The organism is Streptacidiphilus sp. EB103A (genome assembly GCF_041261405.1).
Taxonomy (GTDB): domain Bacteria; phylum Actinomycetota; class Actinomycetes; order Streptomycetales; family Streptomycetaceae; genus Streptacidiphilus.
Genome location: NZ_JBGCAQ010000001.1, coordinates 228,200 through 285,870, shown reverse-complemented (window position 1 = coordinate 285,870; position 57,671 = coordinate 228,200). Strand labels below are relative to the sequence as shown.

Annotated in this window: 50 protein-coding genes and 1 pseudogene (2 of these 51 running past the window's edge); 27 read left to right on the top strand and 24 right to left on the bottom strand. The window is 71.3% G+C overall.

Annotated elements, in window-relative coordinates; genetic code table 11:
* The 3 genes in view from ABH941_RS01285 to ABH941_RS01275 are tightly spaced (at most 12 nt apart) and all read left to right on the top strand, a layout consistent with a single transcriptional unit that may run on beyond the window.
* On the top strand, positions 1 to 508 hold the 3' portion of the coding sequence (locus tag ABH941_RS01285; RefSeq protein ID WP_370126627.1) for an ABC transporter substrate-binding protein. The gene continues 416 nt to the left of window position 1, outside the view; 508 of the gene's 924 nt are visible here — the last part of the coding sequence; the start codon falls outside the window, past its left edge; the stop codon is at positions 506 to 508.
* Between the two features lie 12 nt (positions 509 to 520).
* Positions 521 to 1,438 carry an amino acid ABC transporter permease gene (locus ABH941_RS01280; protein WP_370126626.1) on the top strand — a complete coding sequence of 306 codons (918 nt, stop codon included), beginning with the start codon at positions 521 to 523 and terminating at the stop codon, positions 1,436 to 1,438.
* Complete coding sequence (locus tag ABH941_RS01275) at positions 1,435 to 2,175, top strand: amino acid ABC transporter ATP-binding protein (protein ID WP_370126625.1); 741 nt, start codon at positions 1,435 to 1,437, stop codon at positions 2,173 to 2,175. Before ABH941_RS01280 ends, ABH941_RS01275 begins: the two co-directional genes overlap by 4 nt.
* Before the next feature lie 12 nt (positions 2,176 to 2,187).
* Here the strand turns inward: ABH941_RS01275 and ABH941_RS01270 are convergent, their stop codons facing one another.
* From ABH941_RS01270 to ABH941_RS01255, 4 genes are all read right to left on the bottom strand, one after another.
* Positions 2,188 to 3,843: an ABC-F family ATP-binding cassette domain-containing protein gene (locus ABH941_RS01270; protein WP_370126624.1), complete on the bottom strand. Its 1,656-nt coding sequence runs from the start codon at positions 3,841 to 3,843 to the stop codon at positions 2,188 to 2,190.
* 319 nt (positions 3,844 to 4,162) lie between these two features.
* Entirely contained in the window at positions 4,163 to 4,411 is a 249-nt protein-coding gene (locus ABH941_RS01265; protein WP_370126623.1) for a hypothetical protein, read from the bottom strand.
* The gene (locus tag ABH941_RS01260) at positions 4,408 to 6,150 is read right to left on the bottom strand and encodes an FAD-dependent oxidoreductase (RefSeq protein ID WP_370126622.1); all 1,743 of its coding nucleotides are present in this window, start codon (positions 6,148 to 6,150) and stop codon (positions 4,408 to 4,410) included. The genes ABH941_RS01265 and ABH941_RS01260 overlap by 4 nt, the downstream gene beginning before the upstream one ends.
* On the bottom strand, positions 6,147 to 6,893 hold the full coding sequence (locus ABH941_RS01255; RefSeq protein ID WP_370126621.1) for a ferric reductase-like transmembrane domain-containing protein: 747 nt from the start codon (positions 6,891 to 6,893) through the stop codon (positions 6,147 to 6,149). The genes ABH941_RS01260 and ABH941_RS01255 overlap by 4 nt, the downstream gene beginning before the upstream one ends.
* Positions 6,894 to 7,333: 440 nt before the next feature.
* On the opposite strand from ABH941_RS01255, the gene ABH941_RS01250 reads away from it, so the two are divergent.
* Positions 7,334 to 7,957: a TlpA family protein disulfide reductase gene (locus ABH941_RS01250; RefSeq protein ID WP_370126620.1), complete on the top strand. Its 624-nt coding sequence runs from the start codon at positions 7,334 to 7,336 to the stop codon at positions 7,955 to 7,957.
* A 103-nt stretch (positions 7,958 to 8,060) separates the two neighbouring features.
* A complete protein-coding gene (locus ABH941_RS01245) occupies positions 8,061 to 9,572 on the top strand; it encodes a M17 family metallopeptidase (RefSeq protein ID WP_370126619.1) in 1,512 nt (503 codons plus the stop codon).
* Here the strand turns inward: ABH941_RS01245 and ABH941_RS01240 are convergent.
* Complete coding sequence (locus ABH941_RS01240; RefSeq protein WP_370126618.1) at positions 9,569 to 10,258, bottom strand: lysostaphin resistance A-like protein; 690 nt, start codon at positions 10,256 to 10,258, stop codon at positions 9,569 to 9,571. The two genes, ABH941_RS01245 and ABH941_RS01240, sit on opposite strands and share 4 nt — an antisense overlap.
* A 118-nt stretch (positions 10,259 to 10,376) precedes the next feature.
* Here ABH941_RS01240 and ABH941_RS01235 point away from each other — a divergent pair, with 118 nt between their 5' ends.
* From ABH941_RS01235 to ABH941_RS01220, 4 genes are all read left to right on the top strand, one after another.
* Entirely contained in the window at positions 10,377 to 12,086 is a 1,710-nt protein-coding gene (locus tag ABH941_RS01235; RefSeq protein ID WP_370126617.1) for an alpha/beta hydrolase, read from the top strand.
* An 89-nt stretch (positions 12,087 to 12,175) separates the two neighbouring features.
* Complete coding sequence (locus tag ABH941_RS01230; RefSeq protein WP_370126616.1) at positions 12,176 to 12,613, top strand: nitroreductase family deazaflavin-dependent oxidoreductase; 438 nt, start codon at positions 12,176 to 12,178, stop codon at positions 12,611 to 12,613.
* 98 nt (positions 12,614 to 12,711) lie between these two features.
* Positions 12,712 to 14,451 (top strand): peptide-N4-asparagine amidase, encoded by a 1,740-nt coding sequence (locus ABH941_RS01225; RefSeq protein WP_370126615.1) that lies wholly within the window; start codon positions 12,712 to 12,714, stop codon positions 14,449 to 14,451.
* Between the two features lie 37 nt (positions 14,452 to 14,488).
* Positions 14,489 to 15,322, top strand: coding sequence for a MerR family transcriptional regulator (locus ABH941_RS01220; protein ID WP_370126614.1), 834 nt, complete (start codon positions 14,489 to 14,491; stop codon positions 15,320 to 15,322).
* Between the two features lie 21 nt (positions 15,323 to 15,343).
* On the opposite strand, the gene ABH941_RS01215 is transcribed toward ABH941_RS01220, so the two are convergent.
* From ABH941_RS01215 to tdh, 3 genes are read right to left on the bottom strand one after another with little or no spacing between them, the layout of a single operon-like run.
* Positions 15,344 to 16,261, bottom strand: a complete 918-nt coding sequence (locus tag ABH941_RS01215; protein WP_370126613.1) for a LysR family transcriptional regulator — start codon at positions 16,259 to 16,261, stop codon at positions 15,344 to 15,346.
* A 4-nt stretch (positions 16,262 to 16,265) separates the two neighbouring features.
* Positions 16,266 to 17,474 (bottom strand): glycine C-acetyltransferase, encoded by a 1,209-nt coding sequence (locus ABH941_RS01210; RefSeq protein ID WP_370126612.1) that lies wholly within the window; start codon positions 17,472 to 17,474, stop codon positions 16,266 to 16,268.
* A gap of 56 nt (positions 17,475 to 17,530) precedes the next feature.
* Positions 17,531 to 18,559 carry an L-threonine 3-dehydrogenase gene (gene tdh, locus ABH941_RS01205; RefSeq protein ID WP_370126611.1) on the bottom strand — a complete coding sequence of 343 codons (1,029 nt, stop codon included), beginning with the start codon at positions 18,557 to 18,559 and terminating at the stop codon, positions 17,531 to 17,533.
* A gap of 328 nt (positions 18,560 to 18,887) precedes the next feature.
* Between tdh and ABH941_RS01200 the strand changes: the two genes are divergently transcribed.
* Complete coding sequence (locus ABH941_RS01200) at positions 18,888 to 19,130, top strand: chaplin (protein WP_370127058.1); 243 nt, start codon at positions 18,888 to 18,890, stop codon at positions 19,128 to 19,130.
* 78 nt (positions 19,131 to 19,208) lie between these two features.
* On the opposite strand, the gene ABH941_RS01195 is transcribed toward ABH941_RS01200, so the two are convergent.
* Together ABH941_RS01195 and ABH941_RS01190 are read right to left on the bottom strand one after the other, a co-directional pair.
* Positions 19,209 to 21,785: a carbohydrate-binding module family 20 domain-containing protein gene (locus ABH941_RS01195; protein WP_370126610.1), complete on the bottom strand. Its 2,577-nt coding sequence runs from the start codon at positions 21,783 to 21,785 to the stop codon at positions 19,209 to 19,211.
* Between the two features lie 250 nt (positions 21,786 to 22,035).
* Positions 22,036 to 22,698 carry a phosphotransferase enzyme family protein gene (locus ABH941_RS01190; protein WP_370126609.1) on the bottom strand — a complete coding sequence of 221 codons (663 nt, stop codon included), beginning with the start codon at positions 22,696 to 22,698 and terminating at the stop codon, positions 22,036 to 22,038.
* Positions 22,699 to 23,419: 721 nt separating this feature from the next.
* On the opposite strand from ABH941_RS01190, the gene ABH941_RS01185 reads away from it, so the two are divergent.
* The 3 genes from ABH941_RS01185 to ABH941_RS01175 are packed head-to-tail and all read left to right on the top strand — an operon-like array spanning position 23,420 to position 26,818.
* The gene (locus ABH941_RS01185) at positions 23,420 to 25,141 is read left to right on the top strand and encodes a sensor histidine kinase (protein ID WP_370126608.1); all 1,722 of its coding nucleotides are present in this window, start codon (positions 23,420 to 23,422) and stop codon (positions 25,139 to 25,141) included.
* A 28-nt stretch (positions 25,142 to 25,169) separates the two neighbouring features.
* Positions 25,170 to 25,871: a response regulator gene (locus tag ABH941_RS01180; protein WP_370126607.1), complete on the top strand. Its 702-nt coding sequence runs from the start codon at positions 25,170 to 25,172 to the stop codon at positions 25,869 to 25,871.
* 47 nt (positions 25,872 to 25,918) lie between these two features.
* Positions 25,919 to 26,818 carry an NAD(P)-dependent oxidoreductase gene (locus ABH941_RS01175; protein ID WP_370126606.1) on the top strand — a complete coding sequence of 300 codons (900 nt, stop codon included), beginning with the start codon at positions 25,919 to 25,921 and terminating at the stop codon, positions 26,816 to 26,818.
* Positions 26,819 to 26,979: 161 nt separating this feature from the next.
* Here ABH941_RS01175 and ABH941_RS01170 read toward each other — a convergent pair whose 3' ends face one another.
* The 7 genes from ABH941_RS01170 to ABH941_RS01140 form a co-directional block, all read right to left on the bottom strand.
* On the bottom strand, positions 26,980 to 27,291 hold the full coding sequence (locus ABH941_RS01170; RefSeq protein WP_370126605.1) for an AzlD domain-containing protein: 312 nt from the start codon (positions 27,289 to 27,291) through the stop codon (positions 26,980 to 26,982).
* Entirely contained in the window at positions 27,288 to 28,043 is a 756-nt protein-coding gene (locus tag ABH941_RS01165) for an AzlC family ABC transporter permease (RefSeq protein WP_370126604.1), read from the bottom strand. Before ABH941_RS01165 ends, ABH941_RS01170 begins: the two co-directional genes overlap by 4 nt.
* Before the next feature lie 19 nt (positions 28,044 to 28,062).
* Positions 28,063 to 28,905 (bottom strand): AraC family transcriptional regulator, encoded by an 843-nt coding sequence (locus tag ABH941_RS01160; protein WP_370126603.1) that lies wholly within the window; start codon positions 28,903 to 28,905, stop codon positions 28,063 to 28,065.
* Between the two features lie 33 nt (positions 28,906 to 28,938).
* Positions 28,939 to 29,256, bottom strand: coding sequence for a hypothetical protein (locus ABH941_RS01155; protein ID WP_370126602.1), 318 nt, complete (start codon positions 29,254 to 29,256; stop codon positions 28,939 to 28,941).
* A gap of 222 nt (positions 29,257 to 29,478) precedes the next feature.
* On the bottom strand, positions 29,479 to 30,642 hold the full coding sequence (locus tag ABH941_RS01150) for a nitric oxide synthase oxygenase (RefSeq protein WP_370126601.1): 1,164 nt from the start codon (positions 30,640 to 30,642) through the stop codon (positions 29,479 to 29,481).
* 83 nt (positions 30,643 to 30,725) lie between these two features.
* Positions 30,726 to 31,874, bottom strand: a complete 1,149-nt coding sequence (locus ABH941_RS01145; protein WP_370126600.1) for a globin domain-containing protein — start codon at positions 31,872 to 31,874, stop codon at positions 30,726 to 30,728.
* 339 nt (positions 31,875 to 32,213) lie between these two features.
* Positions 32,214 to 33,233 (bottom strand): LacI family DNA-binding transcriptional regulator, encoded by a 1,020-nt coding sequence (locus ABH941_RS01140; RefSeq protein WP_243876042.1) that lies wholly within the window; start codon positions 33,231 to 33,233, stop codon positions 32,214 to 32,216.
* 258 nt (positions 33,234 to 33,491) lie between these two features.
* Between ABH941_RS01140 and ABH941_RS01135 the strand changes: the two genes are divergently transcribed.
* The 5 genes from ABH941_RS01135 to ABH941_RS01115 all read left to right on the top strand — a co-directional run bounded on the left by ABH941_RS01135 (position 33,492) and on the right by ABH941_RS01115 (position 40,469).
* Positions 33,492 to 34,418 carry a carbohydrate ABC transporter permease gene (locus ABH941_RS01135; RefSeq protein WP_133998612.1) on the top strand — a complete coding sequence of 309 codons (927 nt, stop codon included), beginning with the start codon at positions 33,492 to 33,494 and terminating at the stop codon, positions 34,416 to 34,418.
* Positions 34,415 to 35,365: a carbohydrate ABC transporter permease gene (locus tag ABH941_RS01130; protein WP_370126599.1), complete on the top strand. Its 951-nt coding sequence runs from the start codon at positions 34,415 to 34,417 to the stop codon at positions 35,363 to 35,365. The genes ABH941_RS01135 and ABH941_RS01130 overlap by 4 nt, the downstream gene beginning before the upstream one ends.
* 129 nt (positions 35,366 to 35,494) lie before the next feature.
* Positions 35,495 to 36,871 (top strand): ABC transporter substrate-binding protein, encoded by a 1,377-nt coding sequence (locus tag ABH941_RS01125; RefSeq protein WP_370126598.1) that lies wholly within the window; start codon positions 35,495 to 35,497, stop codon positions 36,869 to 36,871.
* Positions 36,872 to 36,950: 79 nt separating this feature from the next.
* The gene (locus tag ABH941_RS01120) at positions 36,951 to 38,699 is read left to right on the top strand and encodes a beta-galactosidase family protein (RefSeq protein ID WP_370126597.1); all 1,749 of its coding nucleotides are present in this window, start codon (positions 36,951 to 36,953) and stop codon (positions 38,697 to 38,699) included.
* A gap of 171 nt (positions 38,700 to 38,870) precedes the next feature.
* Positions 38,871 to 40,469 carry a purple acid phosphatase family protein gene (locus ABH941_RS01115; RefSeq protein ID WP_370126596.1) on the top strand — a complete coding sequence of 533 codons (1,599 nt, stop codon included), beginning with the start codon at positions 38,871 to 38,873 and terminating at the stop codon, positions 40,467 to 40,469.
* Positions 40,470 to 40,517: 48 nt separating this feature from the next.
* On the opposite strand, the gene ABH941_RS01110 is transcribed toward ABH941_RS01115, so the two are convergent.
* The 6 genes from ABH941_RS01110 to ABH941_RS01085 form a co-directional block, all read right to left on the bottom strand.
* Positions 40,518 to 41,738 carry a PLP-dependent aminotransferase family protein gene (locus ABH941_RS01110; RefSeq protein WP_370126595.1) on the bottom strand — a complete coding sequence of 407 codons (1,221 nt, stop codon included), beginning with the start codon at positions 41,736 to 41,738 and terminating at the stop codon, positions 40,518 to 40,520.
* 62 nt (positions 41,739 to 41,800) lie between these two features.
* Positions 41,801 to 42,616: an NAD(P)-dependent oxidoreductase gene (locus tag ABH941_RS01105; RefSeq protein WP_370126594.1), complete on the bottom strand. Its 816-nt coding sequence runs from the start codon at positions 42,614 to 42,616 to the stop codon at positions 41,801 to 41,803.
* Positions 42,613 to 43,413 carry an IclR family transcriptional regulator gene (locus tag ABH941_RS01100; protein ID WP_370126593.1) on the bottom strand — a complete coding sequence of 267 codons (801 nt, stop codon included), beginning with the start codon at positions 43,411 to 43,413 and terminating at the stop codon, positions 42,613 to 42,615. Before ABH941_RS01100 ends, ABH941_RS01105 begins: the two co-directional genes overlap by 4 nt.
* A gap of 5 nt (positions 43,414 to 43,418) precedes the next feature.
* Entirely contained in the window at positions 43,419 to 45,029 is a 1,611-nt protein-coding gene (locus ABH941_RS01095; RefSeq protein ID WP_370126592.1) for an FAD-dependent oxidoreductase, read from the bottom strand.
* Entirely contained in the window at positions 45,026 to 45,841 is an 816-nt protein-coding gene (locus tag ABH941_RS01090; protein ID WP_370126591.1) for a sugar phosphate isomerase/epimerase family protein, read from the bottom strand. Before ABH941_RS01090 ends, ABH941_RS01095 begins: the two co-directional genes overlap by 4 nt.
* Positions 45,832 to 47,259 (bottom strand): aldehyde dehydrogenase family protein, encoded by a 1,428-nt coding sequence (locus ABH941_RS01085; RefSeq protein WP_370126590.1) that lies wholly within the window; start codon positions 47,257 to 47,259, stop codon positions 45,832 to 45,834. Before ABH941_RS01085 ends, ABH941_RS01090 begins: the two co-directional genes overlap by 10 nt.
* Positions 47,260 to 47,418: 159 nt before the next feature.
* Here ABH941_RS01085 and ABH941_RS01080 point away from each other — a divergent pair, with 159 nt between their 5' ends.
* From ABH941_RS01080 to tcuB, 5 genes are all read left to right on the top strand, one after another.
* Positions 47,419 to 49,179, top strand: coding sequence for a thiamine pyrophosphate-binding protein (locus tag ABH941_RS01080; protein WP_370126589.1), 1,761 nt, complete (start codon positions 47,419 to 47,421; stop codon positions 49,177 to 49,179).
* 67 nt (positions 49,180 to 49,246) lie between these two features.
* Positions 49,247 to 49,495, top strand: a complete 249-nt coding sequence (locus ABH941_RS01075; RefSeq protein ID WP_370126588.1) for a DUF3311 domain-containing protein — start codon at positions 49,247 to 49,249, stop codon at positions 49,493 to 49,495.
* A gap of 1 nt (position 49,496) precedes the next feature.
* On the top strand, positions 49,497 to 51,104 hold the full coding sequence (mctP, locus tag ABH941_RS01070) for a monocarboxylate uptake permease MctP (RefSeq protein WP_370126587.1): 1,608 nt from the start codon (positions 49,497 to 49,499) through the stop codon (positions 51,102 to 51,104).
* Positions 51,101 to 52,513 carry an FAD-dependent tricarballylate dehydrogenase TcuA gene (tcuA, locus tag ABH941_RS01065; protein WP_370126586.1) on the top strand — a complete coding sequence of 471 codons (1,413 nt, stop codon included), beginning with the start codon at positions 51,101 to 51,103 and terminating at the stop codon, positions 52,511 to 52,513. The genes mctP and tcuA overlap by 4 nt, the downstream gene beginning before the upstream one ends.
* Before the next feature lie 9 nt (positions 52,514 to 52,522).
* On the top strand, positions 52,523 to 53,626 hold the full coding sequence (tcuB, locus tag ABH941_RS01060) for a tricarballylate utilization 4Fe-4S protein TcuB (RefSeq protein WP_370126585.1): 1,104 nt from the start codon (positions 52,523 to 52,525) through the stop codon (positions 53,624 to 53,626).
* A gap of 182 nt (positions 53,627 to 53,808) precedes the next feature.
* On the opposite strand, the gene ABH941_RS01055 is transcribed toward tcuB, so the two are convergent.
* Positions 53,809 to 54,969, bottom strand: coding sequence for an RNA-guided endonuclease InsQ/TnpB family protein (locus tag ABH941_RS01055; protein ID WP_370126584.1), 1,161 nt, complete (start codon positions 54,967 to 54,969; stop codon positions 53,809 to 53,811).
* 22 nt (positions 54,970 to 54,991) lie between these two features.
* Between ABH941_RS01055 and tnpA the strand changes: the two are divergent.
* From tnpA to ABH941_RS01035, 4 genes and pseudogenes are all read left to right on the top strand, one after another.
* Positions 54,992 to 55,256, top strand: a pseudogene (gene tnpA / locus ABH941_RS01050) (IS200/IS605 family transposase); the annotation flags it as partial.
* Entirely contained in the window at positions 55,251 to 56,147 is an 897-nt protein-coding gene (locus ABH941_RS01045) for an FtsX-like permease family protein (RefSeq protein WP_370127057.1), read from the top strand. The pseudogene tnpA and the gene ABH941_RS01045, both read left to right, overlap by 6 nt.
* A gap of 59 nt (positions 56,148 to 56,206) precedes the next feature.
* Positions 56,207 to 57,133 carry a LysR family transcriptional regulator gene (locus tag ABH941_RS01040; protein WP_370126583.1) on the top strand — a complete coding sequence of 309 codons (927 nt, stop codon included), beginning with the start codon at positions 56,207 to 56,209 and terminating at the stop codon, positions 57,131 to 57,133.
* Positions 57,134 to 57,180: 47 nt separating this feature from the next.
* Positions 57,181 to 57,671, top strand: the 5' portion of a protein-coding gene (locus ABH941_RS01035; protein WP_370126582.1) for a hypothetical protein. 103 nt of this gene lie beyond the right edge of the window; the window shows 491 of its 594 coding nt (coding positions 1-491); its start codon is at positions 57,181 to 57,183; its stop codon lies beyond the right edge, outside the window.

Sequence of the window (57,671 nt, the reverse complement as noted above, 5' to 3'; positions counted from 1 at the left end):
CTCCGCGACCGCGCAGCGGGCCAAGGCCGTGGACTTCTCCACCGGCTACTACACGGCCGACCAGGGCGTCCTGGTGCTGAACAAGTCGGGGTACGCCACGGCAACCTCGCTGAGCGCACTCAAGAACGCCAAGATCGGTGTCCAGGTGGCCACCACCAGCTACCAGGCGGTGGTGAACGAGATCAAGCCGACCAAGGCGCCCAGCGTCTACAACACCACCAACGACGAGGTCCACGCGCTGCAGAACGGCCAGATCGACGCCATCGTCACCGACATGCCGACCGTGTTCTACCTGGCCAGCGCGGAGCTGACCGGTGGGAAGATCCTCGGCCAGTTCAACTACTCCGGCGGCACGCCCGAGGAGTTCGCGCTGCTGCTGAAGAAGAACAGCGGGCTCACCGGCTGCGTGAACCAGGCCATCGCGGCGCTCAAGGCCGACGGCACCCTCACCAAGATCACCGACCAGTGGCTGTCGGCCTCGGCCAACGTCACCACGCTGAAGCAGTAGCGGGCCCGGGCCATGGACGTCAGCACCGAGGACAGCGGCGGCGGCACCGAGACCGGCGAAAGCGGCGACGCCGACGCTCACATGGAGTACCGGCCCAGCGCCGGCCAGCTGGAGCGGGAACGGTTCCGCCGTTCCCGCAAACGGCGCGACCAGTGGATCGCCACCCTGTGCACGGTGGCGTTCGTGGTGCTGGTGGTCGTCGGCATGGTGGCCTCCCCGGGCTGGGAGCGGGTGCACACCTACTTCCTGGACCACTCGGAGTTCACCAAGACGCTTCCGGCGATCCTCCGGGGCTTCTGGCTCAACGTCCAGATGTTCCTGATCGCCGAGGTGCTGATCCTGGTCTTCGGGCTGCTGATGGCGGTGGTCCGGGTCACCCGGGCCCCCGGTCTGCTGCCGCTGCGGCTGGCGGCGACCCTGTATGTGGACGTGTTCCGCGGGGTGCCGACGCTGCTGCTGGTGTTCCTGGTCGGCTTCGGCCTGCCGGCCCTGCAGCTCCAGGGCACACCCTCGCAGCCCTGGGTGCTCGGGGTGATCGCCCTGGTGCTGTCCTACACCGCCTATGTCGCCGAGGTCTTCCGGGCCGGCCTGAACTCGGTGCACCCGGCGCAGCGCAACGCGGCCAGGGCGCTCGGGCTGAACGAGACCCAGACGCTGCGGCATGTGATCCTGCCGCAGGCGGTGCGCACCGTCATCCCGCCGCTGCTCAACGACTTCATCTCGCTCCAGAAGGACACCGCGCTGGTCGCCGTGCTCGGCCCGCTGGAGGCCCTGCGGGTCGCCCAGATCAACGCGGACTACGACTTCAACTACACCCCCTACCTGGGCGCCGCACTCTTGTTCATCGCCATCACCATCCCCATGACCAGGTACGCCGACCGACTCCAGCGCAAGGTGGCGCAGCGCACCTGGGCGGAGGCGGGACGGTGAGCGAGCCCCTGCTGCGGATCCGCGGCCTGCGCAAGCAGTACGGCGAGCGCCTGGTGCTGCGCTCCATCGACCTGGACGTCGCCGAGCACCAGGTGGTCTGCCTGATCGGCGGTTCGGGCTCGGGCAAGTCGACGCTGCTGCGCTGCGTCGACCTGCTGGACACCGTCGACGACGGCACCATCCACCTGGGCGGCACCGAGCTGACCGATCCGCGCCTGGACGTCCACGCCGCCCGCCGCCGGATCGGCATCGTCTTCCAGGCCTACAACCTCTTCCCGCACCTGAACGTGCTGGACAACATCACCCTCGCCCCGCGCAAGGTGCACAAGGTGCCGCGCGGGCAGGCCGAGGAGCGCGCCCGGGAACTGCTGACCCGGCTCGGCCTCGCGGACAAGGCGCGGGACTATCCGGACCGGCTCTCCGGCGGCCAGCAGCAGCGCGCCGCGATCGCCCGCGCGCTGGCCACCGAACCGGAGGTGCTGCTCTTCGACGAGATCACCTCCGCGCTCGACCCGGAGCTGGTGGGCGAGGTGCTGGACGTGGTGGCCGACCTCAAGCAGCGCGGCCTGACCATCCTGATGGCCACGCACGAGATGGGCTTCGCCCGGCACGCCGCCGACCAGGTCTGCTTCCTGGAGGACGGCGTGATCCGCGAACAGGGCACCGCCGAACAGCTCCTCACCGACCCGCAGCACGAGTCGACCCGCCGCTTCCTGACCCGCGTACTGGACCGCTGACGGACAGCGCGCTCACTCCTGCGGCGGGTGCCAGCGGGTCAGTCCCGTGCCGCGGTCCAGCCGCAGCCAGCGGGTGATGCCGAGGCCGCGCAGGAACGGCAGGTCGTGGCTGGCCACGACCAGAGCCCCCGGGTAGGAGGCCAGCGCCGTGGAGAGCTGGCGGACGCTGGCCAGGTCCAGGTTGTTGGTGGGCTCGTCCAGCAACAGCAGTTGCGGGGCCGGCTCCGCCAGCATCAGCGCGGCCAGCGCCGCGCGGAAGCGCTCGCCGCCGGACAGGGTGGCCGCCTGCTGGTCCGCCCGGGCTCCGCGGAACAGGAAGCGGGCCAGCCTGGCCCTGATCTCGTTGTCCGTGGCCGAGGGGGCGAACCTGGCGACATTGCCCACCACCGACAGACTGTCGTCGAGCGTGTCCAGCCGCTGCGGCAGGTAGCGCAGCGGCACCGCCGGGTCGACCTCGCCGGCCAGCGGGGCGAGTTCGCCGACCAGGGTGCGCAGCAGCGTGGTCTTGCCCGCGCCGTTCGCGCCGACCAGGGCGATCCGCTCGGGGCCGCGCAGGTCCAGGTCCAGTGACATCCCGTCGTCGGCATACCGGGTTCGCAGCCCACGGAGCGTCAGCACCGTTCGTCCGGCCGGGACCTGACTGGCCGCCAGGTCCACCCTGATCTCCGCGTCGGCACGGACCGCCGACTCCGCGCCGGCCAGGCGCTCCCTGGCCTCGGCCACCTTCTCCTGCTGCTGGATCCGCAGCTTGCCCGAGGAGACCTGTGCCTGCTGCCTCCGCGCGTTCATCACGATCCTGGGCTCGCGCTTGCTGTCGTACTGCTTCTGCCCGAAGCGTTTCCGCCGCGCCAGCGTGATCTGAGTGTCCACCAGTTCCCGCTGCTGGCGGCGTACATCGGCCTCGGCGACCCGCACCATGCGTTCGGCCGCCTCCTGCTCGACGGCCACCGCCTGCTGGTAGGCGCTGAAGCCGCCGCCGTACCAGTGCACGGCGCCGTCGCGCAGATCGGCGATCCGGTCGACGTGCTCCAGCAGCTCCGGGTCGTGGCTGACCACGACCAGCGCGCCGCGCCAGGAGCCGACCACCTCGTGCAGCCGCTGCCGGGCGTCCAGGTCCAGGTTGTTGGTGGGCTCGTCCAGCAGCAGCACATCGGGCTGCCGCAGCAACTGCCCGGCCAGGCCCAGCAGTACGGCCTCACCGCCGGAGACCTCGCCGACGGTGCCGTCGAGGCGAACGGCCTGCAGCCCGAGCCGGTCCAGGGTCGCCCGGGCCCGCTCCTCGACGTCCCAGTCGTCACCGACGGCGGCGAAGTTCTCCTCGGTGGTCTCGCCGCGCTCAATGGCCAGCAGCGCGGACCGGACCTCGGCGATACCCAGCACCTCGGCCACCGGCAGGGTCGCGTCCAGGACCAGGTTCTGCGGGAGGTGTCCGAGTCTGCCGGTGACATTGACACTGCCGGCGTCCGGCAGCAACTCCCCGGTGAGCAGCCGCAGCAGGGTCGACTTGCCGGAGCCGTTCAGCCCGACCAAGCCGGTGCGGCCGGGGCCGACGGACAGGTCGAAGCCCTGGAACAGGGTGCGGCCGTCCGGCCAGGTGAAGCCGAGCCCGGAGCAGACCAGCGAGGCCGCGGGGGCGGTGGGGGTGTGGGCATGGGTCGGATGAGACATGGAGCAGCTCCCGTTGTCAGTGCGGATGCGGACCTCTCTCCTGGAGGTCCGGTGACAGCGCGGAGGGAGACACCGACAGCACCACCGCAGGGATCGACACTGCGGGAGCACCCGCGAAAAAGCCGCCCAGGAACAGGGCATGGCCGATCGCCGAGGTCGGACGGGGCACGCGAGCGCACAAGGATGACCAAGCGCTACGGTGTCTCCGAGCTCAGACGGACAACGGCCTTCTCCTGTCGGGCGGCATCAGGTACAGCGGGAGCTTAGGCGGGCCCCCGTCGCGACCACAACCGGTTTTCGTCGCGACGGGGGACGACCGTCAACCGACCCTGGAGGACGGCGTCGCGGAAGCGGGCACCGGGGATCCCGTCCTGACCGCCGGCGCCTTGCTGGGCGGCATCGGCGTGGCGGTCACCAGCACCCTGGCGTAGGCGCCCATGGCCGCCAGCAGCACGACCAGGATCACCAGCCAGCGCAGGTGCATCCGGGCCGGCAGGCTCAGCATCCAGGGCAGCACCCCGCCGGAAGGGGCCCGTCCGGTGCGGCGGTTGCGACTGCGACGGCTCATCGACGCCTCCTTCGGCTCGCGATACGCGCGTGCGGACGGGTACGGCCGATCTCGTCCCGGTAGGCCAGCAGTTCCAGCGGCATGTCGAAGGCGACCACCGCGACCGTCTGCGGGCCGTACTCGGTCGGGCGGGTGTAGCGGGCGAGGAAGCGCTCGGAACGCAGGGAGCCCTCCACCACCTCGACCTCCTTCCCGAGCGCGGGGCTGCCCACCGCCTGGATGCGGGTGCCGTGCTGCTCCGACCAGAAGCGCGGCACGGGGGTGAAGCGGGCCGCGCGGTCGGGGCCGCGCAGCAGCGAGTCGGCGGCGTGCTGCCCCATCTCGACGGCGTGAATCAGGTGTTCGACCCGCCGCGGCTGGGCGTCGAACCGCGCGTTGGGCCAGCGGGCCACGTCGCCGGCCGCGACGATATTGGGGTGGGACCGGCCCCACTGGTCGACGGCATGGCAGGTGGGGTCGCAGAGCACGCCGTCGGAGACGTCGAGGCCGCTGCCGCGCAGCCACTCGGTCCGCGGCTCGCTGCCCAGCCCGAGCACCACGAAGTCGCAGTCCAGGACCGCGCCGTCGTCCAGCCGCAGTCGCAGCACGTCGCCGTGGTCCAGCCAGTCGGTGATCTCGGTGCCGAGCCGGACGTCGACGCCGGCCCGCCGCTGGATGTCGCCGACCACGGTGCCGACCTGCTTGCCGAGCACCCGGCGCAACAGCGGGGCGCTGTGCACCACCAGGGTGACGTCCATCCCGTGTTCCCTTGCGGTGCAGGCCAGTTCGCAGCCGACGAAGCCGCCGCCGAGGATCACCACATGGTGGGCGCGGGCGGCGTGCATGGCCCGCCGGACCGCCTCGGCGTCCTCCAGGGTGCGGATGGTGCGTACCCGGTCGCTGAAGACCGGCGCCTCGGGCAGGCGCTTGGCGTCCACGCCGGTCGCCAGGACCAGTCCGTCGTAGGGCAGCCGCTCCCCGCCGCGCAGTTCCAGGGTCCGGCGCTCGACGTCCAGTCCGACCAGCCGGGTGTCCAGCAGCCAGTGCGCGTCCAGCGTCTCGTCGGCCCGGAAGGTGAGGTCCGCACCGCCCAGCGCACCGGCCAGGTACTGCTTGGACAGCGGCGGACGGCTGTAGGGGCGGCGGGCCTCCTCGCCCACCAGGACCAGCTCGCCGTCGAAACCCCGGTCCCTGAGCCTGGTCGCGGCGCTCAGGCCGGCCAGCCCGCCGCCGGCCACGACGATGCGTCGGCGGCTGGTCCGCGCGGCGGCGCCACTGCGCAGCGGCCGCACCGGGCTCCGGCCGTCGGCGGAACCGCCGCCCGGCGCGTCGCCGCCGCGGATGGCGATGGCCTGCATCGGGCAGCAGCGCACCGCCTGCCGGGCCTGGGCCGCGAACTCGGCGGGCACGCTCCGGGTGTAGTGCAGCGACCCGCCCTCGGAGATCCGGAAGACCTCCGGCGCCTCCTGCTGGCAGATGCCGTAGATGTGGCAGCGGTTGTTGTCGACGCTGACCCGGACCGGCTCGGCCTCCGCGACCAGCGCCGGGTGCACCGGCTCGAAGGAGTCGGCGGGGACCGGCGCGGGCCGGTGCTCGACCGGCACGGGCTGCCGGCTCTGCGGGACCAGGAGGCGCCCCGGCTGCTGGTACTGGTACGCCTGCTGGGGCTGCACCGGCACCGGGTACCAGTGGCCGGTCGGCGGATCCGGCAGCGGGCCGGTGAGTGGGTCGGTCAGGGGATCGATCAGCGGATCGGTCATCGGACGGCCCCCGGGCTACCGGGGAAGGCCCGCTGCCTCAGCCTGGAGCGTGAGGGGAAGGCCCGGATCAGGAACGCCAGCAGGCACGTCCCGGCTCCGGCGGCGATGCCGATCGCCACCAGGTTGTCGTGCCGCGGCTCGGGATGCACCAGGAAGATGTGCAGCCAGATCAGCCCGAAGGCCACATAGGCCAGTTGATGGAACCTCAGCCAGCGGTGGTAGCCGAGCCGGCGCTGCAGCCAGACCGAGCAGCCGACGGCGATGGCCAGTTCGGTGCCGAGGATGCCGAAGCCCACCGGGATCCGCTGCACCCCGCCGACGAACGGGACGGTCAGTTCGCGTGCGCCGATCTGCCAGATCGGCTGGTAGAGGAAGGTGAAGCCATGCAGGGCGCCGAAGATCAGCGCGGACAGCGCCAGCACCATGTGGGCGCCGTAGAAGGTCGACCGGTTGACGGCGCGTTGCATGAAACGGAGCCGCAGCACCACACCGAGCACAATGGTGGCGACCATCAGCACATACGCGATCAGGGCGAACACCCTGGCGATCAGATGGACACCCTGGTCGTAGCTGACGCCCTTGTCGTAGGCGTCCAGCGGCGAACCGGGTATCGGCGCGACCGCAACGGCGGCGGTCGGCGCGAACAGAGCGGGGACGACGAACCCCAGCAGCACGAGGACGAGTACGGCCGTGCCGGCCCGGGTCTTCCGTCGGCGGTTGCTCGGGGGTGCAACCGTGGTCATGTCCTGGACTCCTTGCGTCGGCGCGCCCCCGGAAGCCCGGCAGGTAAAGGCCCGGATTAACACCCAGCGGGGATCCGAATGCGTATTCACGCTTTCTGCACAATAACTTGACACGGATCCGGGCAAGGTATCTCCGACCCCTTTCCCCGGAAGGGCGCGCTACTTCGGGGGAGGCTACACCACAGGCTCACACCTGGTCGATCGGCAACGGACAGGCCCGATCCAAGCAGGAGAAATGGGATATAGGCAATTATTCGAGAGAAATCAACAAATGGCTCCGACGCCCCCACCAGGTACTTTTCAGAACAGGTTCGGCGCCTGCAGCGCAGACAAATAGTGATTCACCGCACACCTATTCCCAGCTCCCACTCCGGAATTTGTCAGGTACGCACGAGACCCCCGCCGGAGCACCCTCGCGGCCCCGTGCGAGACTCCCTCGCATGCGTCCACAACCTCCGCACAGCCGCGCCCACAGTCCCCGGGCAGCCGTTCTCGCCGCGGCCGTGGCTGGGGCCGTCGCCCTCGGCGCAGCCGGCTGCTCCGGCGGCACTACAGGTGGCGAGTCCGCGGAGAGCACGGGCTCCCATCTCCTGCCCGGCATCGGCCAGATCACCGCGATGAAGGACCGGGGCGCGCCACTGGACCTCGCCGGAACCACCCTGGACGGCAAGCAGATCGACCTCGCCGGCTACCGGGGCAAGGTCGTGGTGCTGAACATCTGGGGCTCCTGGTGCGACAGCTGCCGGGCCGAGGCGGACGGCCTGGCCGCGGCCGCCACCGCCGACGCCTCCCGAGGCGTTCAGTTCGTCGGCATCAACACCCGCGACCTGCAGACCGCCCAGCCGAAGGCCTTCGTCGCCGACCACCACATCGGCTACCCCAACTTCTACGACCCGTCAGGAAGCCTGCTGCTGCGGTTCCCCAGGGGCGCCCTCGATCCGCAGCTCATCCCGGACACCTTGGTGCTGGACCGTCAGGGCCGGATCGCCGCCCGCGCTCTCAAGGCCGTCAGCGCCGCCCAGCTCGCGCAGATGCTCGCCCCGGTCCTCGCCGAGAAGTCCTGACCCCGGCGCGCCCGCGATCCTGACGAACGGTCATATGGGATAAATGGGTGCAGCTGCGGGGTGTGTCGTGGCCCCCGCCCGGAACCGCGAGGAGTACGGACACATGGCGGATGTCGGCGACGTGATGAACCTGGTGCCGTCCTGGCAGCGGCAGGTCGGGGTGTCGGCGGCGGCGCTGCCCGCCGAACTGCTGGACGCCGTGGCGGTGGGCGAGGTGCTGGGGGTTCCGGTCCCGACACCGGTCGGCGACCAGCCCTGGCTGGGGCTGAGCGGCGCCGGGCTCCAGGCGGCGGGGATGGACGGCAGCGTCGGCCGGACCCTGGCCTGCCCGGTATCCGGCGGCGGCGTTGCTCTGCTGTACGGAGTCGGCGCCGCAGACACTGCTGACGCACGGTCACTTCGCGACGCCGGTGCGGCCCTTGCCGCAGCAGCTGCCGACTACGGCCGACTCGCCCTGGTCGTTCCCACTCCGACGGTTGAGTCGGCCGCGCAGGCGCTGGTCGAAGGCGTCCTGCTGGCCCGCTACCGGTATCCGGTGCTCAAGCAGCCCGCCGCCGAGCCCGCCCTGGAGTCGCTGGTGCTGCTGGCGGCCGGGGAACGGCTCGACGCGGTGGCCCGTGGCGCCGAGCGCGGCCGGGTGCTGGCCCGTACCCAGGGGCTGGCCCGGGACCTGGCCACCTGTCCGCCGAGCATCATGACCGCCGAGGTCTTCGCCCGGATCGCCCAGCGGCTGGCCGCGGACTGCGGCTTCACCGCCGAGGTCTTCGACCGCGCGGCGCTGCGACAGCTGAGCTGCGGCGGCCTGCTGGGAGTGAACGCCGGCAGCACCGACGAACCACGGATGGTCAAGGTCCGCTACACCCCCGCAGCCGCCCGCGCGGAGGCGGCGACGCTGGCGCTGGTGGGCAAGGGCATCATGTACGACTCCGGCGGCATCAGCCTCAAGCCCAGCGACGCCGTGCACGCCACCATGAAGAACGACATGTCCGGCGCCGGCGCCATCCTGGCGGCCATGACGGCGCTGGCCGCGCTGGACTGCCCCACCGCCGTGACCGGCTGGCTGATGTGCACCGACAATATGCCCTCCGGCAGCGCGACCAAGCTCGGCGATGTGCTGACCATCCGCGGCGGCGCCACCGTCGAGGTGCTCAACACCGACGCCGAGGGACGGCTGGTGATGGCCGACGCCCTGGTGCTGGCCACCGAGGAGCCCTGCGACGCAATCGTCGACATCGCCACCCTCACCGGCGCCAGCCTGCGCGCTCTGGGCGCGGAGATCGCCGGGCTCTTCGGCAACGACCAGCCCCTGGTGGACCAGGTGCTGGCGGCCGCACGGCGCACCGACGAGCCCTGCTGGCAGCTGCCGCTGGCCCGCCGCTACCGCGCGGAGCTGGACTCCGACGTCGCCGACATCAAGAACATGGGCGGCCCCAACGGCGGCGCGATCCACGCGGCGCTGTTCCTGGAGGAGTTCGTCGCCGGGCGCCCCTGGGCGCATCTCGACATCGCCGGACCCGCGCAGAACGACACCCCGAAGTCCTGGCGCCCCCGCGGCTGCACCGGCTTCGGCGCCCGGCTGCTGACCGAGCTGGCGCTCGGCTTCACCAAGCCCTAGGCGAGCACATAGGCGGCCAGGTAGCCGAGAGCATTGGTGGCCCAGTGCAGGCCCATCGGAGCGAGCAGGCTGGTGCTGCGGCGGCGCAGCTCGCAGAAGACCACCCCGGACGCCGCGGTGAACAGCACCGCGCCGGCGTCCGCCAGGACCGCTCCGACGACGGAATGGCCGAAGAGCGAGCCGAGGGCGGGCTTGTCGCTGGCCAGGTGGAGCGAGGGCAGGATGTGCCACAGACCGAAGAGCAGTGAGGACACCCCGGTCGCCCAGTAGACGCCGCGGATGCGCAGCAGCAGTCCGTAGAGCACCCCGCGGAAGGCGACCTCCTCCAGCAGAACCGTGCCCAGCGCCACCTTGACCAGTACCCGGAGGGCGACCTGAGCACCGGTCAGGGTGTCGGTGCGCTGGTCGGCGAAGAGCCCGCGGGTCGGCGGGAACAGCGCGCCGACCAGGTAGACCGCGGCCACGATCCCGACCAGCGCCAGCGCCCAGCGGGCACCGCGCGGCAGGCTGTCCCGGGTCAGCCCGGCCAGTTCGGCCCCGCCGCCGGCCGAGTGGGCGATGCCGAGCAGCGCGGCGACCACGACCACCGCGGTGAGCAGCCCCCAGGCGGGCAGCCAGCGGTTGTTGACCAGATTGGTCAGCACCAGCAGCACCACGGTGCCGCTGAGCGCGGCGACGTCGCGCACGGATGCCTCCCGATGGGTGGGTCGGAGGACACCGATGCTGCCCCGAACGGTCGGACCCGGCCGAACAACACGCGGAATATATCAGTCAAATATGGATGAAAGAGCCTAAAGTCGACACATGTCGCAGCAGGTGCCCGAAGCGCAGCCCCCTGCCGAGCCCCCCGCCGCACCCCCCGCCGGTGCGCACCCGGTCGCGCCGCACCCACGGTTCGTGCGACGGGGGCCGGACTGGGGCGGGCTGCTCGCCGCGACGGTCTTCTACTGGCTCTCCTTCACTCCCTCGCTGCTGCCCCGGCCCTGGTGGCTGCAGGTGCTCGCGGCGGCGGTCACCGCCACCATCGGCTATGCGCTCGGCGCGCTGATCGCCCGCGTGGTCCGGATCTGGTTCACCCCCTCCGAGCGGCTGCGGCAGCCGGCCTGGTGGGCCCTGGCCGTGGCGGCGCCGGTGGCCGTGATCGTCACCACCGCCTGGAGCGTCACCTGGCAGGGCGACTCGCGCCGCGCGGTCGGCATGGACCCCCGGGTCACCTGGTGGCTGTGGGCCCTGGTGCCCCCGATCGCGGTGCTGCTGTGCGCGCTGCTGGTGGTGATCGGCCGCTCGCTGCGGCTGGCCACCCACGCCGCGGCGCGCGGGCTCGGCCGGATCCTCCCGCCGATGCTGGCGGCGGCCTGCGCGGTGGTGCTGGTCACCGTGCTGGTGATCGGCCTGGGCCAGGGCTTCCTGCTGCGCGGAGCGCTCAGTGTCGCCGAGAGCAGCGCCAGGCTGGCCAATGACGCGACGTCACCCGGCATCGTCCAGCCCACCCTGCCCACCCTCTCCGGCAGCCCGTCCTCGCTGGAGTCCTGGGGCAGCCTGGGGGCCAAGGGCCGCGACTTCGTCGGCCAGGCCCGCACCCGGGCCCAGCTCACCGCCTTCAGCGGGAAGCCGGCCGAGGACCCGGTCCGGGTCTATGTGGGACTGCGGGCGGCTCCGACCCTGGCCGAGCGGGCCAGGCTGGCGGTCGCCGAACTGCAGCGGACCGGCGCGTTCAAGCGCAAGGTGCTGGTGGTGATCAGCACCACCGGAAGCGGCTGGGTGAACCAGAACCTCGCCAACCCGCTGGAGTACATGTACGACGGCGACAGCGCGCTGGTGGCCATCCAGTACTCCTACCTGCCCAGCTTTGTCTCGGTGCTGACCGAGGACGAGGCCGCGCACGCCGGCCGGGCCCTGTTCGACGCCGTCTACGCCCAGTGGTCCTCGCTCCCGGCCGCCACCCGCCCCAAGCTGCTGCTCGCCGGCGAGAGCCTGGGCTCCTACGCCACCGAGCGGGCCTTCGACGGCAGCCTGGACGAGATGACCGCCCGCGCGGGCGGCGCCCTGCTGCTCGGCCCGACCGCCGACAACCTGATCTGGCAGGCCGTCACCAACGGCCGCGACCAGGGAAGTCCGATGTGGCTGCCGATCTACCAGCAGGGCCGGAGGGTGCGCTGGGGCCAGGTCGCCGCCGACTTCGCCCGACCGGCGAGTCCGTGGCCCGGCCCCAGGGTGCTCTATCTGCAGAACGGCGGGGACCCGATCACCTGGTGGACCACCGACCTGATCGTGCACCGCCCCGGCTGGCTCAGGGGACCCCGTGCCCCCGACGTGTCCAGCGGCATGCAGTGGTACCCCTTCGTCACCTTCTGGCAGGTCACCTGCGACCTGCTGGGCGCGGACAGCGTCCCGGTCGGCCACGGCCACCGCTTCGGCACCCTGCCGGTCGCCGGCTGGGCCGCCGTCGCCCAGCCGCCCGACTGGAGCGAGCAGCAGAGCACCAGGCTGGCAGCCCTGCTGGGACAGCCCTGACCGTGCGTCAGGCGGGTCGGTTGCCGCACTCCGTCCACGGACGGTCCATGATGGAGGGACCGCGATTCGACGACGGAGTGGATGACGACATGCCTCTTGAGGGTGAGTACGAGCCGAGCCCGGCGAAGTGGGTACGCGATCAGGTGGAGCTCTACGAGAGCTCCGGCGGCACCGAGGGGACGACCCTGCGGGGCCTGCCGGTGATCGTGCTGACCACCAAGGGCGCGAAGAGCGGCAAGCTCCGCAAGACGGCGCTGATGCGGGTGGAGCACGACGGCAGCTACGCCGTGGTGGCCTCGCAGGGCGGCGCCCCGACCCACCCGGTCTGGTACTACAACGTCACCGCCAGCCCGCAGGTCGAGCTCCAGGACGGCCCGGTCCGCCAGGACATGACGGCCCATGAGGCCACCGGCGCGGAGCGCGAAGCGTGGTGGGCCCGCGCCGTCCAGGCCTACCCGGACTACGCCGACTACCAGAAGAAGACCGACCGGGTGATCCCGGTCTTCGTGCTGACCCCGTCCGCATAAGCACAACGGCGCTCAGCAGCAGTGCCCCCTTGTGCATGCACTGTCATTTGGTGCATGGTCCTCCGAAGAGCTGGTCATGATCGGCGGAGGGCTGTCGGATGCACGCGTGGGGCCTGCTGCACAGACTCGGAGTGCTGGGCGGCGCCGCCGTCCTGCTCGCGACGACCGCGCTGGGAGCGGGGGTCGGGGCGGGGACGGCGGCTGCCGACGGGCCGGTCGAGACCGGGTACCAGAACCCGGTCACCGCCCTGCCGCCGGTGAGCCGCCCGCCGACACCGCACTGCACCGTGACCGTGATGCAGAACGACTTCGGCAACACCATCAGCTCACCGCCCTGGACCGGGACCGCCACCCCGCCCGCCGACTGCCCGGGGCCGTGGAACAAGGTCGTGCTGGACTGGTCCGGAAGCGTGCAGGGCCGCCAGTACGACCGGCTGGCGGGGGTCTGGATCGGCGGCGCGGAGGTGCTGCGCACCAGCACGCCCGAGCCGACCGCCGCCGGGATCAGCTGGCACCTGGAGAAGGACGTCAGCAGCTTCATCCCGCTGCTGCGCACCACCCAGCCGCTCGCGGTCTCGCTCGCCAACGTGGTGAACTCCACCTACACCGGCGTCTACCACATGACGCTGACGCTGACCTACTACCAGGCCGACCACCGCTACCCGGCCGCGCACACCGCCGACCAGGTGCTCCCGCTGTCCGACGACCCGTCCGGGACCGCCGGCCGCACCGGCTGGTACTCGCTCAACCCCGGGCAGTCCGCGACCAGCACCGTCACCCTGCCCCGCAACCTCACCGGCGTCCAGCTGGAGGTCTACGCCCGGGGCGGCGGCTGCGACGAGCAGTGGTTCGACTCGGTCCCGGACGACCTCGCCGCGAAGTACCCGGACTACCTCTGCGGCGGCGGCTCCTACCGTGAGGTGCAGGTATCGGTGGACGGCCGGCCCGCCGGGATCGCCCAGCCCTACCCGGTCGTCTACTCCGGCGGCATCGTGCCGACGCTGTGGCGGCCGATCCCGGCGGTGGACCAGTTCGTCACCCAGGCCTACGACATCGACCTGACCCCCTTCGCCGGCACCCTGGTCGACGGCAAGCCGCACACCTTCACCATCACCCCCTACGGCGCCGCCGACACCTGGACCGTGGACGGAACCCTGTTCCTGGACACCGACCACGGCGCGGCCGTCACCCACGGCGCGCTCAGCACCGACACTCTCGGCCTGTCCCCCGCCGTCAGCACCACCGAGACCGCGGGCAGCGGCGACAGCACCGAGGTCAGCACCACCGCCCGGCGCGACTGGCAGACCTCCGGCTGGCTGCAGACCTCGCACGGACGGGTGGTCACCACCGTGACCCAGCACGCCGGCTACAGCAACAGCGACGCGGTCTCCTCGGGCGGGCAGAAGCAGCTGATGACCCAGCAGGAGTACGGCAGCACCACGGTCCGCACCAGCGGCCCGGGCCGCGAGGACGCCGCCGTGCGGCACGCCTGGTCGTACCCCGTCACGGTGGACTCCGACGTCCCGCTCTACACCGACGGCAACAACTACTCCCTCTCGGCCACCGTCGCCCAGGCCCGGATCCTGGTCGACAGCGTCCGCACCGGCGCGGGCTGGCGCCCCACCGCGGTCACCGACGACCGGGTCGACGCCAGCGGTGTCCTGGCCCGCACCGCCGGCGTCACCACAGCCGCCGACGGCACCGACTCCGAGCACTACCTCGGCACCACCGACACCGGCGCCTGCTACGACCGCACCGTCACCGCAGCTCACGGCTATGTGACCGCGGACCTGCAGTCTCCGTGCGGCTGGGGCAGACTGGAGGCGATCCGCCCTTGACCCTGACACCGTGTGAGGGCCGAACCTCGAAAGCGTCATGTTCACCATCGGAGACTTCGCCGGGCACGGACGGGTGTCGATCCGCATGCTCAGGCACTACGACGCCATCGGGCTGCTGCGGCCGGCCCGGGTGGACCGGTCCAGCGGCTACCGCTTCTACGAGGCGGCGCAGCTGTCCCGGCTCAACCGGATCGTCGCGCTGAAGGACCTCGGCTTCACCCTGCAGCAGGTGCAGACCATCCTCGACGAGGACGTCAGCGCCCAGGAGCTGCGCGGGATGCTGCGGTTGCGGCGGGCCGAGCTGGAAGCGGCCATCGCCGAGGCGGCGTCGAACCTGGTCCAGGTCGAGGCGAGGCTCCGGTCGATCGAGAGTGAGGGCGCCATGCCCCAGGAAGACGTCGTCATCAAGCGCCTGCCCGCGCTGCGTCTGGCCGAGCTGAGCGGAACGGCCGCCAGCTTCAGCCCGGACGCCATCGGGCCGCTGGTCAACCGGCTGTTCGACGAGCTGTGCGCACAGACCGAGGCGGCCGGGATCACCCCGGTCGGCCCGAGCACCGTGTACTACGAGACCCCTGATTCCTCCGAGGCCCTCGATGCCGGGGTCGTCGTGCACGCCGGCCTCCCGGTCGCCGAGGGGGTCACCGGCGGACCGGGCTTCCAGGTGGTCACCCTGCCCGCCGTCGAGCAGGCCGCGACGATCGTGCACCGCGGCTCGATGGACGGGGTGCTGGCCACCAGCCAGCTGCTGGCCCGCTGGGCCGACGCCAACGGCTACCGCTTCCAGCGGCATGCGCGGGAGATCACCCTGAACTACTCGGAGCAGCCGGAGGAGTGGGTGGCCGAACTGCAGGCCCCGGTCGTCATCGGCTGACCCCGGTCGGCGTCAGCGTGCTCACCCGCCCGGTCGGGCGCGTTCCGCGGCCGAGCGCAGGGCGTGCAGGACCGGGCGGATCAGCGGGTGCTGCTCCGCCCCGCGCCGGACCGCCGCGAACACCCGCCGGGTCGCCGGGTTGCCGGCCACCGGCAGGACCACCACCCCCGGCAGGTCCACCCCGCGCAGCGCCGAGCGCGGCACCAGGGCCACCCCGGCCCCCGCCCCGGCCAGCGCGGCTACGGCTCTGAAGTCGTCGGAGGAGTGCGTCACCCGGGGCTGGAAGCCGGCGAACTCGCAGGCCAGCATGACGACCTCATGGCAGGGGTTGCCCGGATAGGGGCCGATCCAGGGCTCGTCGGCGAGATCGGCGACACTCACCCGCTCACCGTCGGCCAGCCGGTGGCCCCGGGGCAGCACCGCGTCGAACGGTTCCGCGTAGAGCGGGACCCGGGACAGCCGCTGGTCGTCCTCGCGCGGTGCGCCCCGGTACTCGACGGCCACCGCCAGGTCCGCGTGCCCGTCCAGCACCATCATCAGGCTGGCGTCGCCCTCGGCGTCCCGCACCCGGATCCGAATGCCCGGGTCGGTCTCCCCGAGCGCCGTCATCGCCGGGGCCACCACGGCGGCGATGCCGGTGGCGAAGGAGGCCACGGTCACCTCGCCCGCATCGCCTGCGCTGTAGGCGGCCAGCTCGGCCTCGGCCCGCTCCAGCTGGGCCAGGACGGTGTTGCTGTGCGCCACCAGGATCTCCCCGGCCGCGGTCAGCCGTACCCCTCGGCCGTCGCGCACCAGCAGCTGATGGCCGACCTCGTGCTCCAGCGCGGCCAGCTGCTGGGACACCGCGGACGGGGTCAGATACAGCGCGGCGGCCGCGGCGGTCACCGTCCGGTGGTCCGCCACGGCCCGCAGAGTACGCAGCCGCCGGGTGTCGATCACCAGGTCAGTTTGCCAGGGATGCCCGAGCCATCACGAATGCCCCGACCGCGTGCTCGACGTCCTCGGTCGAGTGGGCCGCCGACAGCTGGACCCGGATCCGGGCCTTGCCGTGCGGCACCACCGGGTAGGAGAAGCCGACCGCGTAGACGCCGTGCTCCAGCAGCTGCTCGGCGATCCGTCCGGCCTGCTCGGCGTCGCCGACCATGACCGGGGCGATCGGGTGGTCGCCGGGCGCGATCTCGAAGCCCTCCTCGGTCATCCGCCGACGGAACAGCTCGGTATTGGCGTAGAGCCGGGTCCGCAGCTCGGCGCCCCGGCCGGTGGTGTCGTCCTCCAACAGGTCCAGCACGGTGATCGAGGCGGCCGCGATCACCGGGGCGAGCGAGTTGGAGAACAGGTACGGCCGCGAGCGCTGCCGCAGCAGGGCCACGATCTCGGCGCGGGCGGCCACATAGCCGCCGGAGGCGCCGCCGAGGGCCTTGCCGAGGGTGCCGGTGAGGATGTCCACCCGGTCCGTCACTCCGTGCAGCTCAGGGGTGCCGCGGCCGTTGGGCCCGACGAAGCCCACCGCGTGCGAGTCGTCGACCATGACCATCGCGCCGTAGCGCTCGGCCAGGTCGCAGATCTGCTCCAGCGGGGCCACATAGCCGTCCATGGAGAAGACGCCGTCGGTGACGACCAGCTTGCGCCGGGCGTCCCCGGCCTCCTTGAGCTGCTGCTCCAGGTCGGCCATGTCGCGGTTGGCGTAGCGGAAACGGCGGGCCTTGGAGAGCCGAATGCCGTCGATGATGCTGGCGTGGTTGAGCGCGTCGGAGATCACCGCGTCGCGCTCGTCCAGCAGGGTCTCGAAGACACCGCCGTTGGCGTCGAAGCAGGAGCTGTAGAGGATGGTGTCCTCCATGCCCAGGAAGCGCGACAGCCTGGCCTCCAGCTCCTTGTGCACCTCCTGGGTGCCGCAGATGAAGCGGACCGAGGCCATGCCGTAGCCCCAGCGGTCCAGCGCCTGCTTGGCGGCGGCCACCACCTGGGGGTTGTCGGCAAGGCCCAGGTAGTTGTTGGCGCAGAAGTTCAGCACCTCGCCGGGGCGGCCGCCCGCGGTGACGTCGACCGACGCGCTCTGCGGGGTGCCGATGACCCGCTCGGGCTTGTGCAGTCCGGCGGTGCGGATCTCGTCGAGGGTGGCGCGGAGGTCTGCGCGGACCGAGTCGAGCATTCTGGAGTCACTCCTTGGGTCTTGGTGCGGAGAGTTGGGGAGGTGGTCCGGTCCGGTCACACGGTCCAGTCGAGGATGACCTTGCCGCAGCGCCCACCGGCCGCTTCGTCGAACGCCGCGTCGAAGTCCTGGTAGCCGTAGCGGCCGGTGATCACCGGGCTGAGGTCCAGGCCGCCCTCCAGCAGCACGGACATGGCGTACCAGGTCTCGAACATCTCCCGGCCGTAGATGCCCTTGAGGGTGATCATCGAGGTGACGATCCGGGCGAAGTCGACCGCGAACTCCTCGGCCGGCAGGCCCAGCATCGCGATCCGCCCGCCGTGCGTCATATTGGCGATCATCTCGCGCAGCGCCTCGGGGCGGCCGGACATCTCCAGTCCGACGTCGAAGCCCTCGCGCAGCCCCAGCTGCCGCTGCCCCTCCTCGATCGTGGCGGTGCTCACGTCCAGGGCCAGGCTGACGCCGACCTTCTCGGCCAGCGCCAGCCGGTACGGGCTGACGTCGGTGATCATCACCTTCCGGGCCCCGGCGTGCCGGGCGACCGCCGCCGCCATGATGCCGATCGGGCCCGCCCCGGTGATCAACACGTCCTCGCCCACCAGCGGGAACGACAGCGCGGTGTGCACGGCGTTGCCGAACGGGTCGAAGATCGCCGCGACGTCCAGGTCCACCGGCACCCGGTGCACCCACACATTGGAGGCCGGCAGGGTCAGGTACTCGGCGAACGCCCCGTCCCGGCCGATGCCCAGGCCCACCGTGCTGCGGCACAGGTGGCGGCGGCCGGCCAGGCAGTTGCGGCACTTGCCGCAGACCAGGTGGCCCTCACCGCTGACCAGGTCGCCCGGCGCGATGTCGGCGACCCCGGTAGCCACCTCGACGACCTCGCCGACGAACTCGTGGCCCAGCACCAGCGGGGTGCGCACGGCCTGCTGCGCCCAGCCGTCAAAGGCACGGATGTGCAGGTCGGTCCCGCAGATGCCGGTGCGCAGCACCTTGATCAGCACCTCGCCGGAACCCACCTCGGGCTCCGGCACGTCCATCAGCCACAGTCCCGGTTCCGCCTTCGCCTTCACAAGTGCTTTCACGGCGGGAGCCTCCTGTAGTGCAGCGACTGGGGTGCAACGACGTACGCCGGCAGCAGGCGCGACCGACGCTGACAAACCCTGCCGCCCGCCCCGCCGCAGGTCCATCGAGGCTTTCTTAAGCACGCCTCCACCGGAGCTTCATGGTGCCCCGAACCGGCCGAGCCCGCGATCGGCGGCGTTCGGCGGTGTTCAGCGGCGTTCGGACGCGCCACGCGTTCGGGTGACACTCCGTGTCCCGGCGTTGCCCGCCGGACCGGCGGAGCGTTGGAGGTGCTGAGCCTCGTGTCCCGATCGGCTCGCACCACCTCATGTCGTTCGAAAGGGTCCCATTGTGAACCACCAGCGCAGCGCCTTCGTCGCCGCCGCCGCTCTCGGCCTGCTCGCCGCCGGCGCGGGTGTCGCCTCCGCCTCCAGCACGGCGGCGGGCGCGGCTGTCGGCTCCCCCGGTGTCGTCTCCGGCAACCTCGTCCAGGTCCCGGTGCACGTCCCGGTGAACGTCTGCGGTGACAGCGTCAACGTCATCGGCGTTCTGAACCCGGCCTTCGGCAACGAGTGCTCCAACTGGGGCTGATCGCTCCCGCTCCCGCGGGCAATGTGTGAACCCCCGGCACCCTTCCGGTGCCGGGGGTTCACACGTACAGGCGTGGTACTACTTCCAGGTGTCCGAGAGCGTGACAGTTCCCGAACTGCCGGTGGTGTAGCTGCGGTTCGCCCCGGATTCCCAGGTCACGTTCCCCGAGGCGTCCTTGACGATGTACTTGTACGTGAAGTACGTGTTCGGAGTGATGCTGATGGTCTTCGACCAGACCGGGTAGCTGCTGGAGGACAGCAGGATCGCACCGTTGGGGTCCCAGTAGCCGAGCCCGGCGATGCTGCCGACCACGTACACGTTCTGGCCGGTCACGGTGGACTTGGTCTCGTCGAAGACGACGCCGACGGAGCTGGTGGCGTTGGCCCCCCAGGTGTTGCTGAGCGTCGCCGCCGCTGTGGTGGTGGTCGCGGTGTGGTTGTCACCGGACTCCCAGGTGACGGTGCCGTCCGGGTCCTTCTTGATGAACTTGTACGAGAAGGCGGTGTTGGACGGCAGGCCCACCGTCGCCGACCAGGTCGGGTAGGAGGCGGAGGAGAGGGCCACCGCGTTGGCGGTGTTCCAGCTGCCGAGCGCGGGGATCGAGCCGACCAGGTAGACGTTCTGGCCGTACCAAGTGGTGGCGGTGTCGTTGAAGGTCTCCGCCACGGTGGTGCTGGAGCCGTTGAAGGTGTCGGTGAGGGTCGCGCTGGCGCCAGAACCGGTGGTGGCGCTGTGGTTGGAGCCCGGTTCCCAGGTGACATTGCCCGCGGAGTCCTTGGCGATGTACTTGTACTGGATCGCGGTGGACTTCGGCAGGGTGACCGTGACCGTCCAGGTCGATCCCGACTGGGTCATCGGCAGCGCACTGGCCGGGGCCCAACTGCCCAGGTCGCTGGTGGAGCCGACGAGGTACAGCGGGGCGCTGGTGGGAGCGCCGCTGACGGTGAAGGTCTCGTTCACGGTCGAGCTGCTGGTGCTGGTGCTGGTCGCCGTGGCGGTCGCTGTGGCGGTCGCCGTCGCCGTGGCGGTCGCGCTGGCACTGGCCGAGGCGGTGGCGGTAGCGGTGGCGCTCGCCGAAGCGCTGGCGCTCGCCGTGCTGGTGCCGGTGCTGATGCCGTACAGCGCCACCGAGTCGTCGGCCGCGATGGACACCGTCGCGTTGCCGGAGCTGTCCACGGCCACCGTCGGCCCGGAGCAGGCGCCGGTCGAGGCGGTGTAGTTGCCGTGGATCACGTCGCAGTAGGTGCCCGCGGCGAGGCCGGTGGCGAAGGTCTTGGTCTGGGTGCTGCTCTCATTGTTGATCGCGATCCAGGCCTTGGAGCCGCGGGAGAAGGCGATCAGGTTGGAACCGTCGTCGTACCAGTTGGCGACGGCCGCAGTGCCGGCCGCGTTGTGCCAGCCCACCATGTTGGCGACGCCGGTGACCCGGTCGGTGCAGTTCCACGTGGTGGCGCAGTTGGTGTCGGTGACGTAGCCGTTGGAGTCGGCGGGCGGGGAGTCGTCCGAGGAGCTCCAGTTGAAGCCCGAGTACACCTGCGGGGTGCCGTAGCCCCAGGCGAGCATGAACTCGGTGGCCAGGTTGTAGGTGGCGCCGTTCTTGTAGGTCAGGGTGGAGCCTGCCCGCTCGGTGTCATGGTTGGTGACCATGACCTCCTCCTTGGCGCTGGGCTCAAGGCCCCAACTGCTGCCGAAGGTTTTGAGGTTGGCGATGCTGCCGGTGAACTGGCCCTTGATGTCGTAGGCGTAGTCGAAGCCGATGATGCTGCCGTTGGTCTCGAACGCCGAGGGGGCCAGGCTGCCGCTGCCGCCGGGGTAGACCTCCTGGATGACGTACGGGGTGTTGCCCCAGGTGGTGGTGGTGAGCCGGGATTCGATGTTCGCCAGGTCGGCCTGGGCGATGTGCTTGGCCGCGTCCACCCGGAAGCCGTCGACGCCATAGCTGATCAGCTTGTTCATATAGCCCGCGATCTTGCTGCGGGTGTCGTCGGTCTCGGTGTAGAGGTCCTCCAGGGAGAGCAGCTGGCACTCCTGGACCTGGGTGACGCTGCTCCAGTCGCTGATCACATTGGTGGAGACCGGGCAGTTGGTCGGGTAGGTGTGGAAGTTGGCCGAGGTGTACGGCACTTCGCTGTAGCTGGAGGAGGACTCGCTGAAAGTGTCCCCGCCGTAGGAGTCGGTGCTGGTCTGGTTGGAGCCGGCCATGTGGTTGATGACCGTGTCCACGATCACCTTGACGCCCGCATTGTGACAGGTCGTCACCATTGCCTCGAACTGCGCCTCGGTGCCCATGCGGCTGCCCAGGTCGTAGCCGACCGGCTGGTAGATCTCCCACCACGGGTGGGTCCCCGCCAGCCGGATCGAGTCCTCGGGCGGGGCGACCTGGACGGCCCCATAGCCCTTGGGGCCAAGGATGTTGGTGCACTCGGCGGCGACTGAAGTCCAGTTCCACATGAACAGGTTGGCTATCACGTCACCGCCGTTGCTGCCGCTGGCGTGCGCGGCTCCGCCCAGCGTCAAGGGCAGCAGGCCGCCGGTGAGCATGGCGCCCGCGAGCAGCAGCCCACCGGAGCGGGAGCGGAGGCGAAGCCGACCGTTGCGGCGCGAGCCACCGGGCGGTGGGGCCGTGGATGTGGATCTGCGCGTGGATCTACGCAATGACTGCATCGTGACTGCTCCCAGGGGGGTGGATGGGAAGGTCGTCATGCGGGCCCGCACGAAGCGCGCTACGGCATCCGCAACCCACAGCGAAAGCCGTCTGACGAACCGTCCAACCCCGGTGACCACCGGGGACTTGACGGCTGCGCGAGATGACGATCCCGCCGCCGACGGGGGGCGGTCAAGGCTTGCGTGCAAACAATTTCAGCATCTTTCGAAAATTTCATGCGCCCTTGCAGTCGCTCGACCGTCACCCGAACGTGGATTCGATCCATCGGGCGTCGGTGAGATAGCGACGATCGTGCCCCTCTTCGACATGCCGGGAGAAGGCGGGATGACCCGCCGCAGCGTGCTCGCGCATCCAGGCGACCAGCGCCCGAAGCCGCTCGGCGGCGACAGCCGGCAGCGCGGCCCGCCCCGCCTCCGACAGCCCATAGGCGTCCGCGAACAGGCCCAGCCGGCGCCGGGCTTCCGGCACCGGCAGGGTGTGTTCCTCTTCGTCCGGCGCGTACAGCGGGACAAACCGGTACGCGGTGTAGGCCACGTCCCAGAGCCGAGGCCCGGGGTGGGCGGTGTCGAAGTCAATGAAGGCGACCGGGAGTTGATCGCGGAACACCGTGTTGTACGTGGCCGCGTCCCCATGGCAGATCACCTCCGCCGGCTCCCGCGGCGGGAGTTGCCACACATCGCCCGGCTCGCGCACGAAGTCAGTCGTGGCGTCATGCAACCCACGCAACAGTCGACCCGCAGCGATCAGCGAGGCATCGCTTCGAACCTCCGGCGCACCGAAGTCATGGCCGACCTCCCCCGGCAGAAACTCAACGAGTTCCTCGGCGCCGTCCACGCTGAGTCCGTACGGCTTCGGAGCTCCCGAGAATCCGACATCCGCCACATGCGCGAGCAGGCGCTGCACCGTCCCACTCCAGGGCCCGGCCGGCCGCCGGACCACGGCCCCCTCCCGAACGACCCGATTCACACCGCCGACGAGTACCTCTCGATCTTCCATCGGAGCAGGGTAACGACCGCGCGCGGGGGGCGGGGCGGAACGGCACCGCTGGTTGGCGGCAGCTGTAGGTGGCTTACATGGCGCCACCGTTGCCGCCCGCCCCCGTCCGTGGCTTGTTGCTGTTGCTCGCTGCGCTCGCGGGCTAACTACGGGAGGGGGCGACCTGCTGGGCGCCGTAGGCCCGTGCGGGGGGCGTGCGGGCTGGCGAGGGGGCGCGCGGCGATCGGCGTGGTCCGTTTTGGGGTCACTCGACCTACTTTGGGGTCACTGACTCGACGACATAACGGACATACTTGGCAGGATTTGTCGGACGAGTGACCCCAAAGTAGGTCGAGTGACCCCAAATGCATAGGACACCTACCTGAAGAATCGTTTCCGCAGGCACCACCGACCGCTCCGCCGCCCGGCAGCGGCGCTCCGCCCGCGCCCCTCCCCCCCCTTGTCGCCGCGAGCGAAGCGAGCAACAGCAACAAGCCACGGGCGGCGGAGGGCGGCAACGGTGGCGCCATGTAAGCCACCCACAGCTGCCGCCAACCTGCGACGGCGCCACCACCCCCCGAGCCGCCAGCCGGGTGTACTCGGCCGTGGGGTCCGGGGAACCGGTCCGGGCCGGGAGAGAATCGGGGCTATGCCCCTCGCTCCCGTGCTGCCCGCAGACCCTCAGGTGCCGTCCGACGGCGGTGGCGCGGGGTTGCGGCGGGCACCGGCCTCGCTGGTGCTGCTGGCGCCGGTCGAGGCGCTGGTCGGCGGGGTGCTGCTGCTGGTGACCTACTGGGTGCTCGCCTCAGCCGGGTACGCCGGGCTGCTGCGTTCGTGGCAGCTCCTGCTGCTCGGCGGCCTGGCCCTGCTGCTGCTCCTGGCGCGGCACCGCTTCCCGCAGGCCGCGATGATGGCGCTGGCCGCGCTGCTGGGTGTGATGCCGTCGCTGTCGATGCTCTGCGCGGCGGTCAGCTACAGCACGGCCCGGCGGGTCGGCTCCCCGCGCAGGCGGGATCTGGTGCTGCTGGCCTCGGCTGTGCTGCCTGTGCTGGCCAGCCTGTTGCGACTGGTGCTCTGGCAGGGTGGCCGCTGGCAGTACGCGGTGGAGCTGGGTGGGGTGCTGGCCGCCGTGGGCGTGGTCATCCCCGGCCTGGTCGGCTCCGCCGCCGGCCAGCAGGACCGGCTGGTGCGCGCTTTGCGCGAACGCACCGTGGCGGCCGAGCGGGCCAAGCAGTTGGTGGAGAGCGAGTCACGGACCGAGGAACGGTCCCGGATCGCCGCCGAGATGCACGATCTGGTCGGCCATCGGCTGAGCCTGATCGCCCTGCACGCGGGCGGCCTGGAGATGGCCCTGGCCGAGCAGGCCCCGGATCTCGTCGACGAGGCCGCCCAGGTACGCCTGGCCGGGCGGGACGCGATGGACGAGCTGCGCCAGGCCCTGGGCGTGCTCGGCCCGCTCGGCCGGGACACCGGCACCGACGCGCTCACCGACGCCACCGGCACCAGGGCGGACCTGTTGGCGCTGGTCGAGGAGTCCCGTGCGGCCGGGGTCAGGGTCGCGTTCTCCTGGGAGGGCGACGATCTGACAACCTCCCAGCCCCGGGTGCGCCGCGCGGTGAACCGGGTGATCCGGGAGGGGCTGACCAATGTGCACCGCTATGCCTCTGGCGCCGCAGTGACGGTGACGGTTCGTCATGAATCCGGCCGGGTGTGGGCCGAGGTGCGCAACGGTGCGCCGCCGTACCCGCCGGCCGCGACCACCGGGCTGGGAACCGGCCGCGGCCTCGCCGGGCTGCGTGAGCGAGTGGCGCTGCTGGGCGGCGAACTGACGGTCGGTCCGCAACCGGGCGGCGGATTCCTCGTCCGCGCCGCGCTGCCGACCGACCCGGACGCCGGCCCCGGCCCCGGCCCCGGGAGCGAAGGCGGGAGCGAGGGTGAGGGAACGGTCCCAGCTTGGGAGCCACTCCTCTCCCCCGAGGCGGTCGAGCGGCCCAGCACCGACGAGGTGGTGCGCAGCCGGCTGGCCGGGGCCGTCGCCGCGGTGCTGGGCCTCGCCGGGCTGGGCGCGGTGCTGCTGGTCGGGCTGAGCCTGTTGCAGCAGGCCCGCCCGTTCTCGGGCGAGCCGCCGCAGAGCGTGGTGCACCTCGGCATGACGCCGAGTCAGCTGCAGCAGATCGTCGGCCCGGACAGTCCGGCGGTACGGTCTGCGGCGTACGGTCGCGAGCCCGCGCGGCCGTCCGGGGCAACCGAGTGCATCTTCCCGGACACTTCCACCACAAACGAAAACAATCAGCTGATAATCACCCGCTACTGTTTCAATGATGGCGAATTGACGAACATCTCCAATTTCGCAACGCCGCTGGCTCCCTGAGTCCGAGCGGCCCCGCCCGGGAGCCCGAATGACCGAGAGCAGCGCCACCGCCCCGATCCGCGTCCTGCTGGCCGACGACGAGGCGACCGTCCGCGCCGGGGTGCGGCTGATCCTGCGGCATGCCGAGGGCATCGAGGTCGTCGCCGAGGCGTCCAACGGGGCCGAGGCGGTGGAGCTGGCGGCGCGCGCACCGGTGGACGTGGCCCTGGTGGACATCCGGATGCCGGTGCTCGACGGTCTGGCCGCCATCGAGAAGTTGCTCGCGCTGGACCCCCACCCGGCGGTGGTCATGCTGACCACCTTCGGCGACGAGGCCAACGTCATCCGGGCCCTGCAGGCCGGGGCCGGTGGCTTCCTGCTCAAGGACGACGGCCCGCAGGAGCTGATCAGCGCCGTACGGGCGGCCGCGGAGGGCGACGCGGTGCTGTCCCCGGGGGTGACCGGCATGGTGGTGCGCCGCATGCTGGACGGCAGCCTCCACGCACCCCGGGGCGGGGCAGAGCAGGAGGCCGACGCGACGCCGGAGCAGCTGGTGGCCGCGCTCTCCGAGCAGGAGCGCCAGGTGCTGTCCATGCTGGGCCAGGGCATGCCCAATCTGGAGCTCAGCCTGCGCCTGGGCCTCGGCCCTGACGCGGTGAAGACCCTGGTCAGCGAGGTACTGGCGAAGACCGGTACGGAGAGCCGGGTCCAGGCGGCACTGCTGGCGGCCAGGGTCGGGCTGGCTGACTGAGGGCCGAGGACCCGGGGGGCTCGGGCCCGGACCGCTACGATCCGACCGTGCTGAAGATCGGTCTCATCGGTATGGGCCGGATGGGGACCCCCATCTGCGCCAATCTCGTCGACGCCGGGTACCGGGTGGCCGTCCACGACGCCCGGCCCGACCTCGCAGCAGCCGCGCGAGACTGCGGCGCCGTCTGGTGCCGCTCCGGTCGCGAGTCGGCGGACGGCTCGGATGTGCTGATCACCGTTCTCCCCGGTCCCGCCCAGGTCGCCGCCGCGCTGGACGACGCCGTTCTGGACGCCCTCGCGTCCACACCCGGTGCCAGCTGGATCGACATGAGCAGCAACTCCCCCGCCGCAGCCGCCCCGGTCCGCGAGCGCGCGTCGGCCCGGGGCGTCGGCGTGCTCGAAGCCCCGATCGGCGGCGGCCCCGAGGACGCCCGGGCCGGCATGCTGCGGCTGTTCGTCGGCGGGGACGCCGACCTGCTCGCCCGGCACCGCCCGCTGCTGGAGGTGGTCGCCGACCCGCACCGGATCACCCACCTCGGCGGCCCCGGCACCGGATACACCGTCAAGCTGCTGGTCAACCTGTTGTGGTTCGGTCAGGCCGCCGCCACTGCGGAGGCCCTGCTGCTCGGCCGCAGCGCCGGGGTCGACCTGGCCGCGCTGCACGACACCCTCGCGGAGTCCGCCGCGAGCAGCGAGTTCATCCGCCGTGACCTGCCCTCGCTCTTCGCCGGCGACTATCTGGCCTCGTTCGGCCTGGACCACATCCACGAGCAACTCGCCATCGTCACCGCGCTGGCCCGCGAACTCGGCACCCCGCACACCATCTCCGAGTCCGTCCTCAGCCTGCACCAGGACGCGCTGGAGCGCTACGGCCCGGCCGACGGCGAGCTGCTGGCGGTGGCGCTGCTGGAGGAGCAGGCCGGGATCCAGCTGCGCACCGAGCCATAACCAGGACTTCTGGTTTCCAGGCAATCCTGCTCTTGGACTTATGATCCCGGGCGCTGGAGCACCCGGGCGCAGGTGGATCGCCGTCAGGCCGACGGCAGTTGGCTGCGGGTGCTGGACCAGCCGGAGTTCAAGCCGCCGGCGAACTGAGACGGACTCCGGTCTCAGCCCAGCACGAACCGCATCAGTGCGGTGGCGACCACGGCCACCAGCACCACCACCAGGAACGGCGCCCGCCGCCACAGGGCGATCCCGGCGGCGGCCAGGCCGAGGGCGCGCGCGTCCAGGGCCAGGCCGTGGGCGCCGTGGCCGAAGGTCTGCAGCGCGGTGAGCGCGGCCAGCAGGGCGACCGGGGCCAGGGCCGCGAAGCGGCGGACCGCAGGGCGGTCGAGCAGGCCGGCGGGGACGGAGAGGCCGATGAGCTTGAGCAGGTAGCAACCCGCGGCCGTGACCAGCACGGCGGTCCAGACGCTCACGACTCCTCCTTCGCACGAGCCCTGCGCCACAGCCCCACGATCGGCACCGCGGCGACCGCAAGCAGCACGGGTATCCCCGCCGGAAGGACGAGGGTGGCGGCGAGTGCCAGCACCGCGCCCAGCAGTGCCACCGAGCGCGGCTCCCCCGCCTCCCGCAGCCGGGGGCCGAGCAGGGCCAGGAAGACGGCCGGGCCGGCGGCGTCCAGGCCGAGGCGGGTCGGGTCGCCTAGGGCGCCCGCGCCGAGGGCCCCGGCGAGAGTGGTGAGGTTCCAGGTCAGATAGAGGCTGACGGCGGTGACGGCGAAGCCGATCCGGGTGGAGCGCCGGTCCGGCTGGACCATGGCGACCGCGGTGGTCTCGTCGATCACCGCGTGGGCGGCGAGCGGGCGCAGCAGCCGCGGCAGCTCCAGCCGGGGGCCGAGGCGCAGCCCGTAGAGGGAGTTGCGGACGCCGAGGAACAGTGCCCCGGCGATCGCGGCGAGCGGGGCGGCTCCGGCCGCCAGCGCCGCGGTCAGCGCGAACTGCGAGGCTCCGGTGAACACCAGCAGGCTCAGCACGCAGGTCTGCCAGACCGTCAGATGCGCTGCGGCACCGGCGACGCCGAAGGCCAGCCCGGACGCTCCGACGGCCAGGCCGACGCCCAGGGCATCGCGCACGACCGCGCGGTCCGGCACCGCGGTGTAACGGTCCGTTGCGGGTGGTGGCAGGGGGGCCGCCGCTGCGGCCGGTCCGTTGCGTTGAGGGGCGATCATGTGGACATGCTGGCCCCGGTCAGGGCGTCAGGGCTTGTACGTTCCTGCGCGCCCGCTGGTAGGCCCCGGGCGGCACGCCGACGATCCGCCGGAAGTGGCGGGTGAGGTGCGCCTGGTCGACGAAGCCGACGGTGACGGCGGCGTCGGCGGGCGCGGTCCCGGCGTCCAGCAGTCGGCGGGCGGTGCTGACCCGGTGCTGGGTCAGCCAGGCGTGCGGCGGCAGCCCGTACACGCTGCGGAAGGCGCGCAGCAGCGGGAAAGGGCGGGCGCCGACCGCGGCGGCGAGTTCGTCCAGGGTGGGCGGGTCTGCGAGCTGGACTACCAGCAGGTCGCGGGCGCTGCGGGCGGCCCGCAGCCCGTCGGCGGCGGGCTGTCGGTCCGGGCTGCGGCCCCGGACATGCGTGCGGACCACCCGGGCGAGGGCGAGTCGCAGCAGCGTGCTAGCGGCGAGGACCTGGTTCTGGTCGGCGGCCAGGTGCACCTGCTGGACCAGCCGGGTCAGCTCCGGGTCCACCGCGACGGCGCTGTCGAAGCCCAGGGTCCCGCCGGTGGCGCCCAGGTCGGCGGCGACCGCGGCCATCGAGGCCACGCTCGGGTAGAGCACCTGGTAACTCCAGCCGCCGGGATCGGCCGCGTGCCCGGTGTGCAAGGTGTCCGGGTCGACCAGGGCGAGGCTGCCCGCCACGGCGCGCTCCAGGCTCCCCCGGCAGTGGAACAGCTCCACCCCGGAGGTGATCGCGGCGATCACATAGGTGTCATGGGTGTGCTTGCCGAAGGTGTGCCGGACGTACCGGGCGTCGAGCAGGTCGACCTCGGGCAGCGCCGGGTGGGTCCAGTAGTGCGCCCGCTCCTCGTTTCGCATCGATGTCGCTCCTACTCCGTCTCCGATTCTCCGCTACTCCGCCTCGCCGGCGAAGGCCGTCAGCTGCTCGACCGACCAGACCGGCCGGCCCGCGCGGAGGTCGTCGACCACGCCGTCCAGCCAGGCCGGCTCGGCCGCGGTGACGGCCTGCAGGTACTCACTCTCCAGCATGGTGATCCGGGGCAGACGGCGCGCGCCCTCGGTCGCCGCCGTGGTGTCCAGTGCCCGGAGCGAGGCCGCGAGCTGGTCGCGGCGATCGTCCAGGGCCGCCAGCATCTCCGCCGGTTCCAGCAGCAGCTGCGACAGCGCGGCGGGGGACTCCGGGAACTCCTGCTTGGGGGTGCGCAGCATCTCGATCAGCCAGGCCCGGGCCGCCGCTCGGCCCTGGTCGGTGATCTCGTAGACGGTCCGCTCAGGGTACTGCTGGTCCCGGCCGGTCTCGCTGACCGGGACGCGTGGTCTTCGCCCTGCTGATGCGGATCTTCGACAAGCTGGCGAAGCCCGAGAAGATGGCCTGGGTGTTCGACCACCGGATCGACTGGGACGCCCCGGTCGGCTGACCCGGGCCGCCGCTCAAGCGAGGGACGCGGGCCAGACCGTGCTCCGGTGGACGAAGGCCGGGCGCAGGTCCGGGTCCGGGGCGTCGTAGTAGCGGTGGAAGACCGCCGTCGCGGATCCCGACAGCGGCGGCACGATCCAGCTCCAGTCGACCGGGCAGCCGCGACCGCGGGCATGTTCGCGTTCGACATGGGTGAGGAAACGCGCCGACTCGGTGTGGTGGTCGGCGATGGTCACCCCGGCCTGCTGGAAGGAGTGCAGGACGGCCAGGTTGAGTTCCACCAGGGCCCGGTCCCGCCACAGGGTGCGCTCGTTGCCGCTGTCGAGGCCGAAGAGGTCCGCCACCGCCGGGAGCAGGTCGTAGCGGTCGGTGTCACCGAGGTTGCGGGACCCGATCTCGGTCCCCATGTACCAGCCGTTGAACGGCGCCGCGGGGTAGGTGATCCCGCCGATCTCCAGGTTCATGTCGCACACCGCCGGCACCGCGTACCAGCGCAGGCCCAGCCTCGCGAAGCCCGGTTGCTGAGGATGCGTCAGCGGCACCTCCAGCACGGCGTCCTCGGGCACCTCGTAGAACTGCGGGTCCTGGTCCGGGGCGGCCTGCACCAGCAGCGGCAGCACCTCGAACGGCTCCCGGCCGCCCTTCCAGCCCAGGTCGGCGGCGAGTTGGGCGCGCGAGGCGCTGCGCGGGTCGTCCGCGTAGCGCACCAGCTGCTCGCCGAGCAGCCTGGGCGCCGGGCGGCCGGGCCGGTCCGGGGCGAAGACGGTGATGACCGGGCGTATCCGGCCGTCGTTGGTGGCGGTGCGCAGATGCTCGAAGCAGTGCCGGGCGATGTCGTCGGGGTGCTCCAGATGGCGCAGGTCCCGCACGGTCAGGTTGTTCCAGTACAGCCGGCCGATGCAGCGGTCCGCGTTGCGCCAGGCGAGCCGCGCGCCGAAGGCCAGTTCCTCGGGCGTGTGCTCGTAGGTGCCGAACGCCTCGACGGCCGCCGCGATCTCCTCGATACGGCGCTCGGGTCGGGCGCCGTCCGGGTTCTCCTCGGCGAACTGGCGGACGAAGGCCGCGGCCTCCCGCAGCAGGGTGCCGCTCTCGGCGGTGCGCGTGTGCGCCGCACGGACGGAGGCCGCACCGACGGAGGCCGCGCGGGCGAGGGCAGTTCGGGGGCGGGGGAACGGCAAGGGTGTTTCTCCTGCTCGGGGGCGGGTGGGGCCCTGCCGCGGACGGCTGCGGGGAGGGGGCGTCCGGGCGGCGTGAGGTCGGGTCAGTGGGCGACGAGGTTCGCTGCCGTGAGCTTGGGCAGCAGGGCGGCTTCCAGCGCGGGGACGTCGAAGGGGTCGTGGTGGATGCGCTGCTGCGGGACGCCCTGGCGCAGCAGGGTGTCGGCAGCCTGGGTGACCATGTCGACCGGGCCGGAGAGATACGCCTCATGCCGGTACCACGGGCCGAACTGACCCAGGACATGGGGCAGGTTGCCCTCCAGGCCCGCGATGCGCTCGTCGGAGACGGCGGCCCGCACCGAGAGCCAGTGGTGGCGCTGCGACATCCGCAGCATGTCGTCCAGGCCGTAGAGCTGCGTCGCGGTCCTGGCGCCGACGAAGACATTGGTGTCGCGTTCCGAACCGGTGCGCACCATGTGTTCCACCAGGGCCCGGATGGGCGCCAGCCCGGTCCCGCCCGCCACGCAGACCAACGGGCGGCTGCTGTCGGGGTCCAGGGTCATCTGCCCCTGGGCCGGGCCGAGCCGGACCATCTCGCCTGCCGTGGCCCGTTCCACCAGGGCCGGGCTCACCTGGCCGCCTGGGACGGCCCGTACATGGAAGGTCAGGGTCCCGTCCGGGCGCGGGGCGTGGGCGGGCGAGTAGTAGCGCCAGGCCCGGGGAGCCCAGGGCGTCTCCATGCTGGCGTACTGGCCGGCCAGATAGGGATAGGGGGTCTCCGGACGTACGGTGATCTCGGCGATGCCGTGGCCTCGGTGCACATGGCGGGTGATCTCCGCGTACCACACCGCCGGGCCCAACAGCGCGTCGTCCTCGGCCGCCTGGGACATCACCTGGGCGACCAGCCCGTAGGCCCGGGTCCAGATCTCGGCGAGCTCCGGGGTCCACGCCGGGCCGGCGTAGCGCTCCAGGGAGGCGAGCAGACATTCCCCGACAGCGGGGTAGTGCCCGGTCAGAGCTCCGAACTTGCGGTGGTCCCGGCCCAGATGGGTGCAGAAGCGGACCAGGTTCTCGGGGTCGTCCACCAGGTCCACGATCCGCAGCAGTCCCCGCAGCAGGCGATCGCGCTGCACATCGAGGTCCACCGGGAAGAGCTCGCGCACCGCCGGGTAGCGGGCGAAGAGGATGGCGTAGAAGTAGACCGTCAGCTCACCGGCCAGCGGGCTCACCGCCGCCACACTGGCACGCAGCAAGGCGATCTGATCCGGCGTCAGCGGGCCGGGCTCCGGGGGTGGGGTCGCACGGACGGGAGGCGGCGCCGGGTTCGGGGCCGGGGCCCTTCGGTTCAGCGGGGTGGGGCGCAAACCGGAGAGCCTCAACGGATCTCCCGGTGACGGATGTGCCCGCTCGGGAACAGCGGGCATCCGAAGGACGCGGGTCTGTGATGCACGGTCAGAACCTGAACAGGCATGGCGATCCCCTGGGTCGGCCGCCCTCACCGACCGGAGGGCACGATTCCGATCACCCTATTTGATCAACCTTATATGTCAAGTTCCCATCAATCGGCCCAAAACACACCCCTTCGCGCCCGCTCACCGGGCCGGCGGCGGCGCGGTGCTCTCGCGCACCACCAGCTGCGGCGTGACCATGCTGTGCACCTCGCCGCCGGGCCGGTGGCCCTGGGCGAGCTGGTCCAGCAGCAGCGACACGCACAGTCGTCCGACCTGCTCGAAGTCCTGGTGCACGGTGGTCAGCGGCGGGTGGAAGAAGCCCGACTCCGGGGTGTCGTCGTAGCCGATCACGCTCACGTCGCGGGGGACCTCCCGGCCGGCCTCGCGCAGCGCCTTGATCAGGCCCAGTGCCATGTTGTCGTTGGCGACGAAGACCGCGGTGACGTCCTTGTCCTCGGCCAGCCTGCGGCCGACCAGATAGCCGGAGTCCGCCGACCAGTCGCCGTAGAGCACGGCCGGGACCGGCGCCCCGGCGCGCTTGAGGGTGCTGAACCAGGCGGCCGCGCGGCGGCGCGCCGAGTAGGAGTCCTGCGGTCCGGCCAGGTGCCACACGGTGCGGTGGCCCAGGCCGAGCAGATGCGCGGTGGCCTCCTCCGCGCCCGCGGCCTGGTTGTTGTCCACCGAGGGGTGGCGCTGGTCCGGGTCGCCGTCGGCGACCACCACCGGGACCCCGGTGGGCAGGCGCAGGTCGGGGTGGTCCAGGATCTGCGCCTCGATCATGATGATGCCGTCCACGCCCTGGCCGGTCAGTTTGGAGAACGCCTTGCGCATCGCTCCCCCGGTCTGGGACTCGGGCCCGACCAGGTTCACCGAGTAGCCCGCGGTCTGCGCCGCCTCCGAAATCGCTTGCAGGGTACGGCTGTTGCCATGGGCGCTGAGGCTGAAGCTGATCACGCCGATCATGTGGAACTGGCCGGTGACCAGGGCCCGCGCGGCGCTGTTGGGCCGGTAGCCCAGCACCTGCATCGCGGACAGGACCCGCTGGCGGGTCTCCTCGTCCACATTGCTGCGGTCGTTGGCGACCCGGGACACGGTCTGACTCGAAACCCCGGCCAGCGCCGCGACGTCCGCCTGGGAGGGCGGCTTGTAGGTCTCGGTCACACGTCCCACCTCTCGTGATGTTTGCGCCAACATCGTAACCAGGGCGGCCAGCCGCAAGCAATGCTGGTGCGCGACCCCTACTGGACCTTGAGCGCGAGATCACCGTCGGCGATTGGTCCGTAATCGGCCGGTTCTTCCTGGAGTTTTCCTGGACTGACTCCTGCCGGAAATTTTTCGGCAACGAGCCTTGACGCCTTCGATGCAACTGACACACACTCATCGACACACGGACCGTGTTTGCGTAAACATGACTGCGAAATGGACCGAGCTGTGACCAGCCAAACCCTCCAGCCCCGGCTCAGCCGCCGAAGGGCACCACGCCCGGGCAGGTACGGAATCCTCTTTGTGAGCCCGTTCCTGCTGGCCTTCGCCTTCGCGATCGCCGCGCCACTGCTGTACGCGGCCTACCTCAGCCTGTTCCGGCAGGGGCTGGTCGGCGGCAATGTGTTCGTGGGGCTGGACAACTACCGCCGCGCCCTCTCGGACGCGCTGCTGCACACCGGGCTGATCCGGGTGGCGCTGTTCCTGGCGGTCCAGGTCCCGATCATGCTGGGCCTGGCCCTGGTCGCCGCGCTGGCGCTGGACAGCGGCCGGCTGCGCTGGTCCGCGCTGTTCCGGATCGGGATCTTCATCCCCTACGCCGTGCCCGGCGTGGTGGCCGCGCTGATGTGGGGCTACCTCTACGGTCCGCGCTTCGGCCTGTTCCACCAGGTCAGCACCGATCTCGGCCTCGGGCTGCCGGACCTGCTCTCGCACTCCTGGATGCTCGCCTCCATCGGCAACGTCACCACCTGGGAGTACACCGGCTACAACATGCTGATCCTGTACGCGGCGCTGCGCTCGGTCCCCTACGAGCTCTACGAGGCCGCGGAGGTGGACGGGGCCGGCGAGATCCGCAAGGCGGTCAGCATCAAGATCCCCGCACTGCGGCAGGCGCTGCTGCTGTGCACGATCTTCTCGATCATCGGCAGCTTCCAGCTGTTCAACGAGCCCAACGTGCTCCAGGCGCTGGCCCCCGGCGTGATCACCACCAACTACACGCCCAACATGTACGCCTTCAACCTCGCCTTCAACGGCCAGGAGTTCAACTACTCCGCCGCCATCGCCGTGGTCCTGGGCGGCATCACCGCCGTGGTCGCCTACGCCGTCCAGCTCTGGACCAACCGACAGGAGCGCGCGTTGTGAGCACCGCGACGACTGCCCCCGACCGCTCCCCGGACCCGGACCACCGCCCCCGCGCGACCCCCTCCCGGCGCCCCCGTCAGCGTCCGCACCGGCCCCGCAACAGGGCCAGCACCGCGCTGACGGTCGCCATGGCGCTGATGCTGGCCTACACCCTGCTGCCGCTGCTGTGGCTGGTGATGAGCAGCACCAAGAACAGCGACTCGCTGTTCTCCAGCTTCGGCCTGTGGTTCGGGCACGGCTTCTCCTTCTTCCACAACGTCCACGAGGTGCTGACCTACGACAACGGCATCTATGTGCGCTGGCTCGGCAACACCGTCCTGTACGCCGTGCTGGGCGCCGGGGGCGCGGCAGCGCTGGCCGCGCTCGGCGGATACGGGCTGGCCAAGTACGAGTTCCGCGGCAAGCGGGCGGTGTTCGGCGCGGTCATCGGCGCCATCACCGTCCCCACCACGGCACTCGCGGTGCCGACCTATCTGCTGTACAGCAAGATCGGCATCGTCAACACCCCCTGGGCCGTCATCATCCCGGCGCTGGCCAGCCCGTTCGGGCTCTACCTGATGCGCGTCTACGCAATGGAGGCGGTCCCCGACTCGCTGCTGGAGGCCGCCCGGATCGACGGCGCGAGCGAACTGCGCACCTTCTTCACCATCTCGCTGCGGCTGCTGGCCCCCGGCTTCGTGACGGTGCTGCTGTTCACTCTCGTGGCGACCTGGAACAACTACTTCCTCCCGCTGATCGTGCTCAACAACCCCCAGTGGTTCCCGCTGACCGTCGGCCTGAGCCAGTGGAACACCCAGACCATGGGTCCGCAGACCGGCGCCACGCTGGACCTCTACCCGATGGTGATCACCGGCAGCCTGCTGGCGATCATCCCGCTGGTGGTCGCCTTCCTGCTGCTGCAGCGCTACTGGCAGTCGGGGCTCGCCGCCGGCAGCGTCAAGCAGTAGCCCCCAGTCCCCCACCCGGCCCTCGCCCCATCCGGTTCGCACCGGCACGGGCGGTCGCCGGTGTGGTCAAGCACGCCCTGACGCACCATCAACAACCCTCACCCGCATTGACAGGAGACAACTCCCCCGATGGAAACCTCGCGCAGATCCCTCCGCCCCACCGCCCGTACGGCGACCCGCACCGCACTGGCGCTGTCCGCCGCGCTGGCCCTCTCGCTCACCGCCGCCTGCAGCAGCTCCGGCAGCAAGGCCGCGAACCCGGCCGGGGGGCAGACCTCTGCCGCCGACGCGCTGAGCACGCCGACCACGCTGACCTTCTGGACCTGGGTGCCGAGCATCCAGACGACCGTGGACGCGTTCGAGAAGAAGTACCCGAACATCAAGGTCAACGTGGTGAACGCGGGCCAGTCCGCGGCTGAGTACACCAAGCTGCAGACCGCGATCAAGGCCGGCAGCGGCGGCCCGGACGTCGCCCAGATCGAGTACTTCGCGCTGCCGCAGTTCGCGCTGTCCAAGCAGGTCGTCGACCTGACCGCGTACGGCGCGGCCTCCCTGAAGTCCGGCTACACCCCCTCGGCCTGGAACCAGGTCGCGCTGCAGGGCGGCATCTACGGCTACCCGCAGGACACCGGCCCGCTGACGATGTTCTACCGCACCGACATCTTCAAGAAGCTGGGCCTGACACCCCCCACCACCTGGGACGAGTTCGCGACGGACGCCGCGAAGATCCACGCCGCCGACCCGACCCACTACATCACCTCGATCGACCCCGGTGACGCGGGGGGTGTCGACAGCCTGATCTGGCAGGCCGGCGGCAAGCCCTACCAGACCACCGGATCCACCTCGGTCACGGTCAACCTCAAGGACACCGGCTCCGCCAAGTTCGCGACGCTGTGGACCTCGCTGCTGTCCAAGAAGCTGGTCGACCCGACCCCCGGCTGGACCACCGACTGGTGGAAGAGCATGGGCAGCGGCAAGTACGCGATGTGGATCGCCGGCGCCTGGGCCCCGGGATCGCTGGAGACCACCATCGCCGCCACCAAGGGCGAGTGGGCCGCCGCACCGGTGCCGCAGTGGACCGCGGGCGCCGGCGCCTCCGCCGAGAACGGGGGCTCCTCCGACGCGGTGGTCTCCACCAGCACCCACAAGGCCGCCGCCGCGGCCTTCGCCGCCTGGCTCAACTCCAGCACCGAGGGCGCGGCCTCGCTCAACAGCATCGGGCTGTTCCCGGCCACCACGGCCCTGCTCGACAGCCCCACCTTCCTGGACCAGACCTTCCCGTTCTTCAACGGGCAGAAGGCCAACCAGGTCTTCGCCGCCTCCTCGAAGGCCGTCACCGCGGGCTGGCAGTACCTGCCGTACCAGGTCTACGCCAACTCGATCTTCAAGGACAGCGTCGGCCAGGCCATCGCCAACGGCAGCGACCTGACCAGCGCACTGGGCACCTGGCAGTCCGCCATCTCGCAGTACGGCACCCAGCAGGGCTTCACCGTCGCCAACGGCTGAGCGCCGCACCACCGCCCATCGCTCCGGCCGCCCGACCCCGGGCGGCCGGACCCCGTACCGACAGCGGAGCCAGACAACCGTGGCCATACTCGACATCACCGACGACGGATTCCAGCTGGACGGCGAGCCGTTCCGGATCCTCTCCGGCGGTCTGCACTACTTCCGGGTCCACCCCGAGCAGTGGGCCGACCGGCTGCACAAGGCCCGGCTGATGGGCCTCAACACCGTCGACACCTATGTCCCGTGGAACCTGCACGCCCCGCGCCGGGACGTCTTCGGCCTGGACGGCATCCTCGACCTGCCCCGCTTCCTGGAACTGGCCGCCGCCGAGGGCCTGCACGTCCTGCTGCGTCCCGGGCCCTACATCTGCGCCGAATGGGAGGGCGGCGGGCTGCCGTCCTGGCTGCTGGCCGACCCCACCATGGAGCTGCGCACCACCCACCCCGGCTTCCTGGCCGCGGTCGACGAGTACCTGGACCGGCTGCTGCCCGCCGTGCTGCCGTATCTGGCCACCCGCGGCGGGCCGGTCCTCGCCGTTCAGCTGGAGAACGAGTACGGGGCCTTCGGCGAGGACGCCGGCTATCTGACCCGACTCGCCCAGGCCCTGGTCAAGCGGGGCGTCGACGTCCCGCTGTTCACCTCCGACCAGCCCGGGGACCTGGCCAGGGGCGGCCTGGACGGGGTGCTGCGCACCGTCAACTTCGGTTCCGGGGTGGCCCGCGGGCTGGCGGCCCTGCGCGCCCAGCAGCCGGCCGGACCGCTGATGTGCACCGAGTTCTGGAACGGCTGGTTCGACCGCTGGGGCGGCAAGCACACCGTCCGCCCCCCGGCCGACGCCGCCCGGACCCTGGACGAACTGCTGTCGGCCGGCGCCTCGGTGAACTTCTACATGTTCCACGGCGGCACCAACTTCGGCTTCACCAACGGCGCCAACGACAAGGGCAACTACCGCGCCACCATCACCTCCTACGACTACGATGCCCCGCTGGACGAGGCCGGGGACCCCACCCCCAAGTACGAGGCCTTCCGCACGGTCATCGCCCGGCACTCCGCCGAGCCCGCCGAGCCGGTCCCGGTCCGCTCCCCCAAGTTCGCCCTGTCCGGCATCGAACTGACCGAGCAGGCACCGCTGTTCGCCGATTTCGACGCGCTGGGCACCCCGGTTGTCGGCGACCGCCCGCTGACCATGGAGGAGCTCGGGCAGGACTTCGGCTTCGTCCTCTACACCACCCGGCTGCAGACCCCCGGGCCGACCCGGCTCGCCGTCGGCGCCGTACGCGACCGCGCCCAGGTCTTCCTGGACGGCCAGCCGGTCGGCGTCCTGGAGCGGGAGAACCACGAGCACACCCTCACCTTCACGGTGCCGCCCGGCGGGGCCGAGCTGCGGGTGCTGGTGGAGAACCAGGGACGGGTCAACTACGGGGTCGCGCTGCACGACCGCAAGGGCCTGATCGGCCCGGTCACCCTCAACGGCGCGGCAGCTGACACCTGGTCAAGCCTGCCGCTGCCGCTGTTGGACCTCACCCCCTTCAACTTCGCCCACACCGACGTACCCACCCCCGGACCAGTCCTGCACCGCGGCACCTTCCACGCCGACCTGGCCGCCGACAGCCATCTGCACCTGGACGGCTGGACCAAGGGCAACGCCTGGATCAACGGCTTCAACCTGGGCCGCTACTGGTCCCGCGGCCCCCAACTCTCCCTCTACGTTCCCGCACCCGTACTGCGAGCCGGGGCCAACGAGGTCGTGCTGCTCGAACTCCACGGCTCCACCAGCCAGACCGTCGACCTGCGCGAGGACTCCGACCTCGGCCCCACCGAGGAGTAGCGCCCGGACTTCACAGCGTCCCCCGGTCACCGACCCCCTTGCCCGGGCCGGTGACCGGGCCCCGGAGCGGCGGCGACCGTGGCGACCTGCCGGGAAACTCACCGCACCGAGTGGCCGCGGATTCAGATGGTGTTTCCCCCGGGGCCATCGGGCCCTCCTAGCGTCCGCAGCATGACGAAACAGGGCATGACCCCCGAGCAGGCCGCACAGCTGAGCCTGGCCGAGCAGCACGAGTGGTTCCGTCGGGCGACGTCGCGACGGGCGATGCTGCGCGGCGGCCTGGTGGGCGCGGGGACCGCGATCGCCGGCACCGCGATCGCGAGCGCGGCCGGGCTGACCGGCACGGCCTCGGCCGCACCCGTGCGGTCCGCAGCGTCCCTGCTGCCCACCGCCGACCGTCCGAACGGGTCCACGGTGGTCCCGTTCGGACGGCACATCTCCTACGGCGCCGACCCGACCCGGCAGATGTCGGTCGCCTGGCAGGCGACGGCGGCGGTCCGCAACCCCTTCGTCCGGATCGGGCGCTCCCCTCAGGACCTCGGCGAGAAGCACCACGCCGAGGTGCGGGCGCTGTCCACCCTGGCGAGCGACACCAGCCCGATCGACTCGGTGGCCCTGGTCTCGCCGAGCACGATCGAGCAGTACTACCTGCACGCGGCGCTGGACGGACTGCGTCCGGGCGAGACCTACTACTACGCGGTCGGCCACGACGGCTGGGACCCGGGCTCCAACCTGGCGGTGGTGAAGTCCTTCACCACCGCGCCGAGCAAGCGCGGGCCGTTCACCTTCACCGCCTTCGGCGACCAGGGCATCAGCTACGACGCCGTGGCCACCACCCATCTGATCGCCGGTCAGCACCCGGCCTTCCACCTGCACGCGGGTGACGTCTCCTACGCCGAGGGCACCGGGCACGGCCTGATCACCGACTCCTACGACCCCAAGGTCTGGGACTCCTTCTTCCAGCAGGTCGAGGCGGTGGCCGCGACAGTGCCATGGCAGGTCGCCTCGGGCAACCACGAGATGGAGCCCTGGTACTCGCCCGACGGCAACGGCGGCCTGGCCGCTCGGTTCGACTTCGCCGGACAGCAGAACACCTACTACTCCTTCACCTACGGCAACGTGGGTGTGATCACCCTGGACGCCAACGACGTCTCCTACGAGATCCCGGCGAACAACGGCTACAGCGGCGGCAAGCAGACCGCCTGGCTGGAGCAGGAGCTGGCCGCCCTGCGCAAGCGCGCCGACATCGACTTCATCGTCGTCCAGTTCCACCACTGCGCCTACAGCACCTGCTCCTCGCACGCCTCCGAGGGCGGTGTGCGCCAGTACTGGGTCCCGCTGTTCGACAGCTACGGTGTCGACCTGGTGATCAACGGCCACAACCACGTCTACGAGCGCACCGACCCGCTCAAGGGCGGCAGCGTGACCACGGCGGCCCCCAGCGGCTCCACGGTCACCCCGGCGACCCAGGGCACGACCTACGTGGTCGCCGGCGGAGCGGGCAACAGCCTGTACTCCTTCCCGGCCAAGGACAGCTACGACGGCGCGGTGGACGACGTCTCCCCCATCGCGTCCTTCGTGAACGAGCCGGGCAGGACCAAGACCCCCGAGACCGTGGCCTGGTCCCGGGTCCGCTACACCGGCTACTGCCTCCTGGCCATCGACAGCGCCCCGGCCCGACACGGCGGCACCTCCAAGCTGACGGTCCGCGCGATCGACGGCTTCGGCGCCGAGATCGACCGCGTGGTCCTGACGCGGACGGCGAAGTAGCCCTCCGGGCGCGGGGTCGACGCGGGACGGGGGTTTGTTGTCTCCCCCTCACCCCAGCGCCTTCCCCAACCGCGTCAACCCGTCCGCGATCTCGTCGGGCGTGTGCGTGGTGAACGACAGGCGCAGCGTGGCCGGGTCGGGGTGGCGGGCGAAGAAGGGGGTGCCGGGGACGTAGGCCACGTTGTGGGCGATCGCGCGTTGGAGCAGGGCGGTCGCGTCGTGGCCGGTGGGGAGGCGGGCCCAGAGGAACATGCCGCCGTCGGGGCGGTTCCAGCTGCTGCCGGTCGGCAGTGCGTCCGCGAGCCCGGCCAGCAGGGCATCGCGGCGCTCGCGGTAGGCGGCGCGGACGGTGGCGAGGTGGGCGTCCAGGTCGCGGTCGGCGAGGTAGCGGGCCGCCGCGGCCTGGTCGACCGTGGAGGTGTGCAGGTCGGCGGCCTGCTTGGCGATCACGCAGGCGCGCCGGAGCGCGGCCGGGCCGCGCAGCCAGCCGAGGCGCAGCCCGGGGGCCATCACCTTGGAGAAGCTGCTCAGCAGCACCGTGCGGTCCTCGGCGCCGGCGCAGCCCGCGATCCACTGCACCGGTTCGCCGCTGAAGCGCAGCTCGCCGTACGGGTCGTCCTCGGCGATCCAGAGTCCGCGCCGTGCCGCGATCTCCGCGACTGCCTGGCGGCGTGCGAGCGGCAGCGTCCGGCCGGTCGGGTTCTGGAAGTTGGGCACCAGGTACAGCAGCTTCGGACGTTCCGCCGCGACCAGGGCGTCCAGCTCGTCCGGGATGATCCCCTCGGCGTCGGTGGGGACCGGGACGACGCGTGCGCTGGCGAGCGCGAAGCACTGCAGCGCGGCGAGGTAGGTCGGGTCCTCCACCAGGACGGTGTCGCCGGGCTCCAGCAGGGCCGCGGTCAGCAGCGACAGGCCCTGCTGGGAGCCGCCGGTGATCAGCAGCTCCTCCGGGTCGGTGGGCAGGCCGCGCGTGGTGAGCCGAGATGCGACGGCAGCGCGCAGCGACGGGTCGCCCTCGGTGGTCGAGTACTGCAGCACTCGCTGGGGCGACTCGCGCAGCACCGCGTCGTAGGCCGCGCGGATGCCCTCCGCGTCGAACAGCTCGGGAGCGGGCAGGCCGCCCGCGAACGAGATCACCTCGGGGCGGGCGGTCAGCGCCAGGATCTCCCGGACCGGTGACCCGCCCACCTTGGCGGTACGGGCGGCAAGAGCAGGGGCGGGGGCTGGGGAGTGGGCAGCGTCGGTGCCGGTGTCGGCTGGGGTCGTCATCGACCCACCCTACGAACACTCGCCCTTTCGTCCCGGGAGATTTCACGATGCGGTCGCGGCGTTCAGGCCGGGTGGATGTGCTCCACGACGCTGCGGAGATCCTGCCCGGCGGCGCCCTCGGCAGCCGCGATGCGCAGCCAGTCGCGGGCCGCGGTGAGTTGGGGCAGCGCGGCCGCGTCGGTGGCCAGGGTCAGGTCCTTCGCGGCGAGCGAGACGTCGAAGTCGCTGTCGGCGCTGCGGATGCGCTGCACGGAGGCGGCGAGCGGACCGGCGGCGAGGCCGTCCAGGGCCGTGTCGCGCGGAACGCCCAGCGCCTGCGCCAGCGCGAGCACCTCACCGACCAGGGTGACCCCGGCCAGCGCCGCGCTGATGAGCACCAGCTTCCGCGCCGCCCCGGACCCTGCCCCACCGCAGTGCACCACCCGGCCGAAGGCGCCCAGCAGTTTCTCCACGCGGTCGACGTCGCCGCCTGCGAGGACGGTCAGCTCCCCGTTCGCGGCCGGGCCGACGCTGCCCATCACCGGCGCGTCCACGAAGCCGATCCCGGCAGGCAGTCGCTCCCGCAGCGCTGCCACAGCTGCGGGCCCGACTGTCGACATCTCCACCAGGCACGCAGTCGGGCGAATGCTCCCGGCCACGCCGTCCGCGCCGAAGAGGACCGTCTCCAGGCCGGCGGGGTCGGCGAGCATGGTGATCACGACGTCGGCCTCGGCGGCGGCCTCGGCCGGGGTGGTCGCGGCGCGCGCGCCCGAGGCCACCAGCGGCTGCGTCCGCTCGACCGTCCGGTTCCACACGATCAGGTCGTTCCCGGTTCCGAGCAGACGCCGGGCCATCGGCGCACCCATCCGGCCGAGCCCGAGAAAGGCGATGGTGCTCACGGGGTCCTCCATCCTGGTACTTCACGTGGTGCGCCCAGCCGGGCGCTGATCTGCCAGGCGGTACGTCGCACCGCGTCGGCGATCGAGGGAATGTGCGGTTCGTCGATGCGTGAGTCGGGCCCCGAGACGCTGATGCCGGCCACGACCGCACCGGTCCGGTCGAAGACCGGGGCGGCCACGCAGCACAGGTGGCGCTCCAACTCCCCCCGGTCCACTGCGTAGCCGCGTTCGCGGACGCCGGCGAGTTCCTGCTTCAGCGCGGCCGGGTCGGTGATCGTGCGATCCGTCCGGGCTTCGAGCCGCGGTCCCGGGCAGCGTGCGTCGAAGGCGGCCTGGTCCAGCCCCGCCAGCAGCGCCTTGCCCATGGAGCTGCAGTGCGCAGGCGAGCGTTTTCCCACCCAGGAATGCATTCTGACGGTCTGCCAGCCGTCGATGACCTCCACGGTGACCGCCTCGTCGCCCTCCAGTACCGCCAGGTGTCCGGTCTCGCCGAGGCGTCCCACCAGGTCCTGCAGATACGGCAGCGCGGCCCGGCGTATCTCCCCACCGGAGACCACGAGTTCACCCAGCGCGGCGAGCTTGCCGGACAGCCGGTACCGTCCCGGGTCTCCGGCCGGCTCCAGGTATCCGGCCGCGGCCAGCGTGGCCGCGAGGCGGGAGGTCGTGGAGCGGTGCAGCCCGAGTTGCTGCGCCATCTCCCCGATGCCGATCTCGGTCCGGTCGCGCCCGTACATGTCCAGGATCTCCAATCCGTGGAGGAGCGAGCCGACCAGTCCTTTCACCGCGTCCGTCGTCATAGGGCTCAGCGTACGGATCGGGCGGCCGCCCCCGCGTGCAGCCCGGCCCGGTAGCCCATGGTCATGGCGACGGCGAGGGTCGCACCCGGGCCCGGATATCCGTCGGCGGTCCAGAACGCCGCGGTGTTGCCCACGGCGTAGAGACCGGGGATCGGGTTGCCGTCCCGGGCCAGGACGACTCCGTCGGTGTCGGTGACCGGTCCGCCCTTGGTGCCGATGGTCCCGGCCAGCACCTCGACGGCGAAGTAGGGGGCTTCGTCGATGGGCCCGAGCGAGCGGTTCGGCCGTACCGCCGGGTCGCCGCAGAAGCGCTCGTAGGCGTCCTCGCCACGGCCGAAGTCCGGATCGGTCCCGGCCGCGCAGCCCTCGTTCCACTGACGGACGGTGTGCTCCAGCGCGGCCGGATCGACGCCGATCCGGGCAGCCAGCTCGGCCAGGGAGGCACCCTGGGCGACCCAGTCCGGCACCGGCCCCTCCCGGCCCAGGCCGGGCAGCGGGTAGCGGGCCCGGTACCCGGCGTCGAAGACCAGGTGGACCGCTCCGGTCTGGGCGTTCAGTGCCTTGCCGATCTCGTTGTACGGCAGCGCCTCGTCGACGAAGCGCCGACCGGCGGCATTGACCATGATCTGCCGTGGCAGGCCGCGTTCACGGATGAGCGAGCGGTAGAACTGCTCACCGCCGAGGGTCTCGCCGGGGATCGCCGTCATCGGCATCCACCAGCCCTCGGACAGGTTGTCGAGGCGCGCTCCGGCCCGCTCGGCGATGCGCAGTCCGTCGCCGGTGTTGCTGGGCGGCGCTCCGCTGGCCCGCTGCGCGCGAGGGTGGAGCCGGGTGCGCAGTTCGCGGTCCCAGTCGAAGCCGCCGGTGGCGAGGACCACCGAGCGTGCCGCGATCCGGGGCGCCCCGCCGTGCTGTTCCAGCTCGACCGCGAGGGCAGGGCCGGTGAACTGAGTGCTCGTCAACCGGGCTCCGGTGACGATCCGGACACCGGCCCGCACCGCGCCGTCGAGCAGCGCGGCCACCAGCGCCACTCCGCCGGTCCGGACACCGGCCCGCTCCCTGCTGTCCAGCAGATCCCAGTCGTAGCGATCCGGGTAACGCCAGTCCGCCCACTCGGCGAAGGTGATCGGCAGATAACCCGGTGGGACGAGGATGTCCCGCACCAGTGGGGTGAGCCCGGTGGTGTCGAGGGGTTCGGAGTCCAGGGCACGGCCGCCGAGGGTGGCCCCGGGCCGAGAGGGGAAGTAGTCGGGGTAGGTGGGGCAGCGCACAAATCTGTGCGGGCTGTGCTCCTCGACGAAGCGTGCCATCGTGGGCGCAGTACGGAGGAAGACCTCGGTCATCTCCGGATGGCCGTCGCTGAACAGGCCTTTGAGGTACGCGGCCGCGGCCTCCGGTCCGTCGTCCCCGTCCTTGGCTGCCGCCTGCAGGTGGTTGCCCGGCACCCAGACCCGACCGCCGGACAGCGCCGAGGTCCCTCCCAGCCGATCGGCCCGCTCGACCAGCAGTACCTCGGCCCCTTGGACGGCGGCGGCCAGTGCGGCGGTGAGCCCGGCCGCTCCACTGCCCGCGACCAGGACGTCCACCGAATCCGGGAGCGGAGCCGACCCCGTCACAGCGTCCACCCCGCCGTCGCGAGCGTCGCGAGATCGGCAGCCAGTCGGGGCTCCGGATCCTCGCCGTCGACCAGCTCGTAGACGGTGGGACCGCGAAAGCCGATGGACTCCAGCGCCCGGGCGAAGCCGCCGAAGTCCACTTCGCCGCGCCCGACCGAGGTGTGCGCCCAGCGGTTCCGCCAGGAGTCGCTGATGTGCGCCAGGGCCAGGTGTCCGCCGATCGTGCGCAGTCCCTCGACCGGGTCCTCGACACCCAGCGCGTTGGCCACGTCATAGGTGATGCGCAACTGCGGCGACTTCCAGTACTCCACGATCCCGACCAGTTCGGCCGCGCTCCCCAGGTAGCCGTAGGGGCTGTTCTCCAGGGTGATGGTGACGCCGAGTTCCTCCGCCCGGGGCAGCAGCCGGCCGAGTGCCTGGTCGAGCACGGCCCGTGCGGAGTCGTCGGGCGCCGGCGCGAGGGCGTGCCGGCGGCCCGGGATCAGCACCGCGTAGGACGCGCCGAGGTCGGCGGCGAGTTCCAGCTCCGCCCGCAGCTGCCGCTCGCTCAGCTCCCGGATCTCCGGATTGGTGCTGACCAGGTTGATGTCGGCGAAGCTCGGGTTGACCGAGACGACCTCCAGGCCGAGCCTCTGCAACAGCCTGGCCAACTCCTGGCGCTCGTAAGGTCCGAAGCCTCGCGCGAACAGGTGCGGCGGCGCGGTGGTGAGCTCCAGCGTGCGGAAGCCCTGGCGGGAGAGGGCCCGCAGTGCGTCCGGCAGCGGAGCGCGGTGCAGCCAGCCGAAGGTGCACCCCGACAGTGTCAACGCCACGTTCCCTCCCGGAGGTTGAAGACGACGATGCGCGGGTCGGTCATTTCCTGGACCGCGTAGCGGGGGCCCTCCAGCCCGTAGCCGCTGCCCTTGACCCCGCCGTAGGGCATGGCGTCGGCGTGGTAGCTGGAGGTGTCGTTGACCATGACGCCGCCGACCCGCAGCCGCCGCAGGGCATGGAATGCGGCGTCCAGGTCGCGGGTGAACAGCCCCGCCTGCAGCCCGTACGGGCCGCTGTTGACCAGGTCGATGGCCTGGTCCAGGTCGGCGGCGCCGACGAGGGCGACGGCCGGCGCGAAGATCTCCTCGGTCATGATCCGGCTGTCGGCCGGCGGATCCAGCAGCAGGGTGGGGGTGAGCACGGCCCCGTCGCGCTCACCCCCGGCCAGCAGCGCCGCCCCGCCGTGCACCGCCTGCCGGATCCAGGAGTGCGCGCGCTCGGCCTCCGCCTCGGCGATCAGCGGGCCCACCTGGACGTCAGGGCTGCGAGGATCGCCGGACCTCAGCGCACCGACCCGCTCGGCGAGCAGGGCCGCGAGCTCGTCCACGACCGAGGCGTGCGCGATCAGCCGCTGCACGCTGGTGCACACCTGCCCGGCCTTGCGGTAGCCGGCCCGGGTGACCTGGTCGGCGACGAGTTCGAGGTCCGCGTCGGCGGCCACGATCGAGGCGCTGTTGGAGCCGAGTTCGAGGTGGGTCTTGGCGATTCCGGAGTTCTGCTTGATGGAGAGGCCCACCGCCGTCGAGCCGGTGAAGGTGAAGAAGCGGATTCTGCGGTCCGCCACCAGCGCGGCTCCGACCGTCGAGCCCGGCCCGCAGACCAGTTGCAGTAAGCCCGGCGGCAACCCCGCCTCCAGCAGCAGCCCGGCCAGCAGCACCGAGCAGAGCGGGGTCTGCAGGGCGGGCTTCAGCACCACCGCGTTGCCCGCCGCGAGTGCCGGCGCGACCTTGTGCACGACCGTGTTGAGCGGGGCGTTGAACGGCGTGATCGCACCGACCACGCCGACCGGGACCCGGATGGTGAAGGCGAGCCGGTTCTCGCTGCCGGGGGTGGCCGCGACCGGGACCTCCTCCCCCGCGATCCGGACGGACTCCTCGGCCGACAGGCGCAGGATTGCCACGGCACGGGTCAGTTCGGTGTCCGCGTCGGCCGGAGTGAAGCCGGTCTCCGCGACATAGACGGCAGCGACCTGCTCCCGGCGCTCCTGCAGCAACTGCGCGGCCGCGCTCAGGATCTCGTGGCGACGGGCGGGCGGCAGCGGATGCTCGGCGGCGGCGACGGCCCCGGCCACCGCCTCGTCGACGTCGGCCGGCTCGGCGTACTGGACGGTCGCGATCGACCGCCGGGTGTACTTGTCCTCCACCGCGAACGCGGCCTCGCCGGAGCGCCAGACGCCATCGACCAACAGACCTGTCATTCCGTCACATACGTTGCTGAGCAGCTCATCTGATGGAGCGTCTGATAATCCAGGCATGTACCCTCACCCCTCTTGACGCGTGCCACAGGCTGCCATAGCGTCGCGCATCACGCAATGCCTTGCCTTATACGCAAAGACTCCTAGGCGAAGAGGGTTGCCGTGAAGGGCGCAGAGATCATCACCGAGTACCTCGTTCGCGAGGGCGTCCCGTATCTGGTCGGCACCTGCGGCCATGGAGACCTGGGCCTGCTGGACGCCCTCTACGACCGGCGGGGGGAGATCCGCACGCTGTCGGTGCACCACGAGTCGGCGGCAGGCTTCATCGCGGACGTCTACTACCGGATCAGACACCGGCCGCTGGCGACGTTCACCTCCGTCGGCCCCGGCTCGGCCAACCTCCCGGTCGCCCTCGGGTCGGCGTTCATGGACTCGTCGGCGTTCCTCGCCATCACCGGCAATGTGCCCACCACGCAGTTCAACCGCAGCCCCTTCCAGGAGACCGGGCGGCACTTCCAAGCGGACGCCCCCGGCGTGTTCCGTCCGTACGTCAAGCGCAGCTTCCAGGCGACCCGCGCCGACCAGCTTCCCCTGATGCTGCGTCAGGCGTTCGCCACCATGCTCGGCGGCCGGCCAGGACCGGTGCACCTGGACGTTCCGCTCGACGTCTTCGTCGAGACCTCCGAGGAGCCGGTGCCCGACCCGGTGCTGTGGCGGCAGGGCATCTCACGCCGGTCGGCCGCCGCCGCCGAAGACATCGCGCGCGTGCTGGAGCTGCTGCGCGGCGCCGAGCGACCGGTGATCGTGGCCGGCAACGGCGTCCAGAACGCCGAGGCCGCCGAGGAGCTCGCCGCGTTCGCCGCGACGGCCCGGATCCCGGTGGCCACCTCACCGCTCGGCAAGATCCTCGGCCGTCTCCCTGCAGCGCTGAACCTGGGCGCGACCGGGCGCAACGGCACCTACCAGGCCAACCGGGCGACCCGCAACGCCGATGTGATCCTCGCCCTCGGCACCCGCTTCGACGACCGCTCGACCAGCTCCTGGCTACCCGGTTACACCTACCGCATTCCACCCACCCGGCTGATCCAGATCGACGCCGACCCGGCCGAGCTCGGCCACAACTACCCGGCCACTCTGGGGATCGCGGCCAACCCGAAGGACGTCCTGGTCCAGCTGCGCGACAGCCTGGGAACCGTCTCCGACACGCACCGCTGGCTGGACGCCATCGCAGCCTGGACCCGGGAATGGGAGCAGCACGTCGCGCCGAACCGGGCCTCGGACGCCGCCCCGCTGCGCCCGGAACGGGTGCTCGCCGAGCTGCGCGGGGCGCTCCCCCAGGACGGCATCCTGCTGAGCGACGTCGGCTCGCACCACAACTGGATCGTGCAGGAGTGGCAGCCCGGAGGCCCCGGAACCCTGCTCCAGTGCTGGGGCTTCGCCTCCATGTGCTTCGGCATGGCCGGAGTGCTCGGCGCCAGGCTGGCCGCCCCGGAGACCCCCGCCGTGGCGGTGGTCGGCGACGGCTGCTTCCTGATGCTGCCGAGCGTCGTCGCCACCGCGGTCGAGTACGGACTGCCCGCGGTCTGGCTGGTCTGGAACAACGGCGGCTATGTCTCGATCCGCGACCAGCAGCGCGGATACTTCGGCGCCGGACGCGAGCTGGCCACCAGCTTCCGCTACGACGCCGGCGGCGGGCCCTACTCGGCGGACCACGCGGCGATGGCCCGGTCCATGGGCGCCGAGGGACTCCGGGTGGAGACCCCGAGCGACCTCGCACCGGCGCTGAAGACGGCGCTGAACTCGGGCCGGCCGACCGTGATCGACGTCCTGGTCGAGCCGGAGGCCGTACAACCGTCGTCCGCCACCTGGCAGTTGCCGCCACTGCAGCATCCGGAACCCAGCTTCGGCTGGCCGGACATCTGAACCACCGACAGCACCCGTGCGCCGCATCGCAGAGAAGTCAGCCCACCAGAACAGTCAGGAGATGTCGATGACCGAACTGTCCCACCCCGATGTGCCATCGCCGGAAGCCCCGCTCACCACGGGCCACAGCGACCGCAGCCCGTGGAACTGGCTGCTGCTGATCCCCGTCGTCCTGCCGCTGCTGACGTTCGTCTACAACCGGGAGACACCCCGCCTCCTCGGCTTCCCCTTCTTCTTCTGGTTCCAGCTGCTCTTCACGCTGCTCGCGGCCGCGGTGACCGCCCTGGTCTTCCTGCTGACGAAACCGAGGAGATGACATGCACGTCCACGGCACCGAACTCGCCATCACGGTCATCCTGTTCGCACTCGTCAGCGCCATGGGCTTTGTGGCCACCCGCTGGCGCCGGGCGGCCCACCTCAACTCGCTCGACGAGTGGGCCCTGGCCGGCCGCGGGTTCCGCAGCTGGATCAGCTGGTTCGTCATGGGCGGCGACCTCTACACCGCGTACACCTATGTGGCGGTACCGGCCCTGCTGTTCGGCTCCGGCGCCATCGGCTTCTACGCCCTGCCGTACGTCGCGATGGAGTACCCGCTGGTCTTCCTGCTCATGATCCGGCTGTGGTCGGTGTGCAAGACGCACGGCTATGTCACGCCGGCGGACTTCGTCCGGGGCCGCTTCGGCTCACCCACGCTCGCGCTCGCGGTCGCCGTCACCGGCATCGTCGCCACCATGCCCTACATCGCCCTCAACCTGCTGGGCATCCAGGCGGTGTTCACCACCATCGGCGTCACCGGGCACTGGCCGCTGATCATCGCCTTCGCCGTACTCGCGGCCTTCACCTACCGGTCCGGGGTGCGCGCACCCGCGCTGATCGCGTTCGTCAAGGACATCCTCGTCTATGTGGTGATCGGGGTCGCGATCTTCTACATCCCGATCAGACTGGGCGGTTGGACGCATATCTTCGACGCCTACAACGCCCACTTCAAGGCCGCCCCGCCGCACACCGCGACCCTGCTCACCCACGCCAACCAACTGCAGTACGTGACGCTGGCGCTCGGCTCGGCCTTCGCCATCTTCCTCTACCCGCACTCCGTCACCGGCGTGCTCACCACCAAGAACCGCTCGGTGGTCAAGCGGACCCTGGCCGGGCTGCCGATCTACAGCTTCGTCCTCGGCCTGATCGCCCTGTTCGGGGTGATGGCGATCGCCGCCGGAACCAAACCGCTGAAGGGGGCCAACGGGAAGGCGGACACCAACACCGTGGTGCCCAACATGTTCGAGCACATCTTCCCGCACTGGTTCACCGGACTGGCGTTCGCGATGATCGTGATCGGCGCGCTCGTCCCGGCCGCCTTCATGTCGATCGCGGCGGCCAACCTCTTCACCCGCAACATCTACAAGGAGTACCTGCGGCGCAACGCCTCGGAACGGGAGGAGACCGAGGTCAGCAAGATCGTCTCACTGGTCGTCAAAGCCGGTGCGCTGCTGTTCATCCTGCTCATCGACCCGCAGTTCTCGATCGACCTGCAACTGCTCGGCGGGGCGATCATCCTGCAGACGCTGCCCTCGGTGTTCGTCGGCCTCTACACCTCCTGGCTGCACCGTGGGGCGCTGATCGCGGGCTGGCTGGCCGGCATCACCACCAGCGTCTGGACCTTCTACCTGACGCCCAACGTCGCTCTCAAGCAACCGCACTGGGGCGGCACCGCGTTCGCGCTCAGCCACCTCGGCCTGCACACCCCGATCCTGCTCTACATCGGGTTCATCGGGGTGGTGGTCAACCTGGTCGTCGCCTTCGCCGGCACGGCCCTGCTCAAGGCGTTCAAGGTCAGGGACGGCATCGACCGCACCGCGCCACCGGACTACTTCACCGATGTCCCGGACCAGCGGCAACCAGTCGTCTCCCCGGACCTCGTCGCGTGAGCGCAAGCACGGACAGCGGCGCCCGCTGGGACGTGGTGGTCATCGGCGGCGGCAACGCCGGTCTGGTCGCCGCGCTCTCCGCTCGCCGGCACGTGCCCCGGGTACTCGTCCTGGAGCGCGCGCCGGCGGCGATGCGCGGCGGCAACACCCGCCACACCCGCAACATCCGCTGTGTGCACGAGAGCGCGGACGCCTACAACTCCGGCGCCTACCCCTTCGACGAGCTCTGGCGGGACCTGTGCGGGGTCGGCACCGGACCGAGCAACGAGAAGCTCGCCGAACTCACGGTGCGCGAGTCCGAGACCGTCCCGCAGTGGATGAGCGACCACGGCATCCGCTGGCAGCCGCCGCTGGCGGGGACCCTGCACCTGGGCCGCACCAACCGCTTCTTCCTCGGCGGCGGGAAGGCCCTGGTCAACTCCTACCACCGGACCGCGGCCCGGACGGGGATCACCGTCGCCTACGACACCACGGTCGAGGACCTGCGGATCGAGGACGACCGCTGCACGGCAGTGATCACCGGGAGCGGCGAGATCCGCGCCCGGGCGGTGGTGTGCGCCAGCGGTGGCTTCGAGGCCAACATCGCGTGGCTGCGCCGGTACTGGGGCGCGGCGGCCGACAACTACGTCATCCGAGGCTCCCGCGACAACGACGGCCGGGTGCTCGCCGCGCTGTACGCGCACGGGGCCGACCGCGCCGGGGAGGAGCGGGGCTTCCACGCGGTCGCCGTCGACGCCCGCTCCCCGCGCTTCGACGGCGGCATCGCCACCCGCCTGGACTCCATCCCCTTCGGCATCGTCCTCAACCGGGACGGGCGCAGGTTCTACGACGAGGGCGAGGAGATCTGGCCCAAGCGCTACGCGATCTGGGGACGCAACATCGCCGGGCAGCCCGGCCAGATCGCCTACTCACTGTGGGACGCGAAGGTCCGGCGGCTGTTCCTGCCACCCATGTACGGGCCGGTCCGGGCCGACACCGTCGCGGAACTCGCCGGGCGCCTCGGGCTCGACCAACGGTCCGTCACCGAGTCGGTCAGCGCATTCAACCGGGCGGTCACGCCCGGCGGGACCTTCGATCCCACGCTGCTCGACGGCTGCGCCACCCGGGGCATCAGCCCGCCCAAGAGCAACTGGGCCCAACCACTGGACACCCCGCCCTACTTCGGGATCGCCATGCGCCCCGGCATCACCTTCACCTACATGGGAGTCGCAGTCACCGACCGGGGCCGGGTGCTGCGCACGGACGGCACGGTCTTCGCCAATGTCCTCGCGGCCGGCGAGATCATGTCCGGGAACATCCTGTCGACCGGCTATCTCGCCGGATTCGGCCTCACCATCGGCAGCGTATGGGGACGCATCGCCGGGACGGAGGCCGCACGGCAAGCCCTCGAATCCGACGACCCCTGGTGAAGGAGACCCATGACGGACGCTCAGGAGACACCCGCCGATCCCTTCGGCCTCTTCGCCGAGGCCGAACGTCAGCTGAACATCTGCAACTCCTGCCGCTACTGCGAGGGTTACTGCGCCGTCTTTCCCGCGCTGGAGCGCCGTACCGTGCTCGGGACCGGGGACATCACCCAGTTGGCGAACCTCTGCCACGACTGCCGTGCCTGCTTCCACGCCTGCATGTACGCGCCCCCGCACGAGTTCGCGGTCAACCCGCCGGAGATCCTCACCCATGTCCGGCGGGCCGGCTACCAGAGTTACGTCACGGCCAGCCTCCTGCCGGCCCGACTCCGCGGCCGGAACCCGCTGGTGACCGCAGCCGTGCTGGTCACCGCGGCGCTGCTGCTGCTTGTCACCGTCGGCGGATCCGTCAACGCCCTGGGCCGCCACGACGGCCCCTACCGGGTCATCGCCTATCCGGCCCTGCTGACGACGGCACTGCTGCCCGCCGCCTGGAGCGTCACCGTCATTCTCCGTGCCGCCGCGCGCTACTGGCGCGACATCCACGGCCCGCTGCGGCACCTCGCCGCACCGGCCGCGCTCGGCCGAGCGCTCGGCCAGGCGGCTCGGCTCAGTTATCTGCGCGGCGGCGGCGAGAACTGCTACCAGGCCGGTGATGATCCGTCACCGGCCCGACGTCGATGGCACCATGCCGTGTCCTACGGCTTCGCGGCATGCTTCGCCTCCACCGTGTCGGCAGCGGTGCTGCAGGACGTGCTGGGATCCCCGCCGCCGTACCCGCTGCTGTCCGTTCCCGTGCTGCTGGGCACGGTCGGCGGCGCAGGCATGATGGCCGGATGCTCCGGCCTCGCCGTCCTGAAGCGACGCGGCGACACTACAGCGACTGTCGGCGACTACAGCCTGCTGATCGGGCTCGGACTGCTCGCCGCCACCGGCATGCTCACCCTGCTGCTGCGCAGCACTCCGGCCTACGGCACGGCCCTGGTCGTGCATCTGGCCACGATCGTGGTCTGCTTCGGCGTCGCCCCGTACAGCACCTTCGTCCATGGCGTCTACCGCTTCCTGGCCCTGGTCCAGGACAACCTGGAACAGGTCGACGGCAACTCTAGATACTGAGTGTATACATGCGGTATCTATACCCTGCGTACGGTGGCGGCATGAGTGTTCCGCTGACCCTGCCGGGTCTGCTCGACGGTGAGCCGAGCCATGGATACGACGTCAACTTGACCCGGCCCTGCAGGACCGGGCTTGGAGGTAGGGCGCGGCTGGCTGTCACGTGGCCTCCTCCGTCTAAGCACCTATGCCGGTGCTGGGACGCGTGACTCACGCCCCGCTGTCCACACGGCCTCGCCCTTGCGGGCGATGTTGTAGGACGCGTTGGTGTCCGCGTGCAGCATGGTCCCGCAGGACCTGCATGCGAACCTCGCCTGGTCGACGCGGTTCTTCCGGTCGACGTGGTGGCACTGGGAGCATTCCTGGCTGGTGTACGCCGGATCGACGTACACAAGCGGGACGCCGGCGCGCCTGGCCTTGTAGGCGATGTACTGGCCGAGCTGGTGGAAGCCCCACGAGTGGAGTTGGGTCCGCTGTCCCTTTCGGAGCCGTACCCGGTCGCGGATACCCGTCAGATCTTCCAGGGCGATACCGTGGCCGGTGCGTTCAGCGGTGGTGACAATGGTCTTGGCGATAACGTGGTTGACGTCGGCGGTGTGGCGGGCCTCGGTGCGCGAGCGCTTCTTCAACAGGCGCTTGGCGGACTTCGTCCCCTTGGCCTGGAGCTTCCTGCGCAGGTCGGCCTGCCGCTTGCGGTGCCGGTTCAGGCCCCGTCCGCCAGCCCGGTAGCCGGTGCTGGTGGTGGCGATGTTGACGATGCCCAGGTCCACACCGACGAATCCGACGGGGTTCTCGTTGACGGGGTTCTCGGGCACCTCGCAGGTGGCGATCAGGTAGAAGGCGCCGTCGCGCTCCACCAGGTCCGACTCGCCCCTGCGATGCTCGCGCAGCCGCTTGAGCGCACCCCGGGAGCCGGTGAAGCGCACGCTCTTGAGTCGTCCGGCGGTGGTCCAGATCGACACCGTCCCCGCGTCGTACTGCCAGGACAGACACCGCTCGTCATACGGCTGCGCGGCCTGGGGACGAAACGTGATCGGCTTCGACTCCGCCCTGACCCTGCGTCTGGACCCCGGCCTGCCGAGGTTGCCCGCGCGGATGTTCGCCCGCAGGGCGGTGTAGGCGTCGCGGACCTTCTTGATGGTGTGCTGTGCGGCCTGTGCTCCCAGCCCGCGTACCTTCAACTCGGTGTAGGTGTGCTTACGCAGCTCGTACTCGCGCGGGACTCCGTGCTCGAACGCCACGGCGGAGACCCAGCAGGCTGCCTCGTTGACCGTGCGCAGGGTGGCGTGCAGCGCGGCCGCCTGGTCGGCATCCGGCAACAGCTTCACCCGCACCACGAGCTTCACACGGCCACCGTAGCAGTGATCTATGTCACCACATCGGGAGTCAAACCCGGGTATCCGTAGAGGTCGAACGACTGTCTCTACCCTGCATGCCCACTTGGTCTTCACCCCCAGGTACCGGCGGACCGTTCACCGACGAGATACATCAACGCTGCGAAGAGGTCATGTGCGCCGAATTCGAGACCGAACTGGTCGAATTCAACGGCGAGAAGGACCATATGCAGCTGCTCGTGCACTATCCGCCCAAGGTCGCCCTGTCCCAGCTGGGCGGCTCGCTCAAGGGTGTGTCCGACTCCGGGTCCGCCGGATCGCTGGCCCGGGTACTGCACGCCGACTTCGCCACCGGGAACTGCAAAGGCAGCAGACCGCCGACATTGCTCGGACGGCTGCGCTCCTTCCCAGGAGTCTCCGTCGTACCCATCTACTCGTACGCGACCGGTGGCGCTGCCGGCGGCCTGGTCGCCGCCTGCGCCGACCTGGCGGCGCTGAGCGCGATCGGGCAGTGCGCGCCGGGTGCGCAGGACGTCAAGGCGGACTTCGGAGCGCTGTACATCGACGACCTGCTGTCCCTGGAGCGGCAGTTGCCGCTGGTCACCACCGCGAGCACCACCGGCTCTATCGACCTCTCGACGCTGGACCTGCAGACCGTCCTGGTCAGGGTGGACAACACCGGCACGCTCGAACAGATCCGCACCCTGCTCTCGACCTACTCCTCGGCCAACGGCGTGACCCAGCCTCCGCAGACCTTCGGCGAGGTCGGCGACGCCCGCGCGTCCCTGCTCAAGGCGGCCGAACGGGTCATCGAGGTCCTGGTCGGCCTGACCGTGCTGGTCGCCGGCTGCAGCCTGGCCGTGTCCGTCGGCGGGAGCCTGGTGGAGCGCAGACGGCCGTTCACCCTGCTGCGGCTGAGCGGGACACCGACACCGACGCTGTACCGGGTGGTGGTCCTGGAGTCGATGCTGCCGCTGCTCACCGCGACCGTGGTGGCCGCCGTAATCGGCTTCGGCACCTCGCTGCCGCTGGTGCTGGCGGTGGTCCCGCAGCGCGCCCACCTCGCCCCGCCGGACGGCACCTACTTCGCCCTGATGGGCGCGGGGCTGCTCGCCTCGGTGGCCGCGATCCTGACCGCCCTGCCCCTGCTCGGCCGGATGACCGCCCCTTCGAACGCGCAGTTCGAGTAACGGCGACCTTCAGCGTGCCGGTGACCTGACCGGTCACCCACCGGACATAGCATCACCATGTGGAACTCCGTCAGCTGCGCTACTTCGCGGCGGTCGCCGAAGAGCTGAACTTCGGGCGGGCCGCCGGGAAGCTGCTCATCGCCGGGCCGTCACTGTCCCAGCAGATCAAGTCGCTGGAGCAGGACCTGGGAGTGCGACTGTTCGACCGCGACCGCCGTTCGGTCCGGCTGACGTCGGACGGCGCGGCCCTGCTGCCGCTGGCCCGGGACCTGCTGGAGCGGGCCGACGGCCTGCGGCGCCGGGCCGCCGAGCTGTCGGGTTCCGAGCCGGTCCGGCTCGGCTTCGTCAACTGGCTCCCGCCCGACCTGTCCTCGCGCCTGCTCGGCGTCGCCCAGCTGCATGTCGACCCCTGGGTGGCGCCCTCGCACGCGCAGGCGGCCCGGGTCGCGGACGGCAGTCTGGACCTGGCGGTGTGCTGGGTGCGCGAGGAGGACCTGGAGCGGCACGGCCTGCGGGCCCGGCTGATCGGCGCGGACCGGCTGCACTGCGTCGCCAACGGCGACGACACCGGCCCGGTCCCGGCCCGGAACACGGCCGTGCTCGTCGACGACGACACCGTCTCCTGGTCGTCCTGGAACGCCTACGCCGAGCAGTTGGCCCACGCCACCGGGGCCCGGGTGGTGCGCATCGGCGACGGCGGGATCACCGGCTCCGCCTTCTTCGACCACGTCCGCCGCTGCCGACGGCCCGTCATCAACTCGCCCAAAGGGCAGACCACTCCGCTGCCGCCGGACCTGGTCCGGCGCCCGGTGACCGACCCGCAGCCGTACTGGACCTGGTCCCTGGTCCTGCGCGGCGACGAGTCCCGTTCCGCCGTGCTCGCCGCCGCCGACGCCCTCACCGCCGGAGTCGGCGTCGGCGACCTCGGGCTGCACGAACCCGGGGCCTGGCTGCCCGACTTCGACCCGCACCGGCGCCGCCAGTAGCGTCCGGCGTCGTGCCTCAGCTGGTGCACCACCAGAGGAACTGACTCTTGCAACTGGCCGAGGCCGACGGCTTGGGACTGGCCGAGGGCGAGGTGGAAGCGGACGCGGAGGTCGTGGACGCCGGGGCGGTCGGCGAGGGCGTGGTGGGCGAGCTGTCCACCGTCCGTGAGGTCGGGGTCGAGGTCGATCCGGCCGTGTGCGAGGACGACGCCTTCGACGAGGTGGTCGCGCTGGGGCTCGCCGAGGCCGAGGCCGTGGCGGAGTGGCCGGCCGAGGCGCTGTGCGAGGACGAGGTGCCGGCTGCGGCGCCACCGGTGTCCGCACCGCTGCCCGAAGCCGAGGCCTGCGGGTCGGAACTGCCCGCGACGGGCGCGCTCGTGGAGCCCGCCGAGGCCGGGGCGGTGCTGTTGTCGGTGGTGAGCGCGAGCAGCCCGAGACCGGCGACGGCCAGCACGCCGGCGGTGCTCAGCGCCATCACCCTGGTGCCGCGGGAGCGGTTGCGCCGACGCCCGCGTCGGGGCGCTGTGGCGCGCAGCGG

Coding starts and splice junctions, on each gene's coding strand:
- ABH941_RS01270 (WP_370126624.1), bottom strand. CDS start 3,843: ATGTCTCATCCGACCCATGCCCACACCCCCACCGCCCCCGCGGCCTCG.
- ABH941_RS01135 (WP_133998612.1), top strand. CDS start 33,492: ATGGACCGAGCTGTGACCAGCCAAACCCTCCAGCCCCGGCTCAGCCGC.
- mctP (WP_370126587.1), top strand. CDS start 49,497: ATGCACGTCCACGGCACCGAACTCGCCATCACGGTCATCCTGTTCGCA.
- ABH941_RS01110 (WP_370126595.1), bottom strand. CDS start 41,738: ATGACGACCCCAGCCGACACCGGCACCGACGCTGCCCACTCCCCAGCC.
- ABH941_RS01235 (WP_370126617.1), top strand. CDS start 10,377: ATGTCGCAGCAGGTGCCCGAAGCGCAGCCCCCTGCCGAGCCCCCCGCC.
- ABH941_RS01230 (WP_370126616.1), top strand. CDS start 12,176: ATGCCTCTTGAGGGTGAGTACGAGCCGAGCCCGGCGAAGTGGGTACGC.
- ABH941_RS01265 (WP_370126623.1), bottom strand. CDS start 4,411: ATGAGCCGTCGCAGTCGCAACCGCCGCACCGGACGGGCCCCTTCCGGC.
- ABH941_RS01260 (WP_370126622.1), bottom strand. CDS start 6,150: ATGACCGATCCGCTGATCGATCCCCTGACCGACCCACTCACCGGCCCG.
- ABH941_RS01160 (WP_370126603.1), bottom strand. CDS start 28,905: ATGCGAAACGAGGAGCGGGCGCACTACTGGACCCACCCGGCGCTGCCC.
- ABH941_RS01280 (WP_370126626.1), top strand. CDS start 521: ATGGACGTCAGCACCGAGGACAGCGGCGGCGGCACCGAGACCGGCGAA.
- ABH941_RS01165 (WP_370126604.1), bottom strand. CDS start 28,043: ATGATCGCCCCTCAACGCAACGGACCGGCCGCAGCGGCGGCCCCCCTG.
- ABH941_RS01225 (WP_370126615.1), top strand. CDS start 12,712: ATGCACGCGTGGGGCCTGCTGCACAGACTCGGAGTGCTGGGCGGCGCC.
- ABH941_RS01210 (WP_370126612.1), bottom strand. CDS start 17,474: ATGCTCGACTCGGTCCGCGCAGACCTCCGCGCCACCCTCGACGAGATC.
- ABH941_RS01075 (WP_370126588.1), top strand. CDS start 49,247: ATGACCGAACTGTCCCACCCCGATGTGCCATCGCCGGAAGCCCCGCTC.
- tcuB (WP_370126585.1), top strand. CDS start 52,523: ATGACGGACGCTCAGGAGACACCCGCCGATCCCTTCGGCCTCTTCGCC.
- ABH941_RS01155 (WP_370126602.1), bottom strand. CDS start 29,256: ATGCTGCGCACCCCCAAGCAGGAGTTCCCGGAGTCCCCCGCCGCGCTG.
- ABH941_RS01180 (WP_370126607.1), top strand. CDS start 25,170: ATGACCGAGAGCAGCGCCACCGCCCCGATCCGCGTCCTGCTGGCCGAC.
- ABH941_RS01125 (WP_370126598.1), top strand. CDS start 35,495: ATGGAAACCTCGCGCAGATCCCTCCGCCCCACCGCCCGTACGGCGACC.
- ABH941_RS01245 (WP_370126619.1), top strand. CDS start 8,061: ATGGCGGATGTCGGCGACGTGATGAACCTGGTGCCGTCCTGGCAGCGG.
- ABH941_RS01185 (WP_370126608.1), top strand. CDS start 23,420: ATGCCCCTCGCTCCCGTGCTGCCCGCAGACCCTCAGGTGCCGTCCGAC.
- ABH941_RS01250 (WP_370126620.1), top strand. CDS start 7,334: ATGCGTCCACAACCTCCGCACAGCCGCGCCCACAGTCCCCGGGCAGCC.
- ABH941_RS01100 (WP_370126593.1), bottom strand. CDS start 43,413: ATGACGACGGACGCGGTGAAAGGACTGGTCGGCTCGCTCCTCCACGGA.
- ABH941_RS01085 (WP_370126590.1), bottom strand. CDS start 47,259: ATGACAGGTCTGTTGGTCGATGGCGTCTGGCGCTCCGGCGAGGCCGCG.
- ABH941_RS01255 (WP_370126621.1), bottom strand. CDS start 6,893: ATGACCACGGTTGCACCCCCGAGCAACCGCCGACGGAAGACCCGGGCC.
- ABH941_RS01115 (WP_370126596.1), top strand. CDS start 38,871: ATGACGAAACAGGGCATGACCCCCGAGCAGGCCGCACAGCTGAGCCTG.
- ABH941_RS01220 (WP_370126614.1), top strand. CDS start 14,489: ATGTTCACCATCGGAGACTTCGCCGGGCACGGACGGGTGTCGATCCGC.